Below are 57,671 nucleotides of genomic sequence, written 5' to 3'. Positions count from 1 at the left end.
GATGGGACTGGCTCTTGTGGGCACACAGTTGATTTTTGCACAGAAAGTAACGGGTGCAAAAGTTGAAAACAGTCCTAAAAAAGAGCAGCAGGCCAGTATAAGCAAGGAGAAGGTTAATTTGTATAATGATAACTTTCTTAAGTTTGTTGAGGCCTTACAGGCTTCTGACCGTAAGACTATTGATGGCTTGCTTTCTGAGAAAGTAAAGGAAATTGTGACGGATGACGTTCTTAAGAAGGTCAAAGACGGTATTGATCCCAATAAAAAGCTTGAAATTTTAAAAGCAGGATATTATAAAACAATGGATGGTACCAATCATCCAAGTATTAAATATAAATACGCAGGAGAATCTTCCAAAGAAGCGATTACAGCGGTATTTGAAGATGATGGTAAGATTCTGGGGGTTTTGCCTGCGAAATAGATGAAATTTATTTTCGATTAACAAAAAAATATTAACTATGATGACAGATGTTTTAGTCGCCCATTCTTCGGACGTGGAGAAGGCGAATTTTTACAAGAAGACCTATTTGCATGTTGCTTTATCGATTCTTGCATTTATTGGAGTGGAAACTATATTATTAAAAACGGTTCCGGTAGAATTGATTGCGATGATGTTTGGTCAGAGATATATCTGGCTATTAATTATCGGGGTTTTCTGGCTGGCTTCTGTTTTGGCTTCCAAATGGTCCCTTTCACAAAGTAAATCTACTCAGTATCTGGGATTAGGATTTTATATTTTATTGGAAGCAATTATCTTTTTGCCTCTGCTTTTTATTGCAACCAATATGACAGGCGGTTCAAATGTAATCTTTCAGGCTGCTACTTTAACAATTGCGATGTTTGCGGGTATTTCTGCAGTAGCATTCACTTCTAAAAGAGATTTTTCTTTCCTAAGAAATATCATTGTAATCGGTGGATTTATTTCCATCGGACTGATTGTAGGAGGGATGATCTTTGGTTTTAACCTTGGACTGTGGTTTTCGGTAGGAATGGTAATTTTAGCATCAGCTACTATTCTATATCAGACAAGCAAATTAAAAGATTCCTATGGAACGAATCAGTATGTAGGTGCAGCATTACAGCTTTTTGCTTCGATTATGCTGTTATTCTGGTATATTCTAAGCATTCTGATGAGCAGAAGAAACTAATTAATAGATCTTATCTTTTAAAATATAGTCCCGGTGATTTTTCATCGGGATTTCTTTTTTATTTAAACACAAAATTTAAACACAAAGTTCACAGATGTTTTCACGAATAACATGAATTAGCACAGTTTAATAGGATCAATAGGAATGGGATTTAGCCCATTTTATATTTTATGGATGCTTTTCAACGGTTTTAGCTGAAACTTATAAGTATCCCACAGATTCTACGGATTAACACGGATGCTTGCGTATCTTTATTTGTGTTATTCGTGAAATCGCTCGTGTTATTCGTGTTGTAAACCGTAAACCCAAAAAATCCTGATGAAAAATATCACCGGGATTTTAATTGGTTATTCTTTACAATTTTGATGCAACTTTCAGCCTCATGTGACCGGTTAAAGTCCCTTTGAAGTACATTTTTTAAGTTGAAAATAAAGATTCTAAAGAATAGAAAAAAGTATAGTAATGAGGAAAACCTCAGGTATTGTATATTGTGTTTTTTTATCATCTTTTGATTGGAAATAATCGCAAGATGTTATTTGTCGATTGATCCTAAAACCTTCTGAGCAAAAGAGTTTAAAGCATCTTTCTCGCTCATTCCGTTTTGTACATTAGCGTGAACTTCCAGCGCTCCGCAGATATTGGTAATCAATTCTCCTGCAACATTCAGATCTTCTTCACTTGTTCCTCTGAACTCGCAGAAACTTTCCAGTACTTCTAATGTTTTTTCAAGGTTTTCAGGAGTCTGATTCTGATAAAACTGTCTGATTATGGGTAATTTCATTATGCTAATTCGTTAAAAAGGTTAATTAAACTTTCAGCCTGGTTAGACTGAACCTGGTTCACCAGTTCTCCGTTTTTAAAGATGGCGAAAGTAGGTAAGTTGTCTACTTTTGCTAATTTTCTGCTTTCAGGAAGCTTTTCTGCATCTACATATAAAAATGGAATAGAGTCATTTTCAGATGCTAATTTTTTGAATTTCGGCTTCATGATTCTGCAGTTTCCGCACCATGTTGCGCCATATTGAACCACTACTTTTTCGTTTTCGTTAACTATATTCTGTAATGTATCTTCGGTTAATTCTGTGTACATAAGTTTATTTTTTTTAAAAATAAACAATGTAACAATCTAAAAAAATGACCAATCTAACAATTCAAGAAATGACTTTTCAAATTGTTATACTGTTAGATTGTTACATTGTTATATTTAAATTAAGATATTAATTTTTTGCTAAGTATTCTGCAGTAGAAGTTCTGTCAGCTTTCATTGCTTCTTTTCCTTCTTCCCAGTTTGCAGGGCATACTTCACCATGTTTCTGTACGTGAGTGTAAGCGTCGATTAATCTTAAGAATTCTTTTACGTTTCTTCCCAAAGGCATATCGTTTACCGCTTCGTGGAAAATTTTTCCGGTTTCGTCGATAAGGTAAGTTGCTCTGTAAGTTACGTTAGAACCTGTGAAAACTTCGTTTCCATCTTCATCATATTCAAAATCCTGATCAACAATTCCCAAAGTGTTAGCCAATTGTCTGTGAGTATCAGCCAAAAGTGGGTAAGTTACTCCTTCAATTCCTCCGTTATCTTTTGGAGTGTTCAACCAAGCGAAGTGTACTTCGTTGGTATCACAAGATGCACCGATTACTTTAGTGTTTCTTTTTTCGAACTCACCTAAAGCCTCCTGGAAAGCGTGAAGCTCAGTAGGGCATACAAAAGTGAAATCTTTAGGGTACCAGAATAAAAGAACTTTTTGCTGGTTGTTTACTGCTTCATCAAGGATGTTGATTCTTAAATCGTCACCCATCTCAGACATTGCGTCAATTGTTAAGTTTGGGAATTTTTTTCCTACTAAAGACATAATTTTTCTGTTTTTATATTTAAATTTCTTATGCAAATATATAAAAGATTCATCTATCGAACAAACTTAAATCGATAAATAAAATCTATAATTGTTTTTGGCATGTTGTTAAATAAAAAAGCCCTGTTTAACAGGACTTTTTGTTTATTTTAATAACCAAATATTTCAGTTAAATTAAGTTTTTTTACTTCGCCTAATTTCTGCATATCGGCCTCATTCACTTTGTCCTGAGAAGCGACAAGACAGTAGGTGTAGTTTTTATTCTTCATCTCTTTATCGTGGAAAGAATTGATATCTGTGAAAGACAGTTTTGGAGCCTGTTCATACACATTCTTTCTCATATCAAAGTTGTTTCCAAGCTTTTGAGATTTCAGATAAGAGAAGATGATTCCGTCCTGTGTGATTCTTTCAGAGGCAATAGATTTTTTCAATCCGCTTTTCGCTGTTTCGAATAACTGCTCAGATTTCGGAAGGGTAGTCAGAAGCTCATTCATGGCTGTTGTAGACTCATTGAATTTGTCTGCCTGTGTTCCTACATAGGCCATGATCATATCTTTGTCTGTTTTCTTGCTTGGAAGGGCAAAGTAAGAATAAGTGGAGTAGGCAAGCGCCTTAGATTCTCTGATGGTCTGGAAAACAATAGATCCCATTCCTCCTCCGAAATAGTTATTGAATAAACTTACCGTTGGAGTAGCAGATGGATTGTATTGGTCAGAATTTCTTACCCAGAAGATTTCAGCCTGCACCATGTCATAATGGGCAAACAATACTTTGTTCTTGTCTGTCGGGATCTGTGCAAAAGTTTTAGACTTAGGCAGATCTTTCAGGGTGGCAGGAAGTTTGTGGACAGGTTTCAAAGCTGCTACCACTTCATTTCCTGATTTGGGTCCGTAATACAGTACTTTGTGTTTGAAATTGAACAGATCATGAAGAACATTAATTAAGTCTTCTGCTTTCAATGCATCAAGCTCAGCATCGCTCAGTACATTGTTGAAAGGGTTTTGAGGACCGTATTGGGCATAACTTCTCAATCCGGCCATAATTACTCCTTTATTCTGTTTTGCGTTCGCTCTGGCTTTCTTCAGCCTAACTTTGTAAGCATCAAGAGCTGCCTGATCTGCCTGACAGTTTTTGATTAAATCTTCAAATAAAGAAATGGTTTTATCAAAGTTTTCATTCAGACCTTCCAGTGATACGTAAGTTTCTTCGTTTCCTGCACTTACATTGAAGCTTGAGGCAAGTTTATAGAATTCCTTACTGATGATCTCCGAAGATTTGTCTTTCGTTCCCAGGTACTGAAGATATTCTGCTGCCAATGGAAGAATTTTATTGTTCCATTTTCCTGAATCAAAGTGGTAATACATTCTGAACAGCGCATTGTCTGTATTTTTTACAGAAAGTACATCCACATCAGCTAATTTGTTTTTAGCAATGTCTTTGTCATAATTCAACCATACCGGAGCGATAGGGTTTTCAGGCATCTCGTCGATTTTTTTAAGGAAAGGAGACTGGTCTTCTCTGTTAACGGAAACCGGGGTAATCGTTGGTTTATCAACTTTTACAATGCTCTTATCTTCCCCTTTTCTTTTGTAAACTGCAACGTAGTTATTGTTCTGAAGATACTTGGATGCAAAATCCATGATATCTTTTTTCGTCAGTTTTGAAATTTCGTCCACATATTCCAGCGATGTTTTGTGGTCAACGTCCGAAGTGAATTCATCCATCAGAATACTTGCTCTGGTTGAGTATTTTTCATCTTTCTGAATGATCCCTTTCTTCTCATTGTTAACGATAGACTGAATCAGGTCGTCCGAAAACTCGCCCTTTCTCAGTTTGTCAATTTCCTGAAGAAGAAGATTTTTTACTTCATCCAGAGATTGCCCTTCAGTGGGTTTACCCTGTAAAAGCAGAACGGAGTAATCCTTCAATGCATAAGAACCAGCATATGCACCCAGTAATTTCTGTTTTTTTACCAGATCAAGATCGATCAGCCCTGCCTGTCCGTTGGTAAGCATATTTCCAACAAGATTCAGCATTCTGGCGTCTTTTGTAGAAGCTCCCGGAAATCTGAAACCAAGCATTACGTTTTCAGGATTAGGTCCTACCACTTCTTTTACAACCGGAGCAGTGATCGGTTTTTCCTGTCCTACCTTATATTCAGGGATCGCTTTAGGCTTCATATAAGAGAAAGCCTTATCAATTTTAACAATCACTTCATCCGGATTAAAATCTCCGGACATGATGATTCCCATGTTATTAGGAACATAATAATTGTTATAATATTCTCTGATCGCATGCAGGGAAGGGTTTTTCAGGTGTTCAATGGTTCCGATGGTGGTTTGCTTTCCGTAATTGTTGTTAGGGAAAAGGTTGGCAAACATCGTATCAAAAACTTTATCTCCGTCATCATCAAGAGATCTGTTTTTTTCTTCGTATACGGCCTCGAGCTCTGTGTGGAAAAGTCTCAGAACCGGTTCCCTGAATCTTTCTGCCTGTACTGCAAGGAATTTGTCAAGAACATTCGCAGGTACATCTTCCGTGTACACCGTTTGTTCAAAAGAAGTGAAGGCGTTGGTTCCGTCAGCTCCCATACCAGCCATCATTTTATCATATTCATTGGCGATTGCAAATTTTGCAGCCTCTCCGGAAACCCTGTCAATTTCTTTGTAGATTTCTTTTCTTTTGGCTTCGTCCTTATTCTGATTGTACTTTTCGTAAAGAGCATCAATCTGGTCTAAAAGAGGCTTTTCTTTTGCCCAGTCTTTAGATCCGAACTGATTCGTTCCTTTGAAAAGCATATGCTCCAGATAATGGGCAAGACCGGTGTGGTCTGCAGGATCTGTTTTACTTCCTGCTTTTGTGGCAATATAAGTCTGGATTCTCGGATCCTTGTTGGTAGGACTTAAAATAACCGTTAATCCGTTTTTCAAAGTGTAATACCTTGCAGAAGTAGGGTCATTGGTTACGTACCTGTACTTGTAGCCGTTCGAGGTAGCTTCTTTCCACTGGAAATCCTGGCCAAAAGCATATCCGGCAAAACTTGCAGCGGCAATACTTGTAGCGATGGTTAGTTTTTTTAACAGATTCATTGCTGTCGTTTTATTTGGGGTTATTAGTTTTTTGTTAATTGAATTTCTCCAACAAGTCTTTAATTCGTTTCATAGCTTCTCTTAAATCTTCTTCAGAAGCGGCATAAGAGAATCTGATACATTCCGGACTTCCGAAAGAGAACCCGCCTACACATCCAACATGAGCATTTTCCAGGATGAACATGGCAAAGTCGTCAGAGTTTTTAATTTCTGTTCCATCTAGGGTTTTTCCGATATAATACGAAATATCAGGGAAGAAATAGAATGCTGCCTTTGGAAGCACCACTTTGAATCCCGGGATTTCTTTGATGAGTTCATAGACAAGATCTCTTCTTTTTTTGAAGGCATCAATCATGTATCTGTATTCGGAAGGATCTGCTTTCAGGGCAACGATAGATGCTCTCTGTGCTACCGTATTGGCCCCGCTGGTCATCTGTCCCTGTACTTTTTCACAAGCTTTTGCCAGCCATTCAGGACATGCTGAATACCCGATTCTCCATCCTGTCATAGCGAAAGCCTTTGACATTCCGTTGATTACGGCTGTCTGTTCATAGACTTCAGGAAACTGGGCAATCGAAGTGGTATTCGTTTCGTAATTGATGTATTCATAAATCTCATCAGAAATGATCGTTATCTGAGGGTATTTGGCAATTACTTTGGCGATCGATTTCAATTCATCATAAGTGTAGTATCCTCCTGACGGATTACATGGCGAGCTGAAAAGTACCGCTTTGGTTTTCTCTGTAATAGCTTCTTCAAGCTGTTCGGCAGTCACTTTGAAATCGGTAACATACGAGGTAGGAAGTATTACGGAAGTTCCGCCCATCATTTTTACCATCTCATCATAACTTACCCAGTAAGGTGCTGGAAGAAGAACTTCATCGCCATCATTGATAATAGCTGCCAGAACATTGATAATAGCCTGTTTGGCTCCGTTGGAAACACAGATCTGGGAAGGTTTGTATTCCAGATTATTATCCCTTTTTAATTTATAAGCAATAGCCTCACGCAATTCCAGAAATCCCGGAACCGGAGAATAGTGGCTGTAATTTTGATTGATGGCATCGAATGCTGCCTGTTTGATATTGTCCGGAACATCGAAATCCGGCTCGCCAAGAGTTAAACTGATCACATCTATTCTGTTGGCTTTCATTTCTCTGGCTTTGTTTGACATAACAAATGTCTGTGAGTATCCTAATCTTTTTACTCTATCTGAAAGTTTATCCATCTATTTTTTGAATTTTAACAAATATATAATAAAAACGTGGTGTGGAGGTAATAAAAATAAGGGTGTTTTAAAGATTTTTATCAGGTTTTTGTCAAATTGTCTTTTGGGTTATAAAAATGTTTTATTTTGAAGTAAGAGATTGATTTCAATCTTATTTTAGCCAAAAAACAGTAATTCAAAATAAATTATTGTAGGGAATAATTTTGCAGCGTAGGTTTTGTATCTTTAACAACCTAAGATCTGTCCTATGAAATATTACGTTTTTTTATTACTGATTTCCTGTAGTGTTTTCTCGCAGAGATATTCAAAAGATGATGAAGTGAAAAAATATGTCTCGCAGGTGAATGAAGATTCATTAAAATCATATATCGGAAAGTTGGTAAGCTTTGAAACCCGGCATACCTTGAGTTCGATCGATGATCCAAAGAAGGGAATAGGTGCGGCAAGGAACTGGGTGATCAGAAAATTCAATGATTATACTAAAAATTCGGATGGCAGAATGGAAGTGTATCTGCAGCAGGAAGATATTCAGCCGGATGGAAAACGAATTGACAAAGCAGTAAACCTTGGGAATGCTGTTGCTTTTCTGAAAGGAACAGATCCGAATGACAAAAGAATTTTCCTGATCGGAGGGCATCTTGACTCAAGAGTGACTGATGTGATGAACAGAACTTCCGCAGCACCGGGAGCTAATGATGACGGCAGCGGAGTAAGTGCTGTCATAGAATCCGCAAGAATACTGAGCAAATCTTCGTTTCCGGCTTCAATTATTTTTGTAGCATTTTCCGGTGAAGAACAGTCATTGTTGGGATCTAAACAGTTGGCTGAAAAAATGAAAAGAGAAAATCTGCAGCTGGAAGCGGTTCTTAATAATGATATGATCGGTAATCCAAAAGCAGGAGAAACAGGAGAGATCAATACCCGTATTCTTCGTGTATTCAGTGAAGGCCTGCCTTACAAAGATCTGGATAAAAAAGCGATGATGATCAGAAATCTTGGTTTTGAAAACGACAATGAATCCAGACAGCGTTATATCAAAGAAATTACAGAACAATATGTCAAAGGATTGGAGATTAAACTGATCTACAGAAATGACAGATTTCTGCGCGGAGGAGATCACACCAGTTTTGTGAATAATGGATTTCCTTCTGTAAGACTGACCGAATATTATGAAAATTACGACCATCAGCATCAGGATATTAGAGTTGAAAACAATAAGCAGTACGGTGATCTTCCTGAATTTATCGATTTTAAATATCTGAAAAAGAATGTTGCTGCCAATATTGCTGTTCTTGCCAATCTTGCAAAATCTCCTTCAAAACCGGAGAAAGTTGAAATGGATGTAAAAGAGCTGACAAATTCCACCACTTTACATTGGGAAAAGCCAAAATCCGGAATCCCTGCAGGATATTATGTGCTGGCAAGGGAAACAGACAGTGCGGTGTGGCAGAAAAAGATCTTCACCACAGGACTTTCTATGAAGATTCCGCTTTCTAAAGATAATTATATTTTCGCTGTACAGAGCGTGAGCCCGTCAGGAAACCTGAGTGTCCCTGTTATACCAGGAATTGCAAAGTGATGGATTTTGCTGAAAACCAGAATTTACATCAGGATCAGGAAAAGTTGATTTGAATACAAGAGAAATAAAACTTATTTTTGCGGTTTATAATAATTCACATGTCTGCATCGTTACTATTAAAATATTTCCCGGATCTTACTGAAAAACAGAAAGAACAATTCTCCAAATTGGAAAGTCTGTACAATGAATGGAATGAAAAGATCAATGTAATTTCCAGAAAAGATATGGAATCACTGTATGAAAAGCACATTCTACACTCGTTGGGAATTGCAAAAGTGATGGAATTTGCACCGGGAACCAAAGTTCTGGATATCGGAACCGGAGGTGGTTTTCCAGGAATCCCTTTGGCGATCCTTTTTCCTGAAGTAGAATTTACCCTGATTGATTCTATTGGAAAGAAAATCAGTGTAGTACAGGCTGTGGCAGACGGAGTTGGATTAACCAATGTTACCGCTATTCATGGAAGAGCAGAGAAGCTGAAAGAAAAATTCCACTTTGTAGTCAGCAGAGCAGTAACCCAGATGCCGGAATTTTTAAGATGGCTGAAAGGGAAATTTGAAAAAGAACAGTTTAATCCTAAACATAACGGAATTTTATATTTAAAAGGCGGTGATCTTGCTGAAGAACTTGCCGGAATTAAATGTGAGATATTCAATCTTAAACACTATTTTGATGAAGAATTTTTTGATACCAAGAAAGTAGTTTATGTATCAAAAGGTAATTTTAATTCCTGATTTTTATGTAAATAAGGAATAATTTTTGCTAATATTTGTTAATAATCAGAAAAGTAAAGGTTATGAAAAAACTTTTAAATATTGGATCTTCAGTATTCCTGTTGGGCGTGCTTCTGGTTTCGTGTAATGATGATGATTACCATACCATCGAATCTATTGATAAAATCAAGATAGACAGCGTAAAAATTGTTAATGATACCATGGACGTTTACGCGATACAGAGCATAAAAACGTATTCCACCTATCCGTCTCACTGTGAAGGCTTTTACGGATATGATTATGTTTACAATAATAACCTGGAAAGAACAGTTACTTCCTATAAATATATTACCAACGGCCCTTGTACACAAGGGAAATATGTGGGAGCAAATCAGATTAATTTCAGCCCGCAAAGCAAAGGAACCTATACTTTTAAATTCTGGAATGGAGGAAACAGCTGGATTACAAAAACCATTGTAGTAAAATAATGAAGTTGACTTTCGTATTGTGTTTACTGGCAGCGCAGGTGGTGTACGGGCAGAAAATTTTCTGGGAGGAAGGCAAAAAGCTAACCTGGGATAACTTTAAAAGTCCGGTTAACAAAAAAAAGAATCCTGATGTGGCAGCATACACCCATTGTGGATGGGAATTTTATGCTGAAAAATCTTCCGATCCCAAAGCACCGGTTGCCATTACTATCAAAACACTGTTTCATGAAGATAAATCATGGAAAGATGCCAAAAGAATGAATGATTATATTCTCCTTCATGAGCAGAAGCATTTTGATATTGCAGAATTGTTTGTAAGAAAATTCAGAAAAGCAGTTGCTGAAAAAATCAAAAATTCAGGAGACTACAACAAATATTTTAGAGCAATTTACGATGGGATATCCGTTGATTATAAGAATTTCCAGATGGCCTACGACAGAGAAACCCGTAACGGACTCGATAAAGAAAAACAAACCGAATATAATCAGTCGATTTCTGAACAACTCGACAACTTAAAAAGCTACCAAGCCCTTTGAAATTCCTCAATAAGATCATCCACGAACTGTTAGCACAAAACCCGGATCTTTCTGCGTTTAATATCATTCTGCCCGGAAAACGTCCCATTGTGTTTATCAGACAGATCCTGGAGGAAAATAACTATTCGGGGTTTCTCCCCAATTTTTTTACGATTGAGGAGCTTATTAATAAAATAGCAGATCATCAGACGATTCAGGGGATTCCGTTATGGCTTTTCTCTTTTGATGTTTACAGAAGCCTGAACCTTATTCCAAGGGATGATTTTTCAGATTTTCTGAAATGGTTTCCTACACTGCAGAAAGACTGGGATGATATCCTGAAATTCTCAGATAGCGACCAGGCAGTTCTGCAGTATATGTTTGATGAAGAAAGAATCAAAGAATGGGCTCAGGACCTTGGTGAGGATGACGATGTTCCAAGAAAGAAGTTTCTTAATTTCTGGCAGAATATGAATGTTTTTCTCCCGGTTTTAAAGGAGAGACTGCAGGAGAGAAACTGGGCTACTTCCGGAATGATTCATGAGGCGGCTAAAGCCAGAATTGCTGATTTTGCGAAAAATACCAAAGAAGAATTTGTTTTTTGTGGCTTCAATGCCTTTACTCCGGTAGAAGAAAAGCTTGTAAGAAGCCTTTTACAGTGGAATAAAGCGCAGTGTTTCTTTCAGGCAGACCGTTATTATTTTAATGATGAAAGACAGGAAGCCGGAAAATTCCTTAGAAATCATAAAACATGGAAAGAATTTGATGATAACAGAGCTTTTCAATGGATAGAAGACGATTTTAATCAACCTAAAAAAATTAAGGTATACGAAGTGTCCGGGAATGTAACCCAGACCAAAGTACTGCCTGAGATTTTTAAAGAGATCAATAATAAAACCTACTCCAATACGGCAGTTGTACTCCTGGATGAAAATCTTCTTCCAGCCAGTCTTGATGTGATGCATGGTGTTGATAATTTGAATATTACAATGGGATTCCCGTTGAAAAACTTATCTTTCTCCAATGCCGTGAAACGTCTTTTCTACCTGCAGAAACAATTGGAAAAAAACAAACTGTCTTATTATTACAGAGATGTTTTCCCCATTTTGGAAGAGCTGCCGAAATCAGCAGAAGATGAACAGATTATCAATGAGTTTAAAGCTAAAGTAGAAGAGCGGAATATCGTTTATATTTCCAGAAAACTTTTACATGAGCTGCTGGGCGGCCTGTCTTATTATGGCCTTCTTCAGAAAGCAACAGGAACCAACAGTTATCTGGATATGCTTATTGAGTTCTGCCAGCAGGTTAAATGGCTTGAAATAGATGATATCCAGTATGAAAATGTCTCTCACTTTGAGAATGCGTTCAGAATCATCAAAAACCAGCTGACTCCCTACAATATTGAAATTAAAATGGAAACGCTGGAAATTCTGATCAACCAGCATATCAATTCTGAAAGTATCGATTTTCAGGGAGAACCTCTGAGAGGACTTCAGATCATGGGATTACTGGAAACGCGTCTCCTGAACTTTGAAAACGTTATTCTGCTTTCCGTCAACGAAGGAAAACTCCCGCTTGGAAACTCTCAGAATACCTATATTCCTTTTGATATCCGAAGGTTCTTTGATCTTCATACTTTTCTTGAAAATGACAGCATTTATGCCTATCACTTTTACAGACTGATTCAGGATGCGAAGAATGTCCATTTGCTGTATAATGCTTTAAGCTCCGGAGTGAATACCGGAGAGAAGAGTCGCTTTATTACGCAGATCGAAATGGAGAGTACTCATGATATTGAACATGTCATTATTGAAAATTCTTCTGAACCTATTGCCACCAAACCGATTGAAATTTCCAAGACACAAATTGTACAGGAACGTCTTCAGAAATGGAAGGAAAAAGTATCTGCTTCCCACCTGACGAGTTATCTTTACAATCCGATTGATTTCTACCTTTCCAAGATTTTAAACACTTCGGAAACAGATGAAATTGAAGAAGAACTTTCGATAAAAAATTACGGAAATCTGGTCCATTATTCACTTCAAGAAGTGTATGAGGTGTTGAAAGGTAAGGTTTTAAAAGAAAGCGATTTAAAAAATTCAGTTAAAGCAGTAGATGAATATATAAATATCGCTATTGAAAAGCTGAAACACCAGCCGGAATTTTATGAAAAAGGGATGAATTATATCCATAAGGCCATTGCTAAAAAGGTCATTGAAAATGTGCTGAATCATGATCTTGAACTCATAAAGCAAGGTAATAAACTGGAGATTATTGATATCGAAAGAAGGTTTGAAAACATCGATTTTCCTCTTGATGGAAATGATAAAATTTCTTTTTTTGGATTCATTGACCGGATTGATAAACTGAACGGTACTCTGAGAATTATTGATTATAAAACCGCCAGGACTAAAAATCTTACTGTAAAGATTGATCAGGATAACGTAGATGAATATTTCCATAACAGCGACAGGAAACAGGCCCTTCAGCTTTGTATTTACCATTACGTAGTACAGCACCTTCCTGAGTTTTGGGGTTTCCCGATTGAAACCGGAATCTGGAGTTTTGCAGATGCTAAAAAGGGAATGGTTGCCCTGCAGTTTGATAAAGGAAATATTGATGATGCCATGAAATCTGTAAAAAGCCTTATCCTGGAAATCCTGAATCCGGATATCAATTTCGTGGAAACGATAAAAACATATTAAAAATTTTAGTCTTAGTATATTTTTTCTCTCTGTTTATTCTTAATAAATAAGCTGGCTTAGAATCGTTTACTTCACGAAATGTTGTGATAAAGCAGGTAACTTTTTGTGTATCTTTACTACTTATTAAAAACTTATAAAGTTTAAATCAGATACATTAAGCAGCACCAATGAAAAAGATCCTGATATTTTTAGCCATTGCTTTTTCTCTCATTATCAAATCTCAGCAAAAGAATGATTCCCTGAATATTGCGCTTCAGAATGTAACCAAAGATACTAAGTTTGGCCTTGCGCTCAGTGGCGGCGGTGCGAAAGGATTTGCCCATATCGGGATTTTGAAAATGATTGATTCATTGGGAATTAAAGTAGACTACATTACAGGAACCAGTATGGGAGGAATTCTGGGTGGATTGTATGCAATGGGATATAATGCAGACCAGCTTAAGCATACGATCTATAAAATGGACTGGAACAGGATTCTGAGTAATAAAATTCCTTACAATAAAGTCAATATCAGTGAAAAAGACGAATATGATAAGTATATCCTTGAATTTCCGGTAGTCAAAGGATTTCCCACACTTCCAAGTTCTTATATTGAAGGGCAGTACATGGGAGAAGTTCTTAATACGCTTACTTTCAACGCAAAGCATATCAACGATTTCAGTAAACTGAGGATTCCTGTGCAGCTTACATCTTCCGATATTGAAAACGGAGGTCTGGTGATGCAGAAAGAAGGATCATTACCACTGGCTATTCGATCTACGCTGGCTATTCCTGCCGCTTTTGCTCCTGTTTATATTGATGGAAAGCTTTTGGTTGATGGCGGTCTGGATCGTAATTATCCGGCCAATGAAGTTCGTGAGATGGGTGCCGGTTTTGTGATCGGAGGCTACACCGGATTCAGACTTTTTACGAAAAAAGAGATTGAAAATCCGATGAAGATGATCTATCAGACTCATGCCATCCGCTCTGTAGAAGATTTTAAACATCAGAAAGAATTATCAGATATTCTGGTCGACTTTGTAGATCCACTGGGAGAAATTACAACGAAAGATTTTGCCAAATTCAGAAGGATCATAAAAATAGGAGAGACTGAAGCGAGAAAACATCTTCCTGAGTTTGTAGCTCTGGCAGAAGCTCAGCGAAAAGCCGGAATTACGTATGAACATACGATGATTGAAGAAGTGAAACTGCCTACAACAAAATTTACTTTTAACGAAGAAGACGGAACACCCATTACAGATGCTGCAGAAATTGAAGTGCTGAAAAAGCAGATGGGGCTTACGGAAGGGAAGTATTACGATGTAAAAACCATTAATGAGGCTATAGACAGGGTCTTCGGAATGCGGCAGTATGTAAAGGTGTATTATACCTACACGAATGTAAACGACGGTCTTGTGATGAATGTTTTTGTGAAAAGAGCAAAAAAGGGAGCATTTAAACTGGCGTTGCACTATGATACGGAACAGTCCGTCGGAATTATTGTCAATTATACGTACAGAAATATTCTCCTGAACAGATCCAGGTTTCTGGCAACAGTAGATATTTCCGAACGTTTTAAAGCTAAAGTTGCTTACCAGCAGTTTTTAGACAGTGGTGAACGTTTATGGCTGGATCTGGAAGCTAAAATGGTTCATCTTAAAAGTAATGACCTGAACTTCAGGTTATATGATATAAGTGAAGATGGCGGCGACCGTTTTCCGAACCATATGTACCGTAACATAACCGGAAAAATTGCACTGAATTATAATATCAATCCCAATTCTTACCTGTCTCTGGGAACGGAATTCAGTACGGAAAGAATGTACAGCTTACTGGATAAAGTAGATCAGTCAAAAGTAGATAATTATAGCAAAAAGCTCTATAATCACAGCAATTTCAATACTTTCCTGAAATTTGAACAGAATAATCTTAATAAAAGGTATTTTACAACCAGGGGGAATCATCTTCAGGTGAGCACAAGATTTTACTATGGAGATCAGTATGAACTTTATGATCTGAATACAGTACAGCCTCTCCTTTATCTGATTCTTAATCCGAAAGAGTCTTACTATTTTGAACCTAAAAATCTCGTTTCATTTACACTGAATGAGAACTTTTTCTACCCCATCACAAGAAGACTGACAGTAAAAGCGAATGTGTTTCTAGGAACGAGTTTCGGTTCCAAGAAAGAAGATAAGGTTCCGTATTTGTTTTTGAATCAAAAGTATAACCTGGGTGGGAGTGAATATAATTATGATCTGCTAAGCCCTGAATTCAACGGGCTTCGTCAAAAAGAACTTCCGATGACTTCTGTGGCTAAGGCTGCTGTGTCATTTCAGTACAGAATTATGAAAAAACTCTATCTTACTCCTTCATTCAGCTATGGAAAGGTGAGTGAAGAGTTTTCTCCTTTTAATGACAGTTTTGATATGTTTGGGTACGGATTGAACCTGGGCTACGAATCGCTTATCGGTCCTATCAGCATGAATATTTCCAGAAACAGTCAACTTGATTTTTCAAGAATATATTTTAGTGTCGGATTTAAGTTTTAAGGATATGCTCCATTTATAATATTTCAAAAAGGCACTTCATTGCTGAAGTGCCAAAAATTAACTTGAAATAAAGATATAGAGGAGTGATTGATTTATAGTTTTACTTTTTTACTGATGATTCTTTCATTAGAAAGAGTGACTTGTACAAGATATACTCCTGATTCTAAGTTTCTGGATTCAAACACTGGTTTATTAACGTTCTGCTGAACGATCAGAGAGCCAGATATACTGTAAATAGTAATATTTTTAATATCATTGGTGGATGCAGCTACAATTTGTTGTCTCTGAGTATAAATATTAGTACTGTTTTCCGATGATATTGTTCCTCCCACCGATTTACTGAACTGAAGGTTATAGTATGGAGTAACAACTTCAAACGTATAGTTTTTGCTTTCAAGATTCTGAATATTGATTCCTCCGGTTTCCCGATACTGTTTTTTGGAAATACTTTTGATCAGGGTTTTATTTTCATCAAAAATATGTACAGCAGTAAGTTCCTCCTGATCTACTTTTAATTGCAAAAGGGATGCATTCACAGATTGTACAATTTCGTTTTCGGTAACTTCCTGAGGTGTGTTTTTGATGTATGGAATTATTTTATTTTCATTGTTTTCTGATACTTTCAATAAATAAACTCCATCTTTTAAAGTTGATAAATTTTGATCATCGGCTGTTCTGCTCTGTGCTTTTTCTTTATTGAAATCTGTAATTTCAACCAGCTGCATACTGCCCAGGTCCGGTTTTATCTGTGAAGACAGTAGGGAAGGGTTTTCAGAAGTTTTCTCCGGTTGCTTACCGAAAATTGAACCTGCAATAGCCCATTCATTAAGAAGGCCGCCGCTTCTCAGGGTATTGAATTTCGCATTGGAAGCTAAAGTGAAGGGCAGAATTCCTCCTACATGTCCTAATGGGCCCCAATAAAAGGAATCCAGTTTATATTTATTCAGATCCCACCATGGATAATAACCACGCTGAACCTCAATAGTTTTAGAAGTGTTTTCAGGCGGAATCGCTAGATCGACAGTTGAATGACCCAATGTCATAGGCGTTTTATTATACCAGTCGTATACATCCTTAGGTTTCATACATAGCCTTAGCTTGTTATTGGAATTGTTGGTAACATCATTGACAAAACTGGTGGTAAAGAGCTTTCTCCATATAACAGGGCCCCACAAAAGTCCGCCGTTATCCTGAACGACATGATAGTTGTATTTGTCCAGATATTCTGCAGAAATAACTTCTGAAATGTCATTATTATAGGTTTTATATCCCGTATTGTTGCAGGTATGAAGGACATTCGCCAGGAATGAGGTGAAAGGATAAATATCTTTTTCAAGGACTCCTTTATTTAAAGTTACTCCTGAAAAATCATATGGCCCATCACCCATGTAAGCATATTTGAATTTAATATTACCGGGATTTGAAATGCTTAATCTTTTTAAAGTAGACATAGCAGCGTGGGCGCCCTGAGAATATCCGGCTAAGAAATATTCGTCATAACGTTTAATATTGAGTTGTGCCAATACTTTATTCGCTGCGGTTATAAAATCTATGGTAGCACCCGCTTCTGTGGCATAATCTACATAAGGGTGAGTACCATCTCCAGTTCCCATCCCTACGTAGTCGGGCGCCATCAAAATATATCCGTTGAGTACATAGGATAATTCAACAACAAATCCTGCTGTTAAAGCCCCTTTGAAATTAGACGGAACATTGTGCCTGCTGTCTGTAGTTCCATGGTCAGATACTACTGTTGAGAGTTTGAAAGGTACGTTAGGGTACATCAATAGTCCTGTAGCTTTTACAAGAACATTGTTTTCATTTTTGGTGTAATAAGTGATTTTGTATCCTTTCAGCCCGATATTGAAACTGTTCAGGTAATTGGCAAACTCAGGAGCATTCTGATCGCCAAGATTATTGGCTATAAAATTGATGACTCCCTGTGGTGTTAAATCCAGTTTCTGTTCGGCACTTACAACATCACCCGCCTGCTGTGCAAAGTAAAATGGAGCTGTAAGACTTAGTAAAAAAGTTGTGATTTTTTTCATATTGTTTGTTTTTGCGTGGTATTAAAGTAATAAATTTAATAAAACAACAAAAACTTTATAAGATCAATAATTATTCATTGAATATAAAATCCCTGCAAAGTGAGTAAACAAAAGAGTCTGACCATTGGCCAGACTCTTTATTATTTATATTGGTATATTTTTTAGAAAGCGTTGATTCCTGTGATGTCCAATCCAGTGATCAGTAAATGAACGTCATGTGTTCCTTCATAAGTAATTACAGATTCCAGGTTTGCGGCATGTCTCATCATCGGGAATTCACCCATAATTCCCATACCTCCTAGGATTTGTCTTGATTCTCTTGCAATGTCAATTGCCATTTTCACGTTGTTACGTTTAGCCATTGAAATCTGGGCCGGAGTTGCCTTATGGTCGTTTTTAAGGTTTCCTAGCTGAAGACACAGTAACTGAGCTTTTGTAATCTCTGTTAAGAATTCAGCTAATTTTTTCTGCTGAAGCTGGTAAGAACCGATTGGTTTTCCAAACTGTTTTCTTTCTTTGGAATACTGAACGGCAGTACAGTAACAGTCAATAGCAGCACCTATTACTCCCCAGGAAATTCCATATCTTGCAGAATTCAGACAAGATAAAGGTCCTTTCAGTCCTGTTACTCCCGGAAGCAGGTTTTCTTTGGGAACTTTTACGTTGTTAAATACCAGTTCTCCGGTTTTGGATGCTCTCAAGCTCCATTTATTGTGAGTTTCAGGAGTGGTGAAACCTTCCATACCTCTTTCAACGATCAATCCCTGTACTTTGCCTTCCTCATTTTTTGCCCATACTACAGCGATGTCGCATAAAGGAGAGTTGGTGATCCACATTTTTGCCCCATTTAAAAGATAATGATCTCCCATATCTTTAAAATAAGTTTCCATAGAACCAGGATCAGAACCGTGGTTAGGCTCAGTCAATCCAAAAGATCCGATCATTTCTCCCGCAGCAAGCTTTGGAAGGTATTTCTTTTTCTGTTCTTCAGAACCGAATTCGTTAATAGGGAACATCACCAATGAACTCTGTACCGAAGCAGCAGAACGTACTGCAGAATCTCCTCTTTCCAGCTCCTGCATAATCAGACCATAAGAAATCTGGTCTAATCCTGAACCGCCATACTCAACCGGGATATAAGGTCCCAATGCTCCGATTTTCCCCAATTCTCTCATAAGATTAGGAAGATCTGTATGATTTTGAGCGGCCTGATCTATCTGCGGCATTACAAAACTTTCAACCCAGTCTCTCACAGATTGGCGGATTAGTTTATGTTCTTCAGTAAGTAAAGCATCAATTCCATAATAATCAGGGATGCTTGTAAGAGGATAATATGACATGATTTTTTGATTTGGTTAAAAGTAACATTTTTCGTGATGTTCTGAAAATTTTTTTAAAAACTTGTTTTACTATTGATTTTCAGGGGGCTACTGCTACTTTGTTGATAATTTGAGTTAAATTTATATTTTTATGATTCCTCATCATTAGAGATGGGATACTGATTGGTAGAATTATGAACTTTAGTTTTAAATTTATACAGATAAGGAGCTTTATTGGCCGAGCCGTCATAGAGTTTTTCCATTCTGTCCAGAATATTTAAACTTAAAATTTTCCGCTGAAAATTATTTCTTCTGAATTTCTGTCCTAAAATAGTTTCATAAAGAGCCTGAAGATCTTTCATGGTAAATTTTTCAGGAAGCAGGTTACTTGCTGCAACCTCTGTATTGATATTCATTCTCAGGTATTCAAGACCTGTCTCTATAATTCTGTCGTGGTCGAATGCCATTTTAGGCAGGTTGTTGACTTCAAACCATTCACAGCTTTCATTGAAAGCATCAGGGAAAGTATCAGCCAGTGAAAAATCAATGAGGCTGCAGTAACCTACTGTAACAAAACGCTGGAATATCCAGTGATCTTCAGGAACGGTTATTCCTTTATTTTTAAGAAGGATCTGATGTACATTATTCTCCGTACGGTCTATTCTTCCAAAGGTGTGAAACTGTTTCAAAAATAATCCTTTAAGATGGGTTCTTTCAAACAAAACCCTTTCAGCAGCTTCTCTCAGGTCCTCATCATTAAAAACAAAACCACCCGGAAGTGACCATAGATCCAGATCATGATATTTTAAAAGCAAAACTTTCAGAATGTTATTATGAAAGCCGAATATGGTGCAGTCAACGGAAATATGCGCTACGAAATCTTTCGTGTCAATGAGTTCCTGTAGCGTTTCTTTACTTTTTGTGTCTTTAATTTTCATGGCAGTAAAAATAAAACTATTTTCTATTTGTGACAGTAAAATATATAAAACTAATCACAAAAAGCAGAATTACAGAAGATAAGATGTATAATGGATAATAATTCAACAGCTGTTTTTCAAATAAAACAGCCATAATGATAGAGCTTACAGAGCTGCCCAGAGAAGAAAAAATAACAATAAGCGAGGTGAAAAGATTAATCTTGTCTTTATCCACCTGTGCAATCATTTTTGAGTTGATTACAGGGTAGAGGGGGGAAAGAAACAAACCAATAACCGGAAATAAAAAAAGTAAATAGCTGGAATCCTCCGAGTCAAAATACTGTATCCCCAGTATAATAATCAGTAAGGTGATAATAAGAGCCATACATGTAATATAATATCTGGGCAATGAAAACCTTTTGATAATATTGGCAGTAACCGTTCGTCCGGCATAAGAAAAGACGGATAGAAAAGAAGTGGCCTGAAGCGCAAAAAAAGAATTGACCTTCAAATGGTTTTTATAAAAAGAAGGAAGCCATGAATTGAATCCCTGCTCTACAAAGACGATAAAAAAGATCACTCCTAAAAATAAAGCTACCGTAGGTGTGGTAAACCCGGAAAGTTCTGAGAGAATGCTTTTGTTTTCCATAGGCCTGGAATCTGCTACTTCTATCTTTGACAGCAGAAAAATGGTAAATGCTGATAATAAAGCAATCATCAGGAAACCAAACTTCCAGAATTCCGAGTACTGGCTGGAAATTATCCACCCAAAACCGGTATTAACCACGAAAATTCCGATCATAAAAGAGGCTTCTACATTATTCATGGTCTTTGCCAGGGATTTTTCATCCGAAATATTATTCCTGATAATTCCAAAAACACAGATTTTACCAATAGCGAAACAGGCTCCTATAATCGCAAACCACAGTTTATAAAACCAGAAAACCTTTACAAAAGGAAGAAGGCAGGAACAGAATCCAACAATGGCCAAGGCAAGGATCAATGCCTTTTTAGGTCCTGTCTTGTTGATAAAGCTCACTGCAAAAAGCGAAATAAAAGCAATAGGTAGATCTTTAAAAGATTCTAAAAGTCCCAGTTCTCCATAGGTGATTTTCTCTTCTGACAACTGCAGAATCACCAGTCCCATACAGTTTAGAACCATTGAAAAAATGAGAAAGGTAAGTTTTAACGGAAGAGAAATTTTTGAAGGCTTGACGATCATTTTGGGAGATAACTTTATTAATTTTTTATGAAATTTTATGAAATATTGATGCTAAGATAGGGCTTCTAACCCTGAAAAATAAAAGAAAAATTAAAATTTTTATGAATAGAATGTTAATTAATTGAAAAAAAATATATTTTTATTGTCTCAATTTGAGAATTAAACAATAACTGTATATGAATGTAAGAATATCAAGAAGCGTAGGAGTGGTTGCCGTCCTCTATTTTACGGCCAACTTCAGTGCCCAGACCACCAAGGCGAAGGACACAATTGCGAAAGAAAACAAAATAGACGAAGTGGTAGTCATCGGTTACGGTACTCAGAAAAAGAGTAATGTAACAGGAGCTATCGCGAGTATTAAAGCCAGTGACATTGAAAACATACCGGCAGGTAAGCCTGAACAGGTATTGCAGGGTAGAGCTGCCGGTGTTTCTGTTGTTACCAATTCGGGACAGCCTGGTGCTGCTGCTACTGTACGTGTAAGAGGGATTACCAGTTTTGGAGCTGGAAGTAACAGCCCATTGTGGGTAGTAGATGGTATTGTGGTAGACAATATCGGATGGCTTAACCAGTCAGATATAGAAAGTATAGAAGTGTTAAAGGACGGAGCATCGTCTGCAATCTATGGAGTCTCTGCAGCAAAAGGAGTAATTCTGGTGACAACCAAAAAAGGAAAGAGAGGAAAACTTAGTCTTTCTTATAACGGGTTTTATGGTTTTTCCAATGCATCCAAAAAACTGGATCTCTTAGATGCTACACAATATGCTAAAATTATTAATGAAGGTTTTGTTAATGACGGAAAGGCACCCAGATTTTCTAATCCTGAATCATTTGGGAAAGGTACCAACTGGCAGGATGCTATTTTCGGAACCGGTGAAAAATCTTCTCACGAAGTAAGCATTACAGGTGGTAATGAAAAATCCACCTACTATACCTCGTTTGGATATTTTGATCAGACTGGTATTGTAATGAGTGATATTTCTTATTACAAAAGAATCAATGCAAGATTCAATTCAACCCATAAAGTTACAGATTACCTGACCATAGGGCAAACTTTTGCGTATACCCATGTGAAGTCTCAGGGAGTAAGTGCAAACGAAGAATTTGGAGGACCGTTGGCTTCAGCAGTAAACCTGGATCCTATCACTCCGGTTGTCGTGACAGATTGGTCAATGGTAGATTCGGACGGTTATAAAAGTCCTTATATCATCCGTGATTCTGAAGGCCGTCCATATGGAATTTCCCCATATGTAAATAACGAGATGACCAATCCGCAGGCTTTCCGTCACATACAACAAGGCAATTATAACTGGTCTGATGATTTTGTGGGGAATGTTTTTGCAGAACTCAAGTTTCTTGATCACTTTACATTCAAAACAAGTTTAAATGGTAAAAAATCCTATTGGGGAAGCCGCTCCTTTACACCGAAATATTATTTAAGCCCAAATTTTAATAATACCGGTTTTAACAGTTTGAATAAGGTGGATGAAAATAAGTTCGAATGGAGCATGGAAAATACATTGACCTATCAGAATAAGTTTGGTGATCACAATATCAATATTATGGTTGGACAGGGTGTTTACCGATACAACATTGCCGGCGGTGCCAGTTTGACTTACAGTAACCTTCCTATTGATAACTGGCAGGATGCTTCCTTCAACTTTGATATTCCCAGGGAAAATATTACAGCAAAAGGATGGGACGGTATCGAGACCCGTAAAGCATCTTATTTTGGTAGAATCATTTATGATTATGCAGATAAATACTTATTTACAGGTACAATCCGTAGAGACGGTTCTTCAAAATTTGCTACCAACCAGCACTGGGGAACTTTCCCGTCTATGTCACTGGGATGGAACGTTCATAAAGAAAACTTCTGGCCGGAGAACAATGTCGTTAATAACTTAAAATTAAGAGGAGGTTACGGAGTGTTAGGGAATGATGAAATGGATAACTTCAGATTTGCAAGTTTCATGGTTTCCGGTAGTAATTATACCAACTCCAGTAATAATATTATCATTGGTTATGCGAAAAGTACTCTGGAAAACCCTAATCTGAAATGGGAACAGACCAGCCAGCTGAATATTGCTGCAGATCTGAAATTATTCAACAATTTTACCCTTACAGCAGACTGGTACAAAAAGAAGACTACTGATATTCTCAGACAAATCAATATCCCAGGTTATGTAGGAGTTCCTGTTTCACCTTGGGCAAATGTAGGAGATATGGAAAACTCAGGTGTTGAACTTGAATTAGGCTACAAGAAAAATTGGGAAGATTTCAGCATTTCGGTTAATGGTAACTTCGCAACCATAAAAAATAAAGTTCTTAGACTAGAGGATGATATTGAATACTTCAACCTGGCTTCTTTCCAGACCATGGGAGCGGTATCCAGAGTAGCAGTAGGGCAGCCCTACGGATCATTTTACGGACAAACATATAGTGGGGTTTTCCAGAATCAGGCACAAATTGACAATTATGTAAATGCCAATGGTGTAAAATTATTACCCGATGCAAAACCTGGGGACTTTATCTGGCAGGATAATAATGGAGATGGTAAAATTGATGACAATGATAAAGTAAACTTAGGAAGCTCTATCCCAAAATATACTTTCGGACTTACCGTGAATATGAGCTATAAGAATTTTGATCTGATGATGTTTGCGCAAGGACAGGCTGGTAACAAGATTTTCCAGGGGTTAAGAAGATTGGATTTGCCTGATGCCAACTACCAGACAAGAATCTTAGACAGATGGACAGGTGAGGGATCTACCGATGATAATCCGAGACTTACCCGCACTGATTCTAACCACAACTATTCATGGATGTCTAATTATTACCTTCAGAAAGGAGATTATGTGCGTCTGAAAATTGTTCAGTTAGGGTATACCATTCCTCAGGATGTTACCCAACGTTTTGGAATGAGTAAAGTAAGACTGTATATCACAGGAGAAAACCTGCTTACCTTCACAAAGTATACAGGATATGATCCGGAAATTGCAGGGAGAAATAACTCTGAGCAGGACATTATCGGGGTAGACAGAGCTTACTATCCACAAGCCAGAACATTCCTTATAGGAGCTAATATTCAATTTTAATGACCAACAAAATGAAAAATAAGAATTTTATATATAAAGGACTTGCCGTTGCGTTTCTGACAGGTCTGAGTTTTACCAATATCGGTTGTAGTGATTCCTATCTGGATGATGTAAAGAATTCAGGATCTTTTAATACAGATTTGTATTTTCAGAATGAGCAGCAGTCTTTCAGCGCATTGATTTCCGTATATGATCCTCTAAGAAAGTATTCGGCTGGATTTGAAAATACCGTTACCTTCTTTAATGCAGGATCTGATGATTTTTATTCCGGTGGGGGAAATTCCAATGACGGAGCGGGTATCCAGGGAATGAATAACTATATGATTAACGCCAATACAATGCCTGCCAGCTACTGGAGGGATTACTATCAGGGAGTTGCACGGGCTAATCTTTTGATAGAAAGAGTTCCTGGGGCAAATATGAATGAGGATCTTAAAAAAAGATATATTGCAGAAGCTAAAGTTCTTCGTTCTTTATATTATTTTGAATTACTAAGAATGTTTGGAAATATTCCTTTGATTCTTAATACCATAAAGTTTGATGATGATTACTGGAACGTTCCACAGGCCAAGCCGAGTGATGTGTATGCACAGATAGAAAGCGATATCGTTGCTGCTATTCCCGACCTTATGATGACGCCAAGTATCAGTGATAAGGGGCGAATCACGCAGGGAACGGCCAGAGCTATATTAGGTAAAATTTATCTTTATGATAAAAAAATGCCTCAGGCAGCCGCACAGTTTGCTGAAGTAAATGGTACGCCTGGAGGAACCAGTCAGTATGGCTACAAACTTGTGACAAATTATGCAGATTTATTTAAAGTTGCATTGGAAACTGACCAGGATCCAAACAAATACAAATTCCCATCAGAATCAATTCTTGAAGTAATGCATACCAATAAAGGAAGTTCTGACTGGGGATTCTGGGGACAGGGAAAAGATGAAGGAAACTCTATCAATGTGATGGTAGGACCTCGTTCTTATTTCTTAAAAGATATCCCGAATAACAATGCTCCGGATATTTATTCAGGTTGGGCATTTAATACTGTAACAGAGAACTTTGTTACTTTTATGCAGGGAGATCCAAGACTGGACGTTACCGTTTTCAATGCAAAAAAACTGGTGACGGAGGGTAAGGTTACTTATACGCCTGCTTTTGCAGATACCGGATACTTCCTTAATAAGTATTTACCTACAAATGCTTTAAAAACATCGCTTCCGGGACCTCCTGAGTTGAATTTCCGTCAGAATTATATTGCTATAAGATTGGCGGATACTTATCTGATGGAGGCAGAAGCATTAGGAGCTTCAGGAGCAAGAGCTCAAGCTTTATTAGATGCGGTAAGAGCAAGAGTTGGGTTACCATCAGTTCCTGTTTCTTTACAGGCTATTAAAGATGAAAGAAGAAGAGAGCTTGCCGGAGAAGGACACAGATGGTTTGACCTTGTAAGATGGGGAGATGCTCCATCAATACTTGCATTCAAAGGATTTAAAGCCAATAAAAATGAAATTCTTCCCATTCCTTTCAATGAATTGCCGAATACAGCTTTAAAACAAAATCCTGGTTACTAAAATATGAAGTTTCACAACTTATATAGTTTCTTTAGAGGTGCCGCACTGCTTAGTGGTGTGGCCCTTTTTTCTTTATCATGTACTTCAGTGGCTTCCAATAAAGGAAATGAGGTGCAGTACTGGCTTACCAAAGGGGATGAAAGTGTAAAATTACAACAGCAGACTTCCGTTAAATTTGCAAATACTACCAACAGCTTTCAGAATATTGAAATTGATGATACTCAAAAGTTTCAATATATTGATGGCTTTGGCTATACATTAACAGGAGGAAGTGTTGAGGTAATCAACCGGTTGTCGCCTTCCAAAAGAAAAGCACTGCTTAACGAACTTTTTGGAAACGATAAAAATTCAATATCCATCAGCTATTTAAGACTGAGTATTGGCGCTTCCGATCTTGATGGAGAAGTATTCTCGTACGATGATCTGCCTGAAGGACAGACTGATCCTTCGCTTTCAAAATTCAGTCTGGCAAAAGACAACGCTTTGATTGGGATGTTGAAGGAAATTTTAGCAATCAATCCTTCCATTAAAATCATTGCTGCCCCGTGGTCTCCTCCGGTTTGGATGAAAGACAACGGTAAATCAAAAGGAGGAAGTTTAAAACCTGAATTCTATGGAACGTATGCTCAATATTTTGTAAAATACATCCAGGGAATGAAAAAAGAAGGGATCACCATTGATGCCGTAACGCCTCAGAATGAACCTTTACATCCCGGAAATAATCCAAGTTTGTATATGCCGTCTGAGCAGCAGGGAGATTTTATTAAGAACCATCTTGGTCCGGTTTTTAAAGCCAACGGAATCACTACTAAAATTGTTGTGTATGATCACAATTGCAACAAACCTGAATATGCTCTTGATATTTTAAAAGATTCTGAAGCTGGCAAATATATAGACGGATCTGCTTTTCACCTTTACGAAGGCGATATTTCTGCATTAAGTACAGTACATAATGCTTTTCCGGATAAGAATTTATACTTTACTGAACAATGGACAGGTTCAAAAGGCACTTTTACCGAAGACCTGAACTGGCATACGAAAAATGTTATCATAGGCTCTATGAGAAACTGGAGCAAAATAGCTCTAGAATGGAATCTAGCCAACGATCCAAAATTTGCCCCTCATACAGATGGCGGATGTACGGAGTGTAAAGGAGCCATAACAGTTTCTGATCGTGAAAACTTCACCAGAAATGTTTCTTACTATATCATTGCACACGCTTCAAAATTTATTCCGGCGGGATCTCAGCGTATCGCTTCCACTCAGACGGATAAGCTTTCAACGGCTGCCTTTAAGACTCAATTTGGGAAAATAGTTTTAATTGTGCAGAACGATAATCAGGCAGATGAAAATTTTAATATTAAATTTGCCGGGAAAACCGCTGCTGTAACAATTTCGGGACGTTCTACAGCAACCTATATTTTTTAATTTGATACTATGAAAAGAGTTTATTTCTTACTGGCATTTTCTGCATTGGGATTGAATGCTTACGGACAAAAGACCATTGATCAGAAAGTAGCAGAGCTGCTGTCTAAAATGACCCTGGAAGAAAAGGTAGGGCAGATGGTGCAATATAGTGGTTTTGAATATGCTACAGGACCCCAGCAGTCCAACTCTGCAGCTGTTTTAGAAGAAATTAAAAAAGGAAAAGTAGGTTCCATGTTGAATGTAGCAGGTTCTGAAGAAACCAGAGCTTTTCAGAAACTGGCCATGCAGTCCAGGCTGAAAATTCCTTTATTGTTCGGGCAGGACGTTATCCATGGCTATCGTACCACATTCCCTGTCAATCTTGGACAGGCTGCAAGTTGGGATCTGGCCATGATTGAAAAATCAGAAAGAATTGCTGCTACAGAAGCTGCCGCTTACGGTATTCACTGGACGTTTGCTCCGATGGTGGATATTGCCAGAGATCCGAGATGGGGAAGAGTAATGGAAGGTTCAGGAGAAGATACTTACCTTGGAACAAAAATAGGACTGGCAAGAATTAAAGGATTTCAGGGTAGAGGTCTGGGAAGTCTTGATGCAGTGATGGCCTGTGCAAAACATTTCGCGGCATATGGAGCTGCTGTAGGCGGAAGAGATTACAATTCTGTAGATATGAGTCTCAGACAATTGAATGAAACTTATCTTCCTCCTTTCAAAGCCGCTGCGGAGGCAGGAGTAGCCACTTTTATGAACTCCTTCAATGATATTAACGGAATTCCTGCAACGGCCAACCAATATATACAGAGAAACCTCTTAAAAGGAAAATGGAATTATAAAGGTTTTGTGGTGTCAGACTGGGGAAGTATCGGGGAAATGGTTCCTCACGGTTATGCCAAAGATGGAGCTGAAGCTGCTGAAAGAGCAATACAGGGTGGAAGTGATATGGATATGGAAAGCCGTGTGTATATGGCAGAGCTTCCAAAACTGGTGAAAGAAGGAAAAGTAGATGCAAAACTGGTAGATGATGCAGCGGGTAGAATTTTAACCAAGAAATTCGAAATGGGACTTTTCGATGATCCTTACAGATTCAGCAATGAGAAAAGACAAAAAGAACAGACCGATAATCAGGGAAACAGAAAATTCGGAAGAGAATTCGGTTCTAAAAGTATTGTTCTTCTTAAAAACCGGGGAAATATTCTTCCGCTTTCGAAAAGTGTAAAAACAGTTGCGCTGATTGGTCCTTTCGGGAAAGAAACGGTAGCGAATCACGGTTTCTGGTCTGTTGCTTTCAAAGATGACAGCCAAAGAATTGTTTCTCAATTTGACGGAATTAAAAACCAGCTGGATAAAAACGCTACTTTATTATATGCAAAAGGCTGCAATGTTGACGATCAGGATAAAAGCCAGTTTGCCGAAGCAGTAGAAACGGCGAAAAAAGCAGATGTTGTCATCATGACGCTGGGGGAAGGCCATGCGATGAGTGGAGAAGCAAAAAGCAGAAGTAATATTGGTTTTACAGGTGTTCAGGAAGATTTATTGAAAGAAATTGCCAAAACAGGTAAGCCAATCATCCTGATGATCAATGCCGGAAGGCCTCTGATTTTCAACTGGGCATCAGACAATATTCCTGCCATTATGTACACATGGTGGCTGGGAACAGAAGCAGGAAACTCTATTGCAGATGTTTTGTTCGGGACAGTGAATCCCGGTGGAAAGCTTCCAATGACTTTCCCAAGAACAGAAGGTCAGATTCCTGTGTACTACAATCATTACAATACAGGAAGACCAGCAAAAAATAATACAGACAGAAACTATGTTTCCGCGTATATAGATCTTGATAATGATCCCAAATACCCATTTGGATATGGTTTAAGCTATACGGATTTCAAATATTCTGATATGGTTTTAAATTCCACAAACCTTACAGGAAATCAGACCTTGAATATCAGCGTTACGGTTTCCAACACAGGAAAATATGACGGAGAAGAAGTGGTACAGCTGTATATCAGGGATCTTTTCGGGAAAGTAGTCAGACCGGTAAAAGAATTGAAAGGCTTCCAGAAAGTATTCATCAAAAAAGGAGAAAGCAAAAAGATCGATTTTAAACTGACTCCCGAAGATCTGAAATTCTATGATGATAACTTGAATTTTGATTGGGAAGGCGGGGAATTTGACATTATGGTCGGGACGGATTCTCAACATGTTCAGACCAAAAGAATCACCTGGACAAAATAAATTGAATTCAATTCAATTCAATTCAATTCAATAGGAGTGGGCTTTAGCCCGCTTAATCAAAAGTCAGAAAAAAAATGACTTTAGCCAAAACTTAAATCTACTTATGCATGAATCTCAAAGCTAAAAATATCATCAAAATATGCGCAGCAGGAATTTTTTTCCTTACTGTTTTGAATTGCGCTTCGCAAAAACCTGAAGCCCGCAGAACGCTGATATGGAGTGATGAGTTTAACGGTAAAGGGCTACCTGATTCATCAAAATGGAATTACGATGTAGGAGGAGGAGGTTTTGGAAATGAAGAAGCTCAGTTTTATACCAAAAACAGAACTGAGAATGTCAGAATGGAAAAGGGAAACCTTATCATTGAAGCCAGAAAAGAAAATTGGGAAAATAATAAATACACTTCTGCCAGGCTTTTAACCAAAGGAAAATTTGCCTTTCAGTATGGAACAGTAGAAGTTAGAGCAAAGCTTCCCAAAGGACGTGGAACATGGCCTGCCATCTGGATGATGAGTGAAAATATGAAGAAATGGCCGGATGACGGTGAACTGGATATTATGGAACATGTAGGATACAATCAGGGATTTATACATGCTTCTGTTCACACCAAAAAATACAACCATATCCAGGGAACACAGAAAACAGATACCTTGTTTGTAAAAGATGCCAGCGAAAAATTCCATGTCTATAAGGCAGACTGGACTCCTGAAAAGATTGATGTTTATGTAGATGATAAAAAATTTTTCACGTATGTGAACAGAGAGAAAAACGATGAAGCATGGCCTTTTGACAGACCTTACTTTATCATTTTAAATCTGGCAGTAGGTGGATTTTGGGGTGGGAAAGAAGGCATTGATGATGCTGTATTTCCACAGAAGTATTATATAGACTACGTAAGAGTCTATCAAAATAAATAATGAAAATGAGGACCAGAAGGGTCCGGAAACAGAAAAAATCATGAGAAAATTAATTGTAAGTTGTTTTGTAGTAGGCGTTTTCATCAATGTTAATGCTCAGAATTACTGGAAGAAGAATGCAGGAAAAACAGCTAAAGTAATCCTTACCAACTCGAAAGTGAATGAGAAGATGGCGGATAAAGGAACCGTTACATTTGAACAGTTCGGACAGCCTAAAGAAACTGAGGCCTGTATTTTTGTGGCTCCCCGTTTTAAATATCAGAAACTGATAGGAATCGGAGGTGCTATTACAGACGCTTCAGCAGAGACTTTTTATAAAATGCCAAAGAATAAGCAGAAAGAAATTCTGGATGCTTATTTCGGAAAAAACGGATTGGGATACACAGTGGTTCGTACCAATATGAATTCCTGTGATTTCTCCAGCGATTCGTATACCTATGTAGAGGATAATGATACTTCTCTGAAGACATTTAACGTTGTTCATGATGAGAAGTATAAAATTCCGATGATTAAAGAAGCTCAGAAAGCCATTGGTAATAACTTCACATTCTATTTCTCGCCTTGGAGCCCGCCAGCCTGGATGAAATCCAACAAAAGTTTGTACAAAGGAGGAAGATTGGAAAATCAATACTACCAGACATGGGCAGATTATTATATCAAATTCATCAAAGAATACGAAAAGAGAGGAATCAACATCTGGGGGTTAACCGTTCAGAATGAACCAATGGCTACCCAAAGCTGGGAATCATGCATCTATACTGCCGAAGAAGAAGGAGAATTCCTGAAAAAGAACCTGGGGCCAACGCTTTGGAAAAACGGTTACAAAGATAAAAAAGTTATGATCTGGGACCACAACAGAGACCTTATTTATCAAAGAGCAACCACTACATTAAGTGATCCTGAAACCTCAAAATATGCCAGCGGTATTGGGTATCACTGGTATGAAACATGGAATAATAAAACGCAGCTTTTTGACAATCTGGCAGAAACACACAGAGCATTTCCTGATAAATTCCTGGCTTTTACGGAAGGATGTAAAGAACAGTTCAATATGGATAAAATCTATGATGTAAGTCTGGGGGAACTTTACAGCAAAAATATGCTGAACGATTTTAACAAAGGAAATGCTTTATGGACTGACTGGAATATTCTATTGGATGAAACCGGAGGACCTAACCATAAGGGAAACTTCTGCTTTGCCCCGATTATTGCAGATACCAAAACCGGTGAGGTTTTCTATACCTATGAATACTATTATATAGGCCATGTTTCAAAATATATCAAACCCAATGCGCAGAGAATCGGAAGCTCTTCCAACAGAGCAGCGCTTACATCTTCTGCTTTTATGAATGAAAACGGCCAGCTGGTAACCGTTATCATGAACGATTCAGACAATGATATTGAAACGAATCTATGGATAGAAGGTATGGCTGCCAAACTGAATGCTCCTGCGCACTCTATACAGACCGTAATTTTGTAATATCATATTAATATTATTTTTGACAAATCCGGCGGCCTCTTTGAGGCCGCCGGATTTTTATTTGTCTTCAGATGATAAAAATAGAAAACCCATGAAAAAACTTCATGGGCCTTATGTATTGTAAATGAAACTTTATCAGTTCATTATTTTTCAGCGTCATATTTACTGATCACTTTCTGAGTAACTCCTGAGCTGCTGAAACCTCCGTCATGGAACAGGTTCTGCATCGTTACCTTTTTAGTAAGATCAGAGAATAACGTTACACAGTAGTCTGCACATTCAAGAGCAGTAGCATTTCCCAGTGGAGACATATCTTCTGCATATCCAAGGAATCCTCCGAAACCTTTCACACCGCTTCCGGCAGTAGTCATTGTAGGAGACTGAGAAACTGTATTTACACGTACTTTTCTTTCTCCCCAGTAGTTTCCGAAAGTTCTTGCAATACTTTCAAGGTACGCTTTGTTATCAGACATATCGTTGTAATCCGGGAATGTTCTCTGAGCTGCAATATAAGTAAGCGCCAAAATGCTTCCCCATTCGTTCATACAGTCTTTTTCCCATGCTACACGCATTACTTTATGGAAAGAAACAGCGGAAATATCCCAGCCTTTTTCCAACCAGTCGTAATTCATTTCTGTATAGTGTTTTCCTTTTCTTACGTTGATAGACATACCGATAGAGTGAAGGATAAAGTCGATTTTTCCAAATTTTGCAACAGCGGCATCAAAAAGTTTTTCAAGATCTTCTACAGAAGTAGCATCAGCACCTATTACTTCAGAACCTGTTTTTTCTGCTAAACCATTAAGTTCTCCCATTCTTAATGCTATAGGAGCATTAGATAAGATAAATTCAGCACCTTCCTCATGGCATCTTTCAGCAACTTTCCATGCGATAGATTGTTCATTAAGGGCTCCAAAAATAATTCCCTTTTTGCCTTTAAGTAAACCGTATGACATAATTTTTTAATGTTTATTATAATACAAATGTAACAATAATTGTGCTTATGGCATAATAAAAAATGGAGCCTTATCAATTTAAGACTCCATTTTATTGAAAATATTTATATGACTGAAATACTAATTGGTTTTCTTATTCCATTCTGCCTTTACATCTTCCGCCGCATCTTTGGTTTTTTCCCATGCCTCATCTGCTTTATCCTTAATATCTTCCCAGGCATCGGATACATTAGCTTTTACCCTGTCTAGCCAGTCTTCCTGGCTTGCTTCCTGATCATTATTCCTTTTCTCATTAATATAATCTTTAGCCTTATCTGCCAATTCATCGATTTTCCATTTGGCTTTGTCCGTTGCATTCTGTAAAGAATTTTCTACATTGTTTACTGCATTTTCCGCTTTGTTGTACTCTGAATTGTTCATAATAGTATAAATTTTAATTTGGTAATACTAATTAAACAATAACCATTCCTAAAACTGAAGGTCATTGTTAAACTTTTCATAATATTTTGTTATACTTTTCAAAATCAATAGTAACTTTAACCTGTAAAATATGATAATTATGGAAAAAATCCGCTGTGGTTGGTGCGAAAAAGATGATCTCTACAGAAAGTATCATGATGAAGAATGGGGAAGACCTGTTTATGATGATGAAACAATATTTGAGTTCCTGATTCTGGAGTGCTTTCAGGCCGGCCTGAGCTGGTATACCATTTTATCCAAAAGGGAAAATTTCAGGAAGGCCTTTGATCATTTTGATTATAAAAAAGTAGCTGCCTATTCTGATAAAAAGATTGAAGAATTAATGAACAACCCAGGAATTATAAGAAACAGACTTAAAATTCTTGCAGCGGTTACCAATGCTCAAAGATTTATGGAAGTTCAGAAAGAGTTTGGAAGCTTTTCCAACTATATCTGGGGTTTTGTAGATGGAAAGCCAATCGATAACAATCCGGAGAAATTGTCTGAAGTTCCTGCTACGACAGAGATTTCTGACCGTATTTCTAAAGACCTTAAAAAGAGAGGATTCAAATTTGTCGGATCTACAGTAGTTTATGCCCATATGCAGGCTACCGGAATGGTCAATGACCATGTACAGGAATGTTTTATCAGGGAAAAATAATTAAACTTTATTCAAAAATCAGTGAATTTTATTGTTAATTGTATAATTTGAAATATTAAGCGCAAAGAGTAAAATATCTGAAAAGTCTAATGAATGTTGTGTTTGGTAAATATCTGATAATTAAACAATTTTCATTGTGTTGTGAATAAATTTCGTTTTAATCACACTGATGTGTTTTTGATTATGAAATTTTTAATATAATCACTTAATTATTAAAAATTCGTATATTTGCATCCTCAAAAAACGCAGGTAATGCAAATAAAATATAAACAACAATACATTCTTCTTTTACTCTTTTTTAACTGTTTTATATGTGCTCAGGTTGGGATAGGAACTTCTTCTCCTGCTCCTTCTGCAATGCTTGATATCAATGCGTACAACAAGGGAGTGCTTCTTCCAAGTGTTGCGTTGGTTACCATTACAGACAACGTTACTGTTCCTTCACCGGCAGATGGGCTTATCGTATGGAACAATGGAAACGGAATATTAAAAGACATCGGATTTTACTATTGGTTTGAATCAAAATGGAACAAAATTCTGGCTAACGGAGGAAATACTACTAAAACAGAGGATGGATCATACTGGAATCTTACCGGTACGAATGCCGGAAATTATGGTGCAGCCAATACAACCCTAGCTCTGGGAACAAAAACATATGACGATTTGATCTTTAAAGTAAATGCTTTAACAGCCGGAAGATTGGGGGTTGATAATTCTGTGAGCCTTGGAATAGGATCAGCTGCTGGGCAAAATGGTATTGCTCTTGGAAATGCAAATTCAGCATTTATGGGAATATCCATTGGAAACTCAACCGTAGTTTCCGGAAATGAAGCTTTAGCAGTAGGAAATAAAACAACTGCAGCAGGCTTTAGATCTGCAGCAATAGGTTTTCATGCTCAAACCGGCAGCAATGAAGCTGTGGCTATAGGAAATAATTCTTCAGCAGATGGATTTCAATCGATCGCATTAGGATATAATGCAAAAACAAATACCAATAGTGAGACCGCTTTGGGATATAATGCGGTAACCAATAGTCAGAATTCAACTGCTTTAGGCTCGGAGGCCAATGCTTTGGGACAATTTTCAACAGCTGTAGGATATGGTGCTGTGACTTCACAGGCCAATGCCATTGTTCTGGGAAATGATAATGCAAATGTAGGTATTGGTACCAGTGCTCCGAATGTCTCTGCAAAGCTGGATGTAAACGGTAAGTTTAAATTGGGAGAAAGGGGTAGTGTCCAGAAAAGCCAGATTAGTTTTGAAGCATGGCCCGGAATTTCGATTAATAATTTGCCTCCGGGAAAATCTACAACCATCGATATTCCGGTTCCGGCAGGTTATCAGTCTGGTTCTACAAGAGCTGTCGTTGTGGTTTCTCCTGCAGGAGACTTTCCTGGAAATTCCTCATTTTCCATCTCGAATCCAAGGTTGACTTCAGCTTCGAGTATTACAATTAATCTCACTAATATTTCAGAAACTGCTAACAGCCTGTATTCCGGACATTTTTATGTGATGATCAATGAGTTTTAAATAATAGTTTTTTATTATAGTTGATATGGTGTGAAGGACTTCCGGATGGGAAGTCCTTTTTTACTACTGTTTAATTTTGATTAAGCTTACGGGAATGAAGTTCCTTACGGGCATTTTGCCAGCTTTTTCTAATAATAAGATATAAAGGAAAAAAAACAGAGGAAGCGGAGTGATACCGTTGAACCCTTTCTTAGCGGTAACATAAATGCAGACGCCTACCAGCATTCCCATAATTATACAAAAGGAAATATGAGCTGCAGAACGTTTTTTTTCCTCTTTGATAAGTTCTTCAGTGGAAAGATCCAAAAGTTTATTGTTTTCAGTTTGATGTGTGTTTTTCATAGCAAAGGTTAGTTTTTGCTAAAATAAAAAAATAAGCATAAGAATAAATATTTTAAACAAAAATATTGTGCACAAAGTAAATAAACTATCTTTGTAAACTAAAAGAAGACAATGATCCCTCTATCAGAACATTTATGTTTTAAAACATATGCCGTTTCCAGATATATCACGGGTTTATATAAGCCTTACCTGGAGGAAGTTTCACTTACATATCCTCAATATCTTGTCATAACTGTTTTATGGGAATATGGCGGAATGAATATAGGAAAGATTGGTGAACATCTTCATCTGGACAACGGAACGCTTACCCCGCTTTTGAAACGTATGGAAAAAAACGGACTGATCATCAGAACCCGTAGCTCAGAAGATGAAAGAGTAGTATTGATCAACCTTACAGAGCAGGGAGCAAAACTCGAAGAAAAAGCAAAATATATTCCTGAAGCTGTTCAGAATTGTATGCATCTGAGTAATGAAGTAAAAACTCAACTGATGGCTTCTTTAGACGAAATATTATCCATTCAAACCGTGTCCGAATAATGAAGAAAATAGGAATTATAGGCTATGGCTGGCTGGGAGAAAGACTCGCATCTTCCTTATCCGGAAAATATACACTGGCAACTACAACTACAACAGAAAGTAAAGTAAATCTACTAAATAATAAAGGAATTCATGCTGTAATGGCTTCTTTCCCGGATTATCAGCTGACAGAACCTCTTTCCCAATGGGGAGAAGTTAAAAATATGGATGTTTTGATTATTACAATTCCTGTTTCTGAAAAAAGCTGTTGTGTAAGCTCATTGTATAACAGGATTCAGAATTTGTCAGCTTTTATAGGAGACTTTAAAGGGCAGATGTTTCTGATGAGTTCTACAGGTGTTTATCCCGATATTGCTAAAGAATTTACAGAAGAAGATGTCCCTTTGGAGAAAATATCAGGCGAAAGAATGTTGAGAAATAAATATCCCCAACTGAATATTCTGAGACTTGGAGGGTTGATGGGAGATAACAGACTTTTGAAAAATTATAATGTGAGCAATCTCGACCATGCGGTTAATCATATTCATTATGCTGATATCAGCGGGATTATCTCAGAAATGATTGAACAGAAAACTGAATCAAAACTTTATAATGTTACGGCTCCGATTCATCCGGCAAAAAGCCAGGTGATTAACGCACAGAAAGATATTCCGGATGAAGAAGAGTTTGAGGTGAAAGGGAAGAAAGTAATGTCTTCAAAACTCATTTCAGAACTGGAGTATACATTTCAATATCCGGATCCGAGGAGTTTTCATTTGTAATCATGGCATTTGTATTAATGATTATCGGCCTTTAACTATTTTACTTACAAGATTTCTATTGACAACTCTGTAATTCCGCAGGAATCTCTACGCTGTTTTTAAAGTTTTGTATTTAGATTCCTAGGGAATGATAAGGTGAGTGGTAAGCTTTGTTCATTGTAAAAGAATCAATATTTTCAGCAAGATACAATTCATTAGGAACGGGCTTTAGCCCGTTAAAAAATAGATAAAAATTCCATTGGCTTTAGCCAAAACCTAATAAAAAACCTCCGGAAACTGTTTCCGGAGGTTTTAGTTTTTATCAAATAAAAATTACTTGATAATTCTTTCCAACACCCATTCAATAAGGTTTTTCTCAGATGCATGGTGATCCGCAGAGAACTCACCACGTCTTCTATTGGCAATAACGTTATTTACGGTAATGGCTTTGTGTCCTAATAATTTTGAAAGAGCATAGATCGCAGAGGTCTCCATCTCAAAATTGGTAATTCCAAGATCATTCAATGTTTCCAGGAATTGGTCATCTACCGCTTTCAAACGAAGCTGTCTTCCCTGTGGAGCATAGAATCCCGGGAATGTTGCTGTATTTCCGTGGTATTTGGCATCTTTGTAGTATGCTCCCATTTCTTCTGCCCAGTCTGAGAAATAAAGCATTGGCTTGATTCTTTCGTAGGGAAATTTTTCAAGGAAACTCTTAGAAAACTCATTTTCGAAGTTGTAGTCCTGGTAGAAATGCATCAGTCCGTCTAATCCAACTACATTTTGAGTTACAAGCATATTGTCCACCTGTACGTCAGGGTTTACACTTCCACAGGTTCCCATACGGAAAAGCTCAAGCGCTTTGTGCTCAGTCTTGAATTCTTTGTTCTGAAGATCAATGTTCACCAAAGCATCCAGTTCGTTCATCACGATATCGATGTTTTCAGTTCCGATACCTGTAGACATTACGGTAATTCTTTCTCCACGAAGCGTTCCTGTATGCGTATAGAATTCTCTTTTATTTTTTTTGATTTCTACGGTATCGAAGTATTTTGAAACTTTTGCCACTCTGTCAGGATCACCCACAAGGATGATTTTGTCAGCGATATCTTCAGGTAAAAGATTCAGGTGGTATACACTTCCGTCTTCATTCAGAACAAGTTCTGAGGCAGCAAGTTTGTTTAGCATAATATGTATATTTTTTGTTTTTTAATTAATCATAATGGCCTCTTTATAAGGAGATGCCATCACTTCGTAGATGTCATTGTATTCTTCTACAATTCTTTTCTGGCCGTTCATTACTTCATATACGGTAACAACGGTTTTTTCAATATTTTTAGGATCTTTCCTCTGTGAAGTGATTTCGTAGAAGTGATCATCTTTTTTAAGAATAGAAATCAGTTCTTCCTTTGTTGAGTTGTTGGAAGTCATCATTCCGGGGAACTCTGTAACAATATCTTTCAGGTCAGAATAATTTTTATAAGGCTTGGTTATACCATTGGAATGTACATAGACATTGGGAATGTTTTTATCTTTTTCCAGGCGGACCAAATAATAATCAGCCCCTCTTTTCTCTGCATATACAGCCATTTCCTGTGGCTTTCCGGATATCTTTTCCGGTTGCTTTTTCTTTTGGGAAAATGCCGTCATAGAAAGGAAACTTGCCATAACAGCAAACCATAGTTTTGTTTTCATACTCCTATTTAGTTTTTTTGATGTGTTGAATTTAATTTAAAAAATCCTCTCCCAATAATCTCCCGCCATTATTTTTTTATCGGTATTTTGAAAAACCGTTTCTTCAGAATAATGAATTTGATTTCGGGGTTTAAAATTAGTGAAAAATATGATATCAGAAATATAAACATTATTTAATCTCTTATTAAAACTCAGATAACATCAGATCAATAGTTTTGCCGCTAAAAATTCATGAGATCTTATCCACTGCTTGTAATTGTCCTTCTGATAGGATTTGCAGTAATGTCTTTTAATCCTGTTTATAAAGGAAAAGAAAGCGAAAATACATTTGTCAATAAAGGGCTGTCCGACTTTAAAACCAATCTTGAACAGCTGAAATCAGATGTTGATAAGTTCTCTGAAGACCGTATTTCCCTGGAAGAGCTGCAAAAATCACTAAGCAGAACAAGAAATTCATTTAAAGAAGTTGAATTCTATATCGCTTATCATTATCCTGAATTTACCAAAACCCATCTTAATGCAGCGCCATTGTTTCACATCGAAGCAGCAGGAACTTCCGCCTATACACTTCCTCCCGAAGGATTGCAGGTACTGGATGAACTGATATTTTCCGACGAAGCAATACATGAAAAAGAAAAGATCAAAACCATCACTAACTTTTTGTATAACAGCTATTCCGGGTTTTATTTAAGTGCTTTAAAAAATGGGTTGAGCAAAGGAAATAACAAAACACTGCCTTTACGAATAGAGTTGATCAGGATCTACTCACTGGGTGTTTCAGGTTTTGATACACCAGGATCTTTGAATATTTCCGAAGAAACCAGTCATGCACTTGCAGGAATTCAGAAGTACATTAATGATGATCTTTATTTTAAAAATTATAATACTCAGAAAGCCAATCAGATTTTAACAGAAGCCATCAGTTATCTTTCAAAAAACACCGACTTTGAAACCTTTGACAGGATTGAGTTTTATAAAAAATACGTGCAGCCTTTATATGAAGAACTTGGGAAGTGGGATGGAAGACCGGATGACCTTAAAGAATTTTCAGGCTGGAATGTGGGGAATAAGAACTTTTTCAGCAGTGATTTTTTAGATCCTTATTTTTATACCTTATTGAAATCTTCGGAAGACAGTCCGGAACTCCGAAATCTTGGAAAATCCATTTTCTACGATCAGAACTTAAGTGGTAACGGGAAAATGAGCTGTGCCACATGCCACCTTCAGGAAAATGCTTTTACAGATCTGAAAGCAAAATCACAAAGTAATGTGGAAGGGAAAACAGTGTTGAGAAATTCGCCCTCTTTATATAATGCTGTTTTTGCCAGGAGATTTTTCTATGATCTTCGTGCTTTCTATCTTGAACAGCAGGCAGAACACGTTATTTATAATGAGCAGGAATTCAATACCAGCTATGAAAGCATTATCCAGAAATTAAAAACAAAACCTGAGTATAAAAAAGCGTTCCGTACTGCATTTAAAGACGGAAAAATCAGTAAAGAAAACTTCTCCAAAGCATTAAGTTCTTATGTGGCTTCATTGTATTCATTTGACAGCGATTTTGACCGTTTTATGAGGAATGAAAAAAATGTTTCCGATGATGTGAAAAAAGGATTCAACCTCTTTATGGGAAAAGCCAATTGTGCAACCTGCCATTTTGCACCTACCTTTTCCGGATTGGTACCGCCGTTTTTTAATGAAAATGAATCCGAAGTACTGGGAGTAACTACCAGGCCGATCAAACAGCTTCCGGTAGAACTTGATCAGGACTTAGGAAGAGGAAACAGCCCGGTGAAAAAAGAAAAGTCATGGATTTATGATTACTCTTTTAAAACCGTGACAGTGAGAAATATCGCACTTACAAAGCCCTATTTCCATAACGGAGCTTTCAACACCCTGGAAGAAGTTCTTGATTTTTATAATGAAGGCGGAGGAGAAGGTTTAGGATTAAAAATGAAAAATCAGACGCTGGCACCCGATAAATTGAACCTCACCGAAGCAGAAATAAAACAGATCATCGCCTTTCTGAATGCCCTTACGGATGTGAGTAAAGCGAAGTAGATGGGTTGGAGGGTTTGAGAGTTTTAGAGTGGGAGGGTAGAGATTAGGGGTTCTGAGGAACGAGATTCAGTAGGAATGATATGGTTTTAATAAAAACAGGCTAAATTCTGAAACGGGTGTAAATGTAATCTACCTTCGTTTTAGAATTTAGTCTTAAGTTATTTTACAGATCGGATCAATCTGTTTGTTTATTTGTTTTGAATCAGCTTTTCCAGCTTATCAATCATCTCTTGTTGTTGTTTAAGCATACGCTCATAGAGTTCAACCATTTTGTCGAGGGGGTTGAAAGTGGGTTGATTATTAAAAAAAGCCGGTTGTTGACAATTATCAAAAGAGGCCGTATTAGAAATAATGTTTATCGCTTGTTCTTCATCAAAATTTTCAATTGCTTCTGCAGGAACTTTAAGAATCTGAGCCACCTGAGCGAGAATATCAGATTCTACTGTTTCTTTTTGTTCTAAAAGAGAGATTTTCTTCTGATTCCAGTCGTCACCTAATTCGAAAGCTAAGGCCTCCTGCTTGATACCCAGCATTTCACGGAAACGTTTAATATTTTTGCCTTGATGTATTTTTTTATTTTGCATAGCTGTGTCAATCATAATAACAAATATAAAGTTTTAAGAGATAAGAATAAAACTCGTTTTTAAAATAAATTACCTTCTAAAATATTCTTGTTTCTAAATAAAATTTCTCTTTTCCGACTGGTTTAGCTTACTGAATATGACTTGTTTTGAATCAATTAACAAATTTAATAAAGATAAGTATCCAAGAAGAATATGAAATAATTGTGCCTTACATCACATATCCGAACCCTGAAACCCGTAGTATTTGTTCATTTTCTTTACTATTATCAAATTTCTTTTTCTTTAATTGTTCTTTTTTTACATAAAATGTTCTTAGACTTTTGTATACCTTAAATCTATTGAAGCTTGTCTAGGTGCAAGATAAACAACTGAAGAGCCAATGTTATATATTTTTATTGTATTAATTGAAAATGTAAAATATTAGTAAAATATTCGTATTTCATATAGGTATTATTGTTATTGTTTAAATTTACTTCATTAATATTAATGTAATATTTAAATAATAATAATGATGAAAATAAAACGACTTCTTTTACCTACATTGCTGATCTCAGCACTTTACCATACCCAAAATCTTCCGGCAGCAAGAAACGAGACTGAGGAGGATGAAGACATTGAATACGAATTAAGGCACAAGTCTCAGCCCTGGTTTTCTGAAATGAAAGACAATGCCGATTACTTTAAAGTAAAAGCCAGTTTCGACAAATATTTTGGGAATCACAGATGGGAAAAAAGCAAGCCGAGAAGCATTGGTGAAGACTGGCTAAGAACAAAATTGTTTTATTTGGACAATCAAGGGAAAGTTACGCCAGAACCTTTATTGTTTAATCAACCTAAAGTAAAAAATATTGCCTTATTACCCACACAAACACAAGTTGGTGATTGGACAATAATAGGGCCGGTGAATAGTGCGAGTACAAATTATTCCAACAAGTATAATCACGGAGGGTATGTATTTTTAACCAGGATAGATCCTACCAATGCTCAAAAGATGTTTGTATCCTTCGTAACCGGAGGGCTATGGCGTACCATAGATGGAGGAACGTCCTGGAATCTGGTAGACAATGGTTTTCCTGATTCTAAATATAATGACATTGACGTATGTATTGCCAACCCGCAAACAGTGTATGCATTAAGCAATACCCAGCTCATTAAATCTATAGATGGTGGACTTAACTGGACTGCCACCACGATGACTTCCGCAAACTATTCCGGAAAAGCTTATGATATTGCAGTTTCTCCTTCAAATGCCAATATTGCTGTGGTTCACTGGGGAACCTCATTGTACAGAACGAGTGATGGCGGAAATACCTGGAGTGCCGTTCAAACCGGTCTTCCTGCAGATTATCAGATTGGGGATTCTTCAACGCAGAGTGAATCTTTGGAATGGGATCCGAATGATGAGAATTCGGTTTATTTTGGCAGTTCATCAAACAATAATATTTTCAAAGTTTATAAATCAACTAATAAGGGAGTTAGCTTTACCCAATTAAATTCTACTACCCTGGATACTACTGCCAATGGGCAAATTATTGGCTGGGTTAAAGTCTTCTTACCCACAAATAATACTTCTTCGTTCTATGTAGCGGCAGGTAGCGGTGCTAATGCTTATGGGCATCAGGCGGTTCATCTTTATAAATTTAATAAGACAACCGGAGCAGTTGAAAATTCCAGAATCAATATGGTTCCCGGTTCCGGAGGAATTAACAGTCTGCATCATGGCGACATACAAATGGACCGTAATGATGAAAATAAGATTGTATATGGAACTTATGGAGTGGATCAAATCAGGATTTCCACAGATAATGGAGTTACCTTTACTACTCCTGCGTCATATACCCATCCTGATATCAGATCCATGGATTTCGTGAACGGAAAATTTGTAACAGGCAGTGATGGGGAAATGGCAGCATCCGGCAATTTGGGAGTCACAATAACTACTTTAACCAACAGTATTGGTAATCATGAGCTTTGGGGTTTCGGAAGTGCTTTCAAAACCAATCTGGTTGCATCGGGAAATAATCATGGCCCCGTAATGATTAAGGAAAGTGCCAATGGTTTTGATTGGTATAACGGAACAGGGGCAGATCAAGGGAATACAGACGTTAATCCGTTAGATGACCGGTATATTTACAGCCAGGGATATAGTAATTACCGGTATTTCAGGACCGGCGTGAATACACTGATTAATGAACCTAATTTTCTGGATTTAGGAGGAATTTATGCTTATTTTAATTCCATAGAATTCCATCCCAATAAATACTATACCATGATTACCCATCATGCAGGTCAATATCCGACAGGCAACCCGAATTTGGCAACATGGAAAAATTCTCTTATTAAAACCGAAGACAACGGAAATAGTATATCTATTGTAAAAACCTTTGGCAATCAGGTATTCAGAGAAAAGATTTCTGCTAAAAATCCCAATGTAATGATTGTTGTTGAAGGTTTAACCAATAATAAACTTTGGAAGACGACAGACGCCGGGCTTACGTGGACTGATATTACCCCTAATACCACGGTAACTTCCGGACAAACCAATATATCAGATATTGCCATTGGAGATGATGATCCAGACAAAATATGGATAACTTACAGCGGTGTTCAGTCTTCATGCAAAGTATTAAAGTCGGGTGACGGAGGAGCAACCTGGACTAATCTCAGTTCTTCTGTACTCACTACTTCTCCTATTACGAAAATTATTTTCCAGAGAGGATCAAACGGCGGTGTGTATGTAGGCAATAAAGCAGGAATATTTTACAGAAATAATATGATGCAGAATTGGGTAATGCTGGGTAATGGCTTGCCCATGTGTGATGTCCGTTTTATGTTTATCAATTACAATGAAAATAAATTAAAAATAGGAACATCCAGAGGTGCATTTGAGCATGCTTTATATGAGATAAGTCCTCCCAGTGCTTTAATATCAGTGGGAAATAATAAAATTAGCTGTCCGGCTGCAGAAAAAGTCCAGTTTAAAGATTATTCCGTTGTACGTAATGCAAGTGCTACATGGCAATGGAGCTTTCCGGGAGGTACTCCTTCCACTTCCACATTAGAAAACCCATTGGTTTCTTATGCGGGAGCAGCGAACGGAACCTATCCCGTAACTTTAACGGTGACAGATCAATATGGAACAAGCACGCAGACACTCAATAATTTTATCGAAATCAATAATCAGTGTGGAACTGGCCAGCCGGACAAAATCCCTGGAAACAGCATAAAACTTACAGGTCAAACCACAGGCGATTATATTAAAGTAGATAACACCAACCTTAATAAAAATTCTTTTACATTCTCTTGCTGGATAAAACCCAACGGTATCCAGACCGATTACAGCGGTGTTTTTATGTCTCAGGATGGCAGTAATCCATTTGGAATGAATTTCAGAGATGGTAACAACACTATCGGCTTTCACCCGGACTGGAGCTGGTCTTCCGGGTTACAGGCTCCGGTAGGGCAATGGTCACACATCGCATTGGTAAGCAACGGAACGAATGTAAAAATATATGTTAACGGAAAAGAAAGTGTAAATAATACAGCATTACCGTCTGAAGTTTTCAACGTCTTGTTTTTAGGAAGCTATGGAAGAGGTTATACGAACAGATTTACCCAATTGGAAATGGATGAAGTTGCCATCTGGAATAGGCCGCTATCCATTGATGAAATCAGACAATGGAGACACTTGACAAAAAGTATTGCCGGAGATCCTATTTTAAATGGATTGGTGTATTATCTTCAGTTCAATGAATCGGCCGGGAATATTACGGTTAATAAAAACAACTCAGGAACTTTTGCATCCTATCAGGGAACAGGATATACAAGATTAGCTTCAAATGCTCCTGTTTTTGAAGGAGTAAGCGAAAAAATGAATATTACGTCTTCTGGTGTGAAAGATTTTACAGCTTCCGGGATTTCTATGGAGTTTAACTCAGGTACATATCCGAATGGTGATGTGTGGATATCAAGAGGTACAATTAATCCGGATCAACTACCAAATACAGATACTAATTTCGGCTTCTATACGATTATAAACAATTATGGGACAAACCTTGCATTTTCACCGCTTGCCTCCTTATCATTTTATAAAAATACAGGATTTGGCAATTATCTGAATCCATCTTCTTACAGTCTCTTCAAAAGAGGGAGCAATGACTTTGGAAGCACCTGGGGAACAAGCGTCGATAATGCAGATCAGGTTTCCGGTACAGGTCTTAACACAAAGGTTACTTTTAACACAAATTTAAATGTAAATTCTTTCAGTCAGTTTTTTCTAACCAATTCTTCTTCTACATTATCCAGAGTTAATTCCGAGGTTGTGAAAAATCAGTTGCCAAGAATTGTTCCCAACCCTTCTGCTCAGGGCACTCCAATCTCAGTCCGCGTACCAAAAGCGTGGGTGGGCTCACAATTAATTATTTATGATATGTCCGGTAAAAAAGTAGCAGAAATATTCAGTTTAAAATCTGAAGAAAACATTATGCTGAACCTTCCTAAGGGATCATATATAGCATCCTATCTATCTAAAACCGATACATCTCGGGAAAAATTCATCATTAAATAAATTTTAAAAACAATATTTGATTTATAGGGTATGTCAGTTGGCATACCTTATTTTTTTGATTGTCCTTTTTCTAAAATTTTATAATCTTAATTAGGATTTCAGATACTTGTGTTCCGAAAAAAAGGTTGGGACCTTATGCTTTTGTAACAAAAAATTAATCCACTTAACATTAGGTTTTTGATAAGTTAATATTCGATGATTTAGATTTAAAATCCTATTAACAGAGAAAAAGCGCTAAAAAAATAGTTTTGCAAGGTCTAATAAATCAAATAAAAAATGAAGAAAAAACTACTAGCAGTGGGAGCTTTGGCTATACTGGCCAGTTCTGGTCTTCAGGCGCAGACCTTGATATTCAATAAGAATGCGTCATGGAGCTATAAAGATAACAACCAGGCGCAGCCAGCCGGTTGGAATGCCCAAACCTATGATATTTCAACATGGGCAGTAGGAAACGGTCCGTTGGGATATGGAGATCCTGTAACTACTACCATCAATTCAGGGCTTACTACAGCCTATTTTGCTAAAGATTTTACGGTAGATCTTTCAACGCTTTCCGATACTATAGAGTTTGGTGTGATGAGAGATGATGGTATTATTGTATACCTTAACGGAGAAGAAGTTGTAAGAGATAATATGCCTGCAGGTGCTGTTACATTCAATACTTTCTCCAGTACTACTATTGATGGGGCAGCAGAGAGTGTTTATAACATTTTTTCAATTCCGAAATCAAAATTTGTAAACGGTGTTAACAGATTTTCTATTGAATTACATAACAGAAGTACAACCAGTTCAGACTTAAGAATTGATGCTTATCTGAAAACGACTACCAATACAACTATTCCTGTAGCTTGTAACGGAACGCATATCAGTTGTTTTACTTCAATTGTTCCTACAGCACAAACCAATAAGTTAATTATTCCTGCTGAACACAAATACCAGCTTATTTTAAAAGAAGGAGACAGCTATACCGAAGGCGGAGGATTGGTAGGAGGTCAGAATGACTTTACCGGTTATGTTCCAAAAACAGGAAGCAGTACCAACGGATACCTTTCTGTCAATCATGAAACGAATCCCGGAGGAGTTACCATGGCAGAAATCAACTATAACGCGACTTCAAAACTTTGGCAGCTGACAAAATCAAGAGCGGTAAGTTTCTCAGATCCAAGTTTGGTACAGACGATCAGGAACTGTTCCGGAGGAGTTACGCCGTGGGGAACTATAGTCACTGCAGAAGAATCTGTAACTTCCAATGATGTGAACAATGACGGTTATAAAGATTATGGCTGGCTGGTAGAGATTGATCCTGCTACTGCTCAGGTTATATCTAAAAACCCTAACGGGACAAAAGGTAAGCTTTGGCAGATGGGAATCATGAACCACGAGAACGTGGTGATCAATAATGCGGGAACTATAGCATATTATGGAGAAGACGGTGGAACTCACTTGGTGTACAAATATGTAATGGATACTCCTAATGATCTCTCTTCAGGAAACCTTTATGTATTAAAACTGGATCAGGGATTAACGGCTGCAGGAGATCCGGTAGGAACTACAGCGACATGGATTCAGGTTCCGAATAAAGAAAAAGCAGATCAGAATAATACCAATACCAATGCTCTGACTTTGGGAGGAACAAAATTTAATGGAGTAGAGGATGTTGATATCAGCCCGCTGGATGGTAAAATCTATTTTACAGCCAAAGGATTAGACAGAGTATATCGTCTGCAGGATAACGGAACAACGGCTTCTCAGGTAGAAACATTTGTAGGTGGAAGTTCTTCTGTATATTCTTTCAATACCGCTCAGGGAATGAAATCTGAAGCCTGGGGAGATGGAAATGACAACCTTACTTTTGATGAACTCGGAAACCTTTGGGTACTTCAGGACGGAGGTAAAAACTATATCTGGGTCATTGCTCCGGATCATACGCAGGCCAATCCGAAAGTAAGACTATTTGCTTCTATGCCGGCTGGTTCGGAACCTACAGGATTGACATTTACTCCTGATCACAAATTCGGTTTCTTCTCTATCCAGCATCCGGATTCTACGATTTCTACAGATGTAGATGCTACAGGAAATACGATTGATTACAGAGGGAAATCAGCAACAATTGTTATTGCCCTTAAAAATAATCTTGGAACTGAAGGAACTTTAGGAACTATTGATACCAAAATTGAAGAGAATACAGTAACGGTAGCACCGAACCCAACTTCAGGAGTGGTAAAAATCAATTCTGTAAAAGGATTGAAAGATATTTCTGTAACAGCTTACAGCATGGACGGGAAAATCGTTTACACGAAGAAATTCAACGGAACCAATAAAGCATTGGATCTTGATTTCACACAACAGTTGGAAGGATCACGAGTTTTAGTTTTAAATATTGAAGCTGAAGGAGGATTCCAGAAAACAGTTAAACTTGTAAAGAAATAAATTATTTATAATTCTTGTCTGTCGGCAGCTTTGGTTGCTGGCAGACCTTTTATTTTTATGAAAAAGCTTTTCTTATTGATTTCCGTCATCTCACTTTCTCAGATCAAAGCACAGATTGATCCGGTGAAATATCCTACATTTACCAATATTGAAGATGCTTTAAAAAGTAAAAAAGCGGTTTACAGTATAAGTTTCAGAGAAAAAGGTCTTTTTAATCTTCCTCCTCAGATTGTAAAACTGGATTCATTATTCTTTTTGAATATTATGGCGAATAAGCTTGAGAAAATGGATCAGGAACTTTTTGCTTTAAAAGAACTGGAAATTTTAAATGTGAATGAAAACAGCATTAAATTTATTCCTGATGAGGTAAGCAATCTGAAGAAACTGACTACTTTTTCAATGAATCTGAATAGCCTCACAAGCATTAATCCTAATCTTGCAAAGCTTCAGAACCTAAAAGTGGTACATTTTGATGCTAATAATCTAAATATATTTCCCGAAGCCCTTATGGAAATTCCCGCGTTGGAAGAAATCAACCTTCAGGGAAACCAGATAAGTTTTATTGCAGACAAACTGGATCAGATCAAAAATCTGAAATTTCTCAACCTTTCAAATAACCAGATCAATGATCTTGGAAATCTGTCTTTTCCGGAAAATTTAAAATATCTTGAACTGCAGCAGAATGCTATTATGAGGCTTCCGGAAAACCTTTTTAAAGCAAAGAAGCTTGAATTTCTGAATGTAAGCGGAAATCATATCACAGAAATATCGCCCAAAGTAAAAGGGCTGAAAAATATCGTCAGCATGAATCTGGCCAATAATGATCTGAAAGACATTCCTGTAGAAATCAAACAGCTTAAAAATCTGAAAACATTGATTCTTACAGGAAATCCTATAGAAAAATCTAAAATTGAAAACTTAAAAACCTTACTGCCGGAAACCCAGATCTATTTCTAGAACTATCCGCCAACACGTTTGGTTTTATATCCCATTTCTTTAAGGATATTCATGATTTTATCACGGTTATCTCCTTGAATGATAATCGTTCCATCCTTCTCAGAGCCGCCTATACCCAAGGTGGTTTTTATTTTCTTTGAGATTTTTTTCAGGTCTTCCTCGCTGCCTTCCCAGCCTTCAACAATCGTTACAGGCTTACCGTTTCTTTCTTTTTTCTCAAATTTGCATACCAATGGCTCTTTCTGCTTGAATTCTTCTTCAGGCATCTCAAAATCCTGCTCTTCATGATCAGGAAAAAGATTCTTCAATTGATCTCGTAAATCCATACCGCAAAATTAAAAAGAATTAGCGATTAATGAACTGAAATAATCAACGAAATTTTAATTTTTCAACCCTGTCAGGTTCAAACCTTGACAGCGTTTATTTCTATTCTGTATAAGTTTTTATATTTTTAGCCGTTTGATAAGATATCTTTAAAAACTAATATGAAAACCAGATATATTTTTACATGTCTTCTTTTAGCCTCCGGAATTGCAAAAGCACAGACAGGTTTCTCCACTGATCCATTGAACGCTGTATTTGAAACCAGAGATACAGACCGGTTCTGGAAAGCATTCGATAAAATGGAGGCTTCAAAAGAAAATCCTTTTAGAGATTATATCAGTAACGGATCTCCGGGCGTAAAAGGTTTTATGGAATACCGCATAATCAATGCTGATTCGTTATATACAATGGTAAAAAAGAGAAAAGAAGATTATCTTAAAAGCCGGAATGTTCTGTCAGGAATCAATCAAAAAGAAAAAAGAATCAGAGCGGTGTACAGCGCATTGAAATACTGGTATCCGCAGGCAAAATTTCCACCCATATATTTTGTATACGGAAGATTTAATACGGGAGGAACATTTTCTAAAGACGGCATTATGATCGGTACCGAAACTCTTCAGAATCTGGATGGAATTGCAGGACTTGTTTCACATGAGACGATTCACTTTCAACAGGATATCAAAGGAACTGATAACCTTTTAAAATACACATTAAGCGAAGGTAGTGCTGATTTTATCAGTGAGCTGGTGTCCGGAGAAAGCCATAACAGCCCGTTTTATCAATATGGAGAGGCCCATTCTGATCAATTATACAAAGAATTTGTAACGGTACTCAAGAAAAATGATCCTACAGACTGGCTTTACGGAACCAGCAAAAAAGACAACAGACCGAACGATCTGGGCTACTGGATTGGGTATAAGATTTCTGAGGCATATTTTAATAAACAGTCAGATAAGCATAAAGCTATTGACGATATCTTACATATTCAGAATCCTCTTCTGTTTCTTAAAGAGAGTGGCCTTTTGGATCGGTATATCAGAGAATATGTGAAGCAAAATAATAGCAGTTTTGAAGATTTTTTTAAAGAATAAAATGGAATACTGCTGGCAATTTAAAAGTTCATCATTACACGAACCGTGTCAGGTTTTAAACCTTGACACGGTTAAAATTTCAAAATTAATTGACTAATCATCAGCAGTCCATAAAATTCAAGACTTCAAATTCTTCTATTCATAGGAAATTAGGTAAATTTGTCTAACAAAAGTTTTACAAAATGTCGAAAAAAGCAATACTGGCCATTCTTGACGGATGGGGATTGGGAACAAACCCAAACGTTTCTGCAATAGATAAAGCAAATACACCATTCATAGACAGCTGTTACCAGAAATTTCCACATACCACCCTTGAAGCAAGCGGGCTGGCGGTAGGTTTACCAGCCGGACAGATGGGAAATTCTGAAGTGGGACACATGAACCTGGGAGCCGGAAGAGTAGTATACCAAAACCTGGTAAAACTGAACATGGCCGTCGAAAATGGAACACTGGGCCAGGAAAAAGTGATTCAGGATGCCTTTGAATACGCAAAAAAAGAAAATAAAAAAGTACATTTTATCGGACTGGTTTCCAACGGAGGAGTACACTCACATATCAATCACTTAAAAGGATTACTGACCGCTGCAAAAGAGTTCGGATTGAATGAGAATGTATTTGTTCACGCATTTACCGACGGTAGAGACTGCGATCCGCATTCCGGACTAGGATTTATCGATGAACTTCAGAAACATATGGAAGCAACTACCGGAAAGCTGGCAACAGTGGTAGGAAGATACTATGCCATGGACAGAGATAAAAGATGGGAGCGTGTAAAATTAGCTTACGGTGCCCTTGTGGAAGGAATCGGAGAACAGTCAACGGATGCTTTGGCAACAATCAAGATGTATTATGATAATAATGTAACCGATGAGTTCCTGAAGCCTATTATTTTAATGAATACTACTGCTACAGGAAATGTAGTACCGGTAGCAAGAATCATTGAAGATGATGTGGTGATCTGCTTCAATTTCCGTACAGACAGAGGAAGAGAAATTACAGAAGTTCTTTCCCAGAAAGATTTCCCGGAATTTGGAATGAAGAAACTGAACCTGTATTACATCACATTGACCAACTATGATAAAACATTCCAGAATGTACAGGTTGTTTTTGATGAAAATGTACTGACGGAAACCATGGGTGAAATTCTCGAGAAAAATGGAAAAACCCAGATCAGAATTGCAGAAACAGAAAAATATCCTCACGTTACTTTCTTCTTCTCAGGAGGAAGGGAAGAGGAATTTGCAGGAGAAAGAAGGCTTCTTTGCCCAAGTCCCAAAGACGTTCCTACCTACGACCTGAAGCCGGAAATGTCAGCATATGACATCACCAATGCCATCGTGCCGGAATTGGAACAGGGAACTGCTGATTTTGTCTGCTTAAATTTCGCTAATACAGATATGGTTGGGCACACAGGTGTTTTTGAAGCAGCAGTGAAAGCGGCTGAGGTGGTAGACCAATGTATAGAAAAAGTGGCTACAGCAGCTTATGAAAACGGATATGCTGTTTTCATTCTTGCCGATCACGGAAACTCAGATGTAATGATCAATCCGGACGGAACTCCAAATACCCAGCACTCCACGAACCTGGTTCCTTTTATCGTGATGGATAAAGACCATACATGGAACCTGAAGCCTGGAAAACTAGGCGATGTAGCCCCTACAATCCTTAAAGTAATGGGCGTTGAAATACCAGATGCAATGACTGGAGAAGTTTTGGTTAATTAATATGCAATAATATTGTTAAAAAAATGCCGTTATGCTTTTGTAGCGGCATTTTTTTTATGATTTATATCAGATAAAGTATGCAAGTCATACTTTATTATGCGTTAAATAATAAATAAATCATATCTTTGTAAATTAAAACTGAATAGTAAAATGTATCAAAAGCTTGTTAGGAAAGAAGTAATGGGATTATTGGAAAAGGAAGTAGGTTCTTTTCTTGATAAATTTTTAACGCCAATTGAAAAAATATGGCAGCCTTCCGATTATTTACCAGATCCTTCAAGTGAAGAATTTAAACACGACTTAGAAGAAATTCAGACTTTTGCCCGCGAAATGCCTTATGATCTTTTTGTAACATTGATTGGTGACTGTATCACGGAAGAGGCACTTCCATCTTATGAATCTTGGTTAATGGGCGTTGACGGAATCAATCAGGAAGAAAAAGTAGGCTGGGCCAACTGGGTAAGAGCGTGGACCGCTGAGGAAAACAGACACGGAGATTTACTAAACAAATATCTTTATCTGTGCGGAAGAGTAAACATGAGAGAAGTGGAAATCACTACCCAATACCTTATTAATGACGGATTCGATCTGGGAACAAGTATGGACCCATACAGAAACTTCATTTATACGAGTTTCCAGGAAACGGCTACTAATATTTCTCACAGAAGAGTAGGAACATTGGCTAAACAATCCGGAAACGGAAAATTGGCAAAAATGTGTGGTGTGATTGCTGCAGATGAAGCAAGACACGCTAAAGCATACAAACATTTCGTAGCAAAAATCCTTGAAGTAGACCCTTCGGAAATGATTCTTGCGTTTGAAGATATGATGCGTAAAAAAATTGTAATGCCTGCTCACTTAATGAGACAGTCAGGACAAAAAGCAGGTGAGCTTTGGGGGCATTTCTCAGATGCTGCACAAAGATGTATGGTGTACACAGGCCAAGATTATATCAACATTATGAAAGACCTTTTAGATGAATGGAAAATTGAGCACGTAAAAGGACTTACAGAAAAAGCTGAAAAAGCTCAGGAATACCTGATGAAGCTTCCTGCAAGACTTCAGAAGATCACAGACAGAGTTTCTACTCCGGATCTTCAGTTCCAGTTTAGCTGGGTAAAAAGCTAATACGATCTTTATTATTATTAAAATATAAAAGTATTGAGTGCCTTTCTTTTTGGCACTCTTTTTATTTCTTATCTTTGCAAAGCTAAAAAAAGACAAAATGTTAAATAATAAAAAGATTGCTGTTGACTTTGACGGGACTATTGTTGATGATGCTTACCCGGCCATTGGAAAACCGAAAACTTTTGCATTCGAAACTTTAAAAAGACTTCAGTCTGAAGGATTCAGATTGATACTTTGGACATACAGACACGGAAAAACATTAGATGAAGCGGTAGAATTCTGCAAAAAAAACGGAATAGAATTTTATGCTGTGAACTCAAGCTTTGAAGGGGAAGTTTTTGATCCTGAAAATCAGTCCAGAAAATTAGATGCAGACTGGTTTATTGACGACAGAAATTTAGGAGGATTCCCGGGATGGGGTGAAATCTACAACATCATTCAGGAAAGAATAGAATTCCGTGTGGAAGGAAAAGAGGTTCTTGCCTATTCAAAACTTAAAAAAGAAAAGAAAAAAGGACTTTTCTGGTAGAATACAGAAATGAGAAGCCAGAAATTAGAAGTTAGTTTTTAACGGCTAATTAAAGCTTCTGTTTTTTTATCAGAAAAAGTTTATAGATTGTTATAATATAGAAATACACATCATGCTGTAATCTAGCTTCTAACATCTAATATCTAACATCTATACAACAATGATTCAATTAAAAACGATAGACGAATTACGTCTGATGAAGGAGAGTGCCCGATTGGTTTCTAAAACATTGGGAATGTTGGCAAAAGAAATTAAACCGGGGATTACTACCTTATATTTAGATAAACTGGCTCATGATTTTATTAAAGATCATGGTGCTGAACCTGCATTTTTAGGATACGGAGGATTTCCAAACTCTCTTTGTATCTCTCCGAATGAGCAGGTTGTTCATGGTTTCCCAAACAATGATGTGGTAAAAGAAGGAGATGTTCTTTCTGTAGACTGTGGAGTTATTCTAAACGGTTTTGTAGGAGATCATGCCTACACTTTTGAAATCGGGGAAGTAAAGCCTGAGATTAAAAAATTACTACAGGTTACCAAAGAATCTCTGTACAAAGGGATTGAGCAGTGTGTCAGAGGAAAGAGGATCGGAGATATCTCCCATGCGATTCAGGCACATTGTGAAAAAGAAGGATATGGAGTGGTAAGAGAGCTTGTAGGCCATGGATTAGGCAGAAAAATGCACGAAGATCCGCAGGTTCCGAACTATGGAAGACAGGGAAGCGGAAAAGTCATTAAAGACGGTTTAGCAATTGCTATTGAACCGATGGTGAACATGGGAACTGAAAAAGTGAAGTTCCATAACGACGGCTGGACGGTAACAACGTTAGATAACATGCCATCTGCTCACTTCGAACATGATGTAGCAGTGATCAATGGTAAGCCGGTATTGCTTTCAACATTTGATTATGTATATGAAGCTTTAGGGATTGTAAGTGATGAAGAAAAGCAGTTCCAACTGGATTTTTAATGAAAAAGGTAACTAAGCTTTTACTGAATAAAATTCCACGTCCTATGCTTATTAAAATGAGCATCTGGGCTAGACCGCTTATTTATCAGTTTTTCAAAGGAGATCAGTTTTTAGATCCCATTGACGGAAGATCCTACAGAAAATTCCTTCCGTACGGATATGGAAAACAAAGAGAAAATGCACTCTCTCCGGGAACGTTAAGCTTGGAAAGACACCGCCAGATGTGGCTGTACCTTCAGAACGAAACCGATTTTTTTATTAAAAATTATAAAGTTCTGCATATCGCTCCTGAACAGGAATTTTTAAGAAAATTCAAGAGAATGAGCAACCTGAATTATATATCGGCAGACTTATATTCTCCGATTGTAGATGTGAAGGCTGATATTCTGGATTTACCTTTTGAAAATGACAGCTTTGACATTGTTTTCTGTAACCATGTTCTGGAACATATTGAAGACGATGCAAAAGCAATGAGCGAGCTATACAGGGTAATGAAGCCCGGCGGATGGGGAATTCTTCAGGTTCCGATGAAAAACTCACTGGAGAAAACCTATGAAGATTTTACCATTAAAGACCCAAAAGAACGTCAGAAGCATTTCGGGCAGTATGATCACGTTCGCTGGTACGGAATGGATTATTTCGACCGTTTAAGAAAAGCAGGCTTTGAAATAGAACCCAACTTCTATTCACAGAAATTCTCTGAAGAAGAAATAAAAAAATACGGGTTAAGACATAACGAAATCTTACCGGTAGTTTATAAAAAATAAAATAAAACCCGTTTCAAAAGTTGAAACGGGTTTTGTATAATTGAAAAGTCAGTTGTTATTCTTTGACAAAAGGGTATGACTTATAATTTTCTATCTTGATCATATATTGTCCTTTCTGTAAACCGCTTGTATCAATTGACGTTTTGCTGCCGTTTGTTGTCGTTTCAAATACCAGTTTTCCTGACAGATCGTAGATCTTAAGGGAAAGGTTTCTCTCAATATTTTCAAGATGTAAAACCTCTTTTACAGGATTTGGATAGGCTTTAAACGTTTTTGCAGCGGCCTCAGTTTCTTTCGTACTCATTTGTGCAGTATTATTGTTGTAATAGACCTTATTTCCTGAAGGATCCGTTATTATCAGCGTTTTGAGGCTGCCATTTGTAATAATCTGATAGCTGTATATAGATGCATAGGCTCCCGATACGTAAGTGTCACAGTTTTTCTGATCGTAGGCCCGAACGGCTGGAGCATTTCCGCCATTATAAAACAAAAGAGTACACGAGCTGGCTGTTTAGATAAGATTGTTACTTCCAGGCATAACTCCGAAACTCATCATAGACGTATTATAATATCTGGAATTAATAACATAGCTTGTACCTCCTGCCGAATTAAATGTAGTAGCAGGCACTCCATTATCTATTAAAGGGGTGTTGGTGGTCTGGCCGCTACTGGTCACCATTTTGGAAATATACCAATTATTGGAAAGCAGTTCAGAAGTTTGCTGGGCAGTCAGTAAACCACCTGCTAAAAGGAATAGAATTTTTTTCATAGGTTAAAAGTTTCCGGTAAAGATAGAAAAAGAATTACTTACTGTTTGCTCTTTTATAAGGATCATCCAGATGAAAATTAAGACAAACAAAAACCGCCTTCATGACGAAGACGGCCCATTTTTAAATATTGATAGAAGTTTATGCGCTTTCTAGTGTGATGAAGATACAGCCTTTAATCCTACCACAGAACCGATAAGTGTTACAATAAAAAATACCCTCCAAAAACTTACAGGATCCTTAAAAAAGATAATTCCCATTAAGGCAGTTCCCACTGCTCCGATGCCTGTCCATACTGCATAAGCAGTCCCGATAGGCAGCGTTTGAGTTGCTTTAATCAGCAAAAGCATACTGATCGTCATGGTGATCAGAAATCCCGCATACCACAGGTACATTTCAGTTCCTGACGTTTCCTTTGCCTTTCCCAGACATGATGCGAAGGCAACTTCAAATAATCCTGCGATAACTAATAGTAACCAATTCATTTTTTAAATTTTTCTACTGCAAAGTTCAGAATTTGACAGGAGAAAAAATTTTACAATTGTTAAAAAATAAAAGCAAGCTGGAAGCTGGAGGATTTGAATAGTAAGCTGCAAGAAAAAAGAAAAGATTGCCTCATATCAATAGGAGCGGACTTTAATCCGCTTATAATATAAAAAATCATTCCGTTGGCTTTAGATTCTGTGTTAACTTCCAAATATTTTTTATACATTTATATTTATAAAAGCGACCTTGAGTTAGCTTGCGTAGGGTGAACGTCTTTGATTTTTACCCT

General features: G+C 37.4%; 47 protein-coding genes (1 of these 47 running past the window's edge). 28 read left to right on the top strand and 19 right to left on the bottom strand.

The genetic code is table 11. The features are described 5' to 3' along the window. Window positions 1-421: the 3' portion of a peptidylprolyl isomerase gene (locus AC59HC_RS20910; protein WP_496559289.1), read on the top strand. 14 nt of this gene lie to the left of the window's left edge; the window shows 421 of its 435 coding nt (coding positions 15-435); its start codon lies beyond the left edge, outside the window; its stop codon occupies window positions 419-421. Window positions 422-458: 37 nt separating this feature from the next. Continuing rightward, window positions 459-1,148, top strand: a complete 690-nt coding sequence (locus AC59HC_RS20905; RefSeq protein ID WP_496559288.1) for a Bax inhibitor-1/YccA family protein — start codon at window positions 459-461, stop codon at window positions 1,146-1,148. Window positions 1,149-1,680: 532 nt separating this feature from the next. Here AC59HC_RS20905 and AC59HC_RS20900 read toward each other — a convergent pair. From AC59HC_RS20900 to AC59HC_RS20880, 5 genes are all read right to left on the bottom strand, one after another. After that, window positions 1,681-1,929 (bottom strand): DUF6952 family protein, encoded by a 249-nt coding sequence (locus AC59HC_RS20900; RefSeq protein ID WP_100375496.1) that lies wholly within the window; start codon window positions 1,927-1,929, stop codon window positions 1,681-1,683. Then, window positions 1,929-2,237: a thioredoxin family protein gene (locus AC59HC_RS20895; protein WP_062670320.1), complete on the bottom strand. Its 309-nt coding sequence runs from the start codon at window positions 2,235-2,237 to the stop codon at window positions 1,929-1,931. The genes AC59HC_RS20900 and AC59HC_RS20895 overlap by 1 nt, the downstream gene beginning before the upstream one ends. Before the next feature lie 127 nt (window positions 2,238-2,364). Then, the gene (locus AC59HC_RS20890; protein ID WP_002980000.1) at window positions 2,365-2,997 is read right to left on the bottom strand and encodes a peroxiredoxin; all 633 of its coding nucleotides are present in this window, start codon (window positions 2,995-2,997) and stop codon (window positions 2,365-2,367) included. 149 nt (window positions 2,998-3,146) lie between these two features. After that, the gene (locus tag AC59HC_RS20885; protein WP_343643466.1) at window positions 3,147-6,086 is read right to left on the bottom strand and encodes a M16 family metallopeptidase; all 2,940 of its coding nucleotides are present in this window, start codon (window positions 6,084-6,086) and stop codon (window positions 3,147-3,149) included. Between the two features lie 34 nt (window positions 6,087-6,120). Next, entirely contained in the window at window positions 6,121-7,314 is a 1,194-nt protein-coding gene (locus AC59HC_RS20880) for a pyridoxal phosphate-dependent aminotransferase (protein ID WP_496559287.1), read from the bottom strand. A gap of 247 nt (window positions 7,315-7,561) precedes the next feature. Here AC59HC_RS20880 and AC59HC_RS20875 point away from each other — a divergent pair, with 247 nt between their 5' ends. The 6 genes from AC59HC_RS20875 (at window position 7,562) to AC59HC_RS20850 (ending at window position 15,845) form a co-directional block, all read left to right on the top strand. Beyond that, window positions 7,562-8,893, top strand: a complete 1,332-nt coding sequence (locus AC59HC_RS20875) for a M20/M25/M40 family metallo-hydrolase (RefSeq protein ID WP_496559286.1) — start codon at window positions 7,562-7,564, stop codon at window positions 8,891-8,893. 98 nt (window positions 8,894-8,991) lie between these two features. After that, window positions 8,992-9,627 (top strand): 16S rRNA (guanine(527)-N(7))-methyltransferase RsmG, encoded by a 636-nt coding sequence (rsmG, locus tag AC59HC_RS20870; protein ID WP_496559285.1) that lies wholly within the window; start codon window positions 8,992-8,994, stop codon window positions 9,625-9,627. 62 nt (window positions 9,628-9,689) lie between these two features. Next, window positions 9,690-10,094 carry a hypothetical protein gene (locus AC59HC_RS20865; RefSeq protein ID WP_202842708.1) on the top strand — a complete coding sequence of 135 codons (405 nt, stop codon included), beginning with the start codon at window positions 9,690-9,692 and terminating at the stop codon, window positions 10,092-10,094. Next, the gene (locus tag AC59HC_RS20860; RefSeq protein WP_496559284.1) at window positions 10,094-10,630 is read left to right on the top strand and encodes a DUF922 domain-containing protein; all 537 of its coding nucleotides are present in this window, start codon (window positions 10,094-10,096) and stop codon (window positions 10,628-10,630) included. The genes AC59HC_RS20865 and AC59HC_RS20860 overlap by 1 nt, the downstream gene beginning before the upstream one ends. Further along, window positions 10,627-13,314 carry a PD-(D/E)XK nuclease family protein gene (locus AC59HC_RS20855; protein WP_496559283.1) on the top strand — a complete coding sequence of 896 codons (2,688 nt, stop codon included), beginning with the start codon at window positions 10,627-10,629 and terminating at the stop codon, window positions 13,312-13,314. The genes AC59HC_RS20860 and AC59HC_RS20855 overlap by 4 nt, the downstream gene beginning before the upstream one ends. A 167-nt stretch (window positions 13,315-13,481) precedes the next feature. Continuing rightward, complete coding sequence (locus tag AC59HC_RS20850) at window positions 13,482-15,845, top strand: patatin-like phospholipase family protein (protein WP_496559282.1); 2,364 nt, start codon at window positions 13,482-13,484, stop codon at window positions 15,843-15,845. Window positions 15,846-15,937: 92 nt separating this feature from the next. On the opposite strand, the gene AC59HC_RS20845 is transcribed toward AC59HC_RS20850, so the two are convergent. From AC59HC_RS20845 to AC59HC_RS20830, 4 genes are all read right to left on the bottom strand, one after another. Then, on the bottom strand, window positions 15,938-17,893 hold the full coding sequence (locus AC59HC_RS20845; protein ID WP_411413299.1) for a T9SS type A sorting domain-containing protein: 1,956 nt from the start codon (window positions 17,891-17,893) through the stop codon (window positions 15,938-15,940). A gap of 161 nt (window positions 17,894-18,054) precedes the next feature. Continuing rightward, window positions 18,055-19,233 (bottom strand): acyl-CoA dehydrogenase family protein, encoded by a 1,179-nt coding sequence (locus AC59HC_RS20840; RefSeq protein ID WP_110008646.1) that lies wholly within the window; start codon window positions 19,231-19,233, stop codon window positions 18,055-18,057. A 128-nt stretch (window positions 19,234-19,361) separates the two neighbouring features. After that, complete coding sequence (locus tag AC59HC_RS20835; RefSeq protein WP_110008647.1) at window positions 19,362-20,150, bottom strand: NUDIX hydrolase; 789 nt, start codon at window positions 20,148-20,150, stop codon at window positions 19,362-19,364. Between the two features lie 16 nt (window positions 20,151-20,166). Further along, window positions 20,167-21,351, bottom strand: coding sequence for an MFS transporter (locus tag AC59HC_RS20830; protein ID WP_496559281.1), 1,185 nt, complete (start codon window positions 21,349-21,351; stop codon window positions 20,167-20,169). A gap of 176 nt (window positions 21,352-21,527) precedes the next feature. Between AC59HC_RS20830 and AC59HC_RS20825 the strand changes: the two genes are divergently transcribed. From AC59HC_RS20825 to AC59HC_RS20800, 6 genes are all read left to right on the top strand, one after another. Next, window positions 21,528-24,449, top strand: a complete 2,922-nt coding sequence (locus AC59HC_RS20825) for a SusC/RagA family TonB-linked outer membrane protein (RefSeq protein WP_496559280.1) — start codon at window positions 21,528-21,530, stop codon at window positions 24,447-24,449. An 11-nt stretch (window positions 24,450-24,460) separates the two neighbouring features. Beyond that, window positions 24,461-26,020, top strand: a complete 1,560-nt coding sequence (locus AC59HC_RS20820) for a RagB/SusD family nutrient uptake outer membrane protein (protein WP_395973339.1) — start codon at window positions 24,461-24,463, stop codon at window positions 26,018-26,020. 3 nt (window positions 26,021-26,023) lie between these two features. Further along, window positions 26,024-27,448, top strand: coding sequence for a glycoside hydrolase family 30 protein (locus tag AC59HC_RS20815; protein WP_411413297.1), 1,425 nt, complete (start codon window positions 26,024-26,026; stop codon window positions 27,446-27,448). A gap of 9 nt (window positions 27,449-27,457) precedes the next feature. Beyond that, window positions 27,458-29,680, top strand: a complete 2,223-nt coding sequence (locus AC59HC_RS20810) for a glycoside hydrolase family 3 N-terminal domain-containing protein (RefSeq protein WP_496559279.1) — start codon at window positions 27,458-27,460, stop codon at window positions 29,678-29,680. Between the two features lie 107 nt (window positions 29,681-29,787). Further along, on the top strand, window positions 29,788-30,597 hold the full coding sequence (locus AC59HC_RS20805; RefSeq protein ID WP_202842682.1) for a glycoside hydrolase family 16 protein: 810 nt from the start codon (window positions 29,788-29,790) through the stop codon (window positions 30,595-30,597). Window positions 30,598-30,637: 40 nt separating this feature from the next. Then, the gene (locus AC59HC_RS20800; RefSeq protein WP_202842681.1) at window positions 30,638-32,077 is read left to right on the top strand and encodes a glycoside hydrolase family 30 protein; all 1,440 of its coding nucleotides are present in this window, start codon (window positions 30,638-30,640) and stop codon (window positions 32,075-32,077) included. A 143-nt stretch (window positions 32,078-32,220) separates the two neighbouring features. On the opposite strand, the gene AC59HC_RS20795 is transcribed toward AC59HC_RS20800, so the two are convergent. Together AC59HC_RS20795 and AC59HC_RS20790 are read right to left on the bottom strand one after the other, a co-directional pair. Beyond that, the gene (locus tag AC59HC_RS20795) at window positions 32,221-33,033 is read right to left on the bottom strand and encodes an enoyl-ACP reductase FabI (RefSeq protein ID WP_202842680.1); all 813 of its coding nucleotides are present in this window, start codon (window positions 33,031-33,033) and stop codon (window positions 32,221-32,223) included. Between the two features lie 120 nt (window positions 33,034-33,153). Continuing rightward, window positions 33,154-33,453, bottom strand: a complete 300-nt coding sequence (locus tag AC59HC_RS20790; protein WP_114821904.1) for a hypothetical protein — start codon at window positions 33,451-33,453, stop codon at window positions 33,154-33,156. Between the two features lie 139 nt (window positions 33,454-33,592). Here AC59HC_RS20790 and AC59HC_RS20785 point away from each other — a divergent pair, with 139 nt between their 5' ends. Beyond that, window positions 33,593-34,153, top strand: coding sequence for a DNA-3-methyladenine glycosylase I (locus tag AC59HC_RS20785; protein ID WP_496559278.1), 561 nt, complete (start codon window positions 33,593-33,595; stop codon window positions 34,151-34,153). 252 nt (window positions 34,154-34,405) lie between these two features. Next, window positions 34,406-35,683: a phage tail-like protein gene (locus tag AC59HC_RS20780; RefSeq protein WP_429815011.1), complete on the top strand. Its 1,278-nt coding sequence runs from the start codon at window positions 34,406-34,408 to the stop codon at window positions 35,681-35,683. A gap of 63 nt (window positions 35,684-35,746) precedes the next feature. Here the strand turns inward: AC59HC_RS20780 and AC59HC_RS20775 are convergent, their stop codons facing one another. After that, window positions 35,747-36,025 carry a hypothetical protein gene (locus tag AC59HC_RS20775; RefSeq protein ID WP_496559277.1) on the bottom strand — a complete coding sequence of 93 codons (279 nt, stop codon included), beginning with the start codon at window positions 36,023-36,025 and terminating at the stop codon, window positions 35,747-35,749. A gap of 111 nt (window positions 36,026-36,136) precedes the next feature. Here AC59HC_RS20775 and AC59HC_RS20770 point away from each other — a divergent pair, with 111 nt between their 5' ends. After that, entirely contained in the window at window positions 36,137-36,562 is a 426-nt protein-coding gene (locus AC59HC_RS20770) for a MarR family winged helix-turn-helix transcriptional regulator (RefSeq protein ID WP_496559276.1), read from the top strand. Beyond that, window positions 36,562-37,323 carry a Rossmann-fold NAD(P)-binding domain-containing protein gene (locus AC59HC_RS20765; RefSeq protein ID WP_496559275.1) on the top strand — a complete coding sequence of 254 codons (762 nt, stop codon included), beginning with the start codon at window positions 36,562-36,564 and terminating at the stop codon, window positions 37,321-37,323. The genes AC59HC_RS20770 and AC59HC_RS20765 overlap by 1 nt, the downstream gene beginning before the upstream one ends. A gap of 312 nt (window positions 37,324-37,635) precedes the next feature. Here the strand turns inward: AC59HC_RS20765 and AC59HC_RS20760 are convergent, their stop codons facing one another. After that, a complete protein-coding gene (locus tag AC59HC_RS20760; protein WP_062670273.1) occupies window positions 37,636-38,490 on the bottom strand; it encodes a nucleoside phosphorylase in 855 nt (284 codons plus the stop codon). A 21-nt stretch (window positions 38,491-38,511) separates the two neighbouring features. Then, a complete protein-coding gene (locus AC59HC_RS20755; RefSeq protein WP_496559274.1) occupies window positions 38,512-38,997 on the bottom strand; it encodes a hypothetical protein in 486 nt (161 codons plus the stop codon). 231 nt (window positions 38,998-39,228) lie between these two features. Between AC59HC_RS20755 and AC59HC_RS20750 the strand changes: the two genes are divergently transcribed. Beyond that, on the top strand, window positions 39,229-41,058 hold the full coding sequence (locus tag AC59HC_RS20750) for a cytochrome-c peroxidase (RefSeq protein ID WP_496559273.1): 1,830 nt from the start codon (window positions 39,229-39,231) through the stop codon (window positions 41,056-41,058). Between the two features lie 188 nt (window positions 41,059-41,246). Here AC59HC_RS20750 and AC59HC_RS20745 read toward each other — a convergent pair whose 3' ends face one another. Continuing rightward, entirely contained in the window at window positions 41,247-41,657 is a 411-nt protein-coding gene (locus AC59HC_RS20745; protein ID WP_202842671.1) for a helix-turn-helix transcriptional regulator, read from the bottom strand. Window positions 41,658-42,150: 493 nt separating this feature from the next. Here AC59HC_RS20745 and AC59HC_RS20740 point away from each other — a divergent pair, with 493 nt between their 5' ends. The 3 genes from AC59HC_RS20740 (at window position 42,151) to AC59HC_RS20730 (ending at window position 49,596) form a co-directional block, all read left to right on the top strand. Continuing rightward, window positions 42,151-46,209, top strand: coding sequence for a LamG-like jellyroll fold domain-containing protein (locus tag AC59HC_RS20740; RefSeq protein WP_496559272.1), 4,059 nt, complete (start codon window positions 42,151-42,153; stop codon window positions 46,207-46,209). Between the two features lie 276 nt (window positions 46,210-46,485). After that, a complete protein-coding gene (locus tag AC59HC_RS20735; RefSeq protein ID WP_395973354.1) occupies window positions 46,486-48,639 on the top strand; it encodes an alkaline phosphatase PhoX in 2,154 nt (717 codons plus the stop codon). 57 nt (window positions 48,640-48,696) lie between these two features. After that, window positions 48,697-49,596, top strand: a complete 900-nt coding sequence (locus AC59HC_RS20730; protein WP_202842661.1) for a leucine-rich repeat domain-containing protein — start codon at window positions 48,697-48,699, stop codon at window positions 49,594-49,596. Between the two features lie 2 nt (window positions 49,597-49,598). Here AC59HC_RS20730 and AC59HC_RS20725 read toward each other — a convergent pair whose 3' ends face one another. Then, the gene (locus AC59HC_RS20725; RefSeq protein WP_496559271.1) at window positions 49,599-49,922 is read right to left on the bottom strand and encodes a translation initiation factor; all 324 of its coding nucleotides are present in this window, start codon (window positions 49,920-49,922) and stop codon (window positions 49,599-49,601) included. 159 nt (window positions 49,923-50,081) lie between these two features. Between AC59HC_RS20725 and AC59HC_RS20720 the strand changes: the two genes are divergently transcribed. The 6 genes from AC59HC_RS20720 (at window position 50,082) to AC59HC_RS20695 (ending at window position 56,129) form a co-directional block, all read left to right on the top strand. After that, window positions 50,082-51,011: a DUF2268 domain-containing putative Zn-dependent protease gene (locus AC59HC_RS20720; protein ID WP_343643088.1), complete on the top strand. Its 930-nt coding sequence runs from the start codon at window positions 50,082-50,084 to the stop codon at window positions 51,009-51,011. Window positions 51,012-51,193: 182 nt separating this feature from the next. Then, a complete protein-coding gene (gene gpmI, locus AC59HC_RS20715; RefSeq protein ID WP_496559270.1) occupies window positions 51,194-52,735 on the top strand; it encodes a 2,3-bisphosphoglycerate-independent phosphoglycerate mutase in 1,542 nt (513 codons plus the stop codon). A gap of 150 nt (window positions 52,736-52,885) precedes the next feature. Further along, window positions 52,886-53,863, top strand: coding sequence for an acyl-ACP desaturase (locus tag AC59HC_RS20710; protein WP_110008663.1), 978 nt, complete (start codon window positions 52,886-52,888; stop codon window positions 53,861-53,863). Between the two features lie 97 nt (window positions 53,864-53,960). Next, window positions 53,961-54,392 carry a BT0820 family HAD-type phosphatase gene (locus AC59HC_RS20705; protein ID WP_062670258.1) on the top strand — a complete coding sequence of 144 codons (432 nt, stop codon included), beginning with the start codon at window positions 53,961-53,963 and terminating at the stop codon, window positions 54,390-54,392. A gap of 160 nt (window positions 54,393-54,552) precedes the next feature. Further along, window positions 54,553-55,362, top strand: coding sequence for a type I methionyl aminopeptidase (gene map / locus AC59HC_RS20700; protein WP_110366009.1), 810 nt, complete (start codon window positions 54,553-54,555; stop codon window positions 55,360-55,362). Continuing rightward, complete coding sequence (locus AC59HC_RS20695; protein WP_202842650.1) at window positions 55,362-56,129, top strand: class I SAM-dependent methyltransferase; 768 nt, start codon at window positions 55,362-55,364, stop codon at window positions 56,127-56,129. The genes map and AC59HC_RS20695 overlap by 1 nt, the downstream gene beginning before the upstream one ends. Window positions 56,130-56,184: 55 nt before the next feature. Here AC59HC_RS20695 and AC59HC_RS20690 read toward each other — a convergent pair whose 3' ends face one another. The 3 genes from AC59HC_RS20690 to AC59HC_RS20680 form a co-directional block, all read right to left on the bottom strand. Then, window positions 56,185-56,433, bottom strand: coding sequence for a T9SS type A sorting domain-containing protein (locus tag AC59HC_RS20690; RefSeq protein WP_429814983.1), 249 nt, complete (start codon window positions 56,431-56,433; stop codon window positions 56,185-56,187). A 207-nt stretch (window positions 56,434-56,640) separates the two neighbouring features. Further along, on the bottom strand, window positions 56,641-56,898 hold the full coding sequence (locus AC59HC_RS20685; RefSeq protein WP_429814980.1) for a hypothetical protein: 258 nt from the start codon (window positions 56,896-56,898) through the stop codon (window positions 56,641-56,643). A gap of 150 nt (window positions 56,899-57,048) precedes the next feature. Continuing rightward, a complete protein-coding gene (locus AC59HC_RS20680) occupies window positions 57,049-57,381 on the bottom strand; it encodes a DMT family transporter (RefSeq protein WP_202842646.1) in 333 nt (110 codons plus the stop codon). Between the last annotated feature and the right edge of the window lie 290 nt (window positions 57,382-57,671).

It is taken from the genome of Chryseobacterium sp. DZ-32 (genome assembly GCF_059587025.1).
This window is presented reverse-complemented; position numbering and strand designations above follow the sequence as displayed.

Coding starts and splice junctions, on each gene's coding strand:
- AC59HC_RS20810 (WP_496559279.1), top strand. CDS start 27,458: ATGAAAAGAGTTTATTTCTTACTGGCATTTTCTGCATTGGGATTGAAT.
- AC59HC_RS20900 (WP_100375496.1), bottom strand. CDS start 1,929: ATGAAATTACCCATAATCAGACAGTTTTATCAGAATCAGACTCCTGAA.
- AC59HC_RS20825 (WP_496559280.1), top strand. CDS start 21,528: ATGAATGTAAGAATATCAAGAAGCGTAGGAGTGGTTGCCGTCCTCTAT.
- AC59HC_RS20745 (WP_202842671.1), bottom strand. CDS start 41,657: ATGATTGACACAGCTATGCAAAATAAAAAAATACATCAAGGCAAAAAT.
- AC59HC_RS20880 (WP_496559287.1), bottom strand. CDS start 7,314: ATGGATAAACTTTCAGATAGAGTAAAAAGATTAGGATACTCACAGACA.
- AC59HC_RS20785 (WP_496559278.1), top strand. CDS start 33,593: ATGGAAAAAATCCGCTGTGGTTGGTGCGAAAAAGATGATCTCTACAGA.
- AC59HC_RS20890 (WP_002980000.1), bottom strand. CDS start 2,997: ATGTCTTTAGTAGGAAAAAAATTCCCAAACTTAACAATTGACGCAATG.
- AC59HC_RS20795 (WP_202842680.1), bottom strand. CDS start 33,033: ATGTCATACGGTTTACTTAAAGGCAAAAAGGGAATTATTTTTGGAGCC.
- AC59HC_RS20775 (WP_496559277.1), bottom strand. CDS start 36,025: ATGAAAAACACACATCAAACTGAAAACAATAAACTTTTGGATCTTTCC.
- gpmI (WP_496559270.1), top strand. CDS start 51,194: ATGTCGAAAAAAGCAATACTGGCCATTCTTGACGGATGGGGATTGGGA.
- map (WP_110366009.1), top strand. CDS start 54,553: ATGATTCAATTAAAAACGATAGACGAATTACGTCTGATGAAGGAGAGT.
- AC59HC_RS20820 (WP_395973339.1), top strand. CDS start 24,461: ATGAAAAATAAGAATTTTATATATAAAGGACTTGCCGTTGCGTTTCTG.
- AC59HC_RS20750 (WP_496559273.1), top strand. CDS start 39,229: ATGAGATCTTATCCACTGCTTGTAATTGTCCTTCTGATAGGATTTGCA.
- AC59HC_RS20850 (WP_496559282.1), top strand. CDS start 13,482: ATGAAAAAGATCCTGATATTTTTAGCCATTGCTTTTTCTCTCATTATC.
- AC59HC_RS20690 (WP_429814983.1), bottom strand. CDS start 56,433: ATGAGTACGAAAGAAACTGAGGCCGCTGCAAAAACGTTTAAAGCCTAT.
- AC59HC_RS20895 (WP_062670320.1), bottom strand. CDS start 2,237: ATGTACACAGAATTAACCGAAGATACATTACAGAATATAGTTAACGAA.
- AC59HC_RS20730 (WP_202842661.1), top strand. CDS start 48,697: ATGAAAAAGCTTTTCTTATTGATTTCCGTCATCTCACTTTCTCAGATC.
- AC59HC_RS20685 (WP_429814980.1), bottom strand. CDS start 56,898: ATGAAAAAAATTCTATTCCTTTTAGCAGGTGGTTTACTGACTGCCCAG.
- AC59HC_RS20845 (WP_411413299.1), bottom strand. CDS start 17,893: ATGAAAAAAATCACAACTTTTTTACTAAGTCTTACAGCTCCATTTTAC.
- AC59HC_RS20740 (WP_496559272.1), top strand. CDS start 42,151: ATGATGAAAATAAAACGACTTCTTTTACCTACATTGCTGATCTCAGCA.
- AC59HC_RS20905 (WP_496559288.1), top strand. CDS start 459: ATGATGACAGATGTTTTAGTCGCCCATTCTTCGGACGTGGAGAAGGCG.
- AC59HC_RS20765 (WP_496559275.1), top strand. CDS start 36,562: ATGAAGAAAATAGGAATTATAGGCTATGGCTGGCTGGGAGAAAGACTC.
- AC59HC_RS20865 (WP_202842708.1), top strand. CDS start 9,690: ATGAAAAAACTTTTAAATATTGGATCTTCAGTATTCCTGTTGGGCGTG.
- rsmG (WP_496559285.1), top strand. CDS start 8,992: ATGTCTGCATCGTTACTATTAAAATATTTCCCGGATCTTACTGAAAAA.
- AC59HC_RS20760 (WP_062670273.1), bottom strand. CDS start 38,490: ATGCTAAACAAACTTGCTGCCTCAGAACTTGTTCTGAATGAAGACGGA.
- AC59HC_RS20860 (WP_496559284.1), top strand. CDS start 10,094: ATGAAGTTGACTTTCGTATTGTGTTTACTGGCAGCGCAGGTGGTGTAC.
- AC59HC_RS20705 (WP_062670258.1), top strand. CDS start 53,961: ATGTTAAATAATAAAAAGATTGCTGTTGACTTTGACGGGACTATTGTT.
- AC59HC_RS20780 (WP_429815011.1), top strand. CDS start 34,406: ATGCAAATAAAATATAAACAACAATACATTCTTCTTTTACTCTTTTTT.
- AC59HC_RS20755 (WP_496559274.1), bottom strand. CDS start 38,997: ATGAAAACAAAACTATGGTTTGCTGTTATGGCAAGTTTCCTTTCTATG.
- AC59HC_RS20680 (WP_202842646.1), bottom strand. CDS start 57,381: ATGAATTGGTTACTATTAGTTATCGCAGGATTATTTGAAGTTGCCTTC.
- AC59HC_RS20830 (WP_496559281.1), bottom strand. CDS start 21,351: ATGATCGTCAAGCCTTCAAAAATTTCTCTTCCGTTAAAACTTACCTTT.
- AC59HC_RS20885 (WP_343643466.1), bottom strand. CDS start 6,086: ATGAATCTGTTAAAAAAACTAACCATCGCTACAAGTATTGCCGCTGCA.
- AC59HC_RS20735 (WP_395973354.1), top strand. CDS start 46,486: ATGAAGAAAAAACTACTAGCAGTGGGAGCTTTGGCTATACTGGCCAGT.
- AC59HC_RS20805 (WP_202842682.1), top strand. CDS start 29,788: ATGAATCTCAAAGCTAAAAATATCATCAAAATATGCGCAGCAGGAATT.
- AC59HC_RS20710 (WP_110008663.1), top strand. CDS start 52,886: ATGTATCAAAAGCTTGTTAGGAAAGAAGTAATGGGATTATTGGAAAAG.
- AC59HC_RS20835 (WP_110008647.1), bottom strand. CDS start 20,150: ATGAAAATTAAAGACACAAAAAGTAAAGAAACGCTACAGGAACTCATT.
- AC59HC_RS20720 (WP_343643088.1), top strand. CDS start 50,082: ATGAAAACCAGATATATTTTTACATGTCTTCTTTTAGCCTCCGGAATT.
- AC59HC_RS20815 (WP_411413297.1), top strand. CDS start 26,024: ATGAAGTTTCACAACTTATATAGTTTCTTTAGAGGTGCCGCACTGCTT.
- AC59HC_RS20695 (WP_202842650.1), top strand. CDS start 55,362: ATGAAAAAGGTAACTAAGCTTTTACTGAATAAAATTCCACGTCCTATG.
- AC59HC_RS20770 (WP_496559276.1), top strand. CDS start 36,137: ATGATCCCTCTATCAGAACATTTATGTTTTAAAACATATGCCGTTTCC.
- AC59HC_RS20875 (WP_496559286.1), top strand. CDS start 7,562: ATGAAATATTACGTTTTTTTATTACTGATTTCCTGTAGTGTTTTCTCG.
- AC59HC_RS20840 (WP_110008646.1), bottom strand. CDS start 19,233: ATGTCATATTATCCTCTTACAAGCATCCCTGATTATTATGGAATTGAT.
- AC59HC_RS20790 (WP_114821904.1), bottom strand. CDS start 33,453: ATGAACAATTCAGAGTACAACAAAGCGGAAAATGCAGTAAACAATGTA.
- AC59HC_RS20800 (WP_202842681.1), top strand. CDS start 30,638: ATGAGAAAATTAATTGTAAGTTGTTTTGTAGTAGGCGTTTTCATCAAT.
- AC59HC_RS20725 (WP_496559271.1), bottom strand. CDS start 49,922: ATGGATTTACGAGATCAATTGAAGAATCTTTTTCCTGATCATGAAGAG.